Annotated in this window: 40 protein-coding genes and 3 pseudogenes (1 of these 43 running past the window's edge); 11 read left to right on the top strand and 32 right to left on the bottom strand. The window is 41.0% G+C overall.

Going from position 1 to position 57,671, the window contains the following annotated elements; all coding sequences use genetic code 11:
* Window positions 1–636 precede the first annotated feature (636 nt).
* Entirely contained in the window at window positions 637–843 is a 207-nt protein-coding gene (locus tag IQ274_RS28640; protein ID WP_194144231.1) for a hypothetical protein, read from the top strand.
* 87 nt (window positions 844–930) lie between these two features.
* The gene (locus tag IQ274_RS28645; RefSeq protein WP_194144232.1) at window positions 931–1,608 is read left to right on the top strand and encodes a class I SAM-dependent methyltransferase; all 678 of its coding nucleotides are present in this window, start codon (window positions 931–933) and stop codon (window positions 1,606–1,608) included.
* Window positions 1,609–1,709: 101 nt separating this feature from the next.
* On the opposite strand, the gene IQ274_RS28650 is transcribed toward IQ274_RS28645, so the two are convergent.
* Window positions 1,710–2,606: a hypothetical protein gene (locus IQ274_RS28650; protein ID WP_194144233.1), complete on the bottom strand. Its 897-nt coding sequence runs from the start codon at window positions 2,604–2,606 to the stop codon at window positions 1,710–1,712.
* 329 nt (window positions 2,607–2,935) lie between these two features.
* Between IQ274_RS28650 and IQ274_RS28655 the strand changes: the two genes are divergently transcribed.
* Entirely contained in the window at window positions 2,936–3,205 is a 270-nt protein-coding gene (locus IQ274_RS28655; protein ID WP_194144234.1) for a hypothetical protein, read from the top strand.
* 212 nt (window positions 3,206–3,417) lie between these two features.
* On the opposite strand, the gene IQ274_RS28660 is transcribed toward IQ274_RS28655, so the two are convergent.
* From IQ274_RS28660 to IQ274_RS28670, 3 genes and pseudogenes are all read right to left on the bottom strand, one after another.
* Window positions 3,418–3,645 carry an HU family DNA-binding protein gene (locus tag IQ274_RS28660; protein ID WP_416209854.1) on the bottom strand — a complete coding sequence of 76 codons (228 nt, stop codon included), beginning with the start codon at window positions 3,643–3,645 and terminating at the stop codon, window positions 3,418–3,420.
* Between the two features lie 388 nt (window positions 3,646–4,033).
* Window positions 4,034–4,824: pseudogene (locus IQ274_RS28665) on the bottom strand (IS5 family transposase).
* 357 nt (window positions 4,825–5,181) lie between these two features.
* Window positions 5,182–5,712: pseudogene (locus IQ274_RS28670) on the bottom strand (transposase); the annotation flags it as partial.
* Window positions 5,713–5,851: 139 nt separating this feature from the next.
* Here IQ274_RS28670 and IQ274_RS28675 point away from each other — a divergent pair.
* Entirely contained in the window at window positions 5,852–7,159 is a 1,308-nt protein-coding gene (locus IQ274_RS28675) for an NF041680 family putative transposase (RefSeq protein ID WP_194144235.1), read from the top strand.
* An 86-nt stretch (window positions 7,160–7,245) separates the two neighbouring features.
* Here IQ274_RS28675 and IQ274_RS38115 read toward each other — a convergent pair.
* From IQ274_RS38115 to IQ274_RS28705, 6 genes and pseudogenes are all read right to left on the bottom strand, one after another.
* Window positions 7,246–8,182: pseudogene (locus IQ274_RS38115) on the bottom strand (IS1380 family transposase); the annotation flags it as partial.
* Window positions 8,179–8,628 carry a hypothetical protein gene (locus tag IQ274_RS28685; RefSeq protein ID WP_194144236.1) on the bottom strand — a complete coding sequence of 150 codons (450 nt, stop codon included), beginning with the start codon at window positions 8,626–8,628 and terminating at the stop codon, window positions 8,179–8,181. The pseudogene IQ274_RS38115 and the gene IQ274_RS28685, both read right to left, overlap by 4 nt.
* 274 nt (window positions 8,629–8,902) lie before the next feature.
* Window positions 8,903–11,299, bottom strand: coding sequence for a glycosyl hydrolase family 18 protein (locus IQ274_RS28690; protein WP_194144237.1), 2,397 nt, complete (start codon window positions 11,297–11,299; stop codon window positions 8,903–8,905).
* Between the two features lie 449 nt (window positions 11,300–11,748).
* Entirely contained in the window at window positions 11,749–13,377 is a 1,629-nt protein-coding gene (locus IQ274_RS28695) for a hypothetical protein (protein ID WP_194144238.1), read from the bottom strand.
* Window positions 13,378–13,657: 280 nt separating this feature from the next.
* Window positions 13,658–14,725 carry a glutaminase A gene (glsA, locus tag IQ274_RS28700; RefSeq protein ID WP_194144239.1) on the bottom strand — a complete coding sequence of 356 codons (1,068 nt, stop codon included), beginning with the start codon at window positions 14,723–14,725 and terminating at the stop codon, window positions 13,658–13,660.
* A 540-nt stretch (window positions 14,726–15,265) separates the two neighbouring features.
* Entirely contained in the window at window positions 15,266–18,529 is a 3,264-nt protein-coding gene (locus IQ274_RS28705) for a filamentous hemagglutinin N-terminal domain-containing protein (RefSeq protein ID WP_194144240.1), read from the bottom strand.
* A 263-nt stretch (window positions 18,530–18,792) separates the two neighbouring features.
* Here IQ274_RS28705 and IQ274_RS28710 point away from each other — a divergent pair, with 263 nt between their 5' ends.
* Both IQ274_RS28710 and IQ274_RS28715 read left to right on the top strand, forming a co-directional pair.
* Window positions 18,793–19,467 (top strand): response regulator, encoded by a 675-nt coding sequence (locus tag IQ274_RS28710; protein WP_194144241.1) that lies wholly within the window; start codon window positions 18,793–18,795, stop codon window positions 19,465–19,467.
* Window positions 19,467–21,455: a CHASE2 domain-containing protein gene (locus IQ274_RS28715; protein WP_194144242.1), complete on the top strand. Its 1,989-nt coding sequence runs from the start codon at window positions 19,467–19,469 to the stop codon at window positions 21,453–21,455. The genes IQ274_RS28710 and IQ274_RS28715 overlap by 1 nt, the downstream gene beginning before the upstream one ends.
* Before the next feature lie 150 nt (window positions 21,456–21,605).
* Here the strand turns inward: IQ274_RS28715 and IQ274_RS28720 are convergent, their stop codons facing one another.
* From IQ274_RS28720 to IQ274_RS28810, 19 genes are all read right to left on the bottom strand, one after another.
* Entirely contained in the window at window positions 21,606–22,763 is a 1,158-nt protein-coding gene (locus tag IQ274_RS28720) for a calcium-binding protein (RefSeq protein ID WP_194144243.1), read from the bottom strand.
* A 414-nt stretch (window positions 22,764–23,177) separates the two neighbouring features.
* A complete protein-coding gene (locus IQ274_RS28725) occupies window positions 23,178–24,020 on the bottom strand; it encodes an alpha/beta fold hydrolase (RefSeq protein WP_194144244.1) in 843 nt (280 codons plus the stop codon).
* Window positions 24,021–24,330: 310 nt separating this feature from the next.
* Window positions 24,331–25,761: a flavin-containing monooxygenase gene (locus IQ274_RS28730; protein ID WP_194144245.1), complete on the bottom strand. Its 1,431-nt coding sequence runs from the start codon at window positions 25,759–25,761 to the stop codon at window positions 24,331–24,333.
* Between the two features lie 37 nt (window positions 25,762–25,798).
* Complete coding sequence (locus tag IQ274_RS28735) at window positions 25,799–27,172, bottom strand: PD40 domain-containing protein (protein WP_194144246.1); 1,374 nt, start codon at window positions 27,170–27,172, stop codon at window positions 25,799–25,801.
* Window positions 27,173–27,766: 594 nt separating this feature from the next.
* Window positions 27,767–29,029, bottom strand: a complete 1,263-nt coding sequence (locus IQ274_RS28740) for a PD40 domain-containing protein (protein ID WP_194144247.1) — start codon at window positions 29,027–29,029, stop codon at window positions 27,767–27,769.
* A 223-nt stretch (window positions 29,030–29,252) separates the two neighbouring features.
* Window positions 29,253–30,455: an amidoligase family protein gene (locus tag IQ274_RS28745; RefSeq protein ID WP_194144248.1), complete on the bottom strand. Its 1,203-nt coding sequence runs from the start codon at window positions 30,453–30,455 to the stop codon at window positions 29,253–29,255.
* A 232-nt stretch (window positions 30,456–30,687) separates the two neighbouring features.
* Complete coding sequence (locus IQ274_RS28750; RefSeq protein ID WP_194144249.1) at window positions 30,688–31,170, bottom strand: hypothetical protein; 483 nt, start codon at window positions 31,168–31,170, stop codon at window positions 30,688–30,690.
* Window positions 31,171–31,293: 123 nt separating this feature from the next.
* Window positions 31,294–31,704: a hypothetical protein gene (locus tag IQ274_RS28755; protein WP_194144250.1), complete on the bottom strand. Its 411-nt coding sequence runs from the start codon at window positions 31,702–31,704 to the stop codon at window positions 31,294–31,296.
* 116 nt (window positions 31,705–31,820) lie between these two features.
* A complete protein-coding gene (locus IQ274_RS28760; protein WP_194144251.1) occupies window positions 31,821–32,723 on the bottom strand; it encodes a LysM peptidoglycan-binding domain-containing protein in 903 nt (300 codons plus the stop codon).
* A 172-nt stretch (window positions 32,724–32,895) separates the two neighbouring features.
* Complete coding sequence (locus tag IQ274_RS28765; protein WP_194144252.1) at window positions 32,896–34,623, bottom strand: LysM peptidoglycan-binding domain-containing protein; 1,728 nt, start codon at window positions 34,621–34,623, stop codon at window positions 32,896–32,898.
* Between the two features lie 263 nt (window positions 34,624–34,886).
* A complete protein-coding gene (locus IQ274_RS28770; protein ID WP_194144253.1) occupies window positions 34,887–35,246 on the bottom strand; it encodes a hypothetical protein in 360 nt (119 codons plus the stop codon).
* Between the two features lie 298 nt (window positions 35,247–35,544).
* Entirely contained in the window at window positions 35,545–36,015 is a 471-nt protein-coding gene (locus IQ274_RS28775) for a hypothetical protein (protein ID WP_194144254.1), read from the bottom strand.
* Window positions 36,016–36,097: 82 nt separating this feature from the next.
* Entirely contained in the window at window positions 36,098–37,657 is a 1,560-nt protein-coding gene (locus tag IQ274_RS28780) for a GMC family oxidoreductase (RefSeq protein ID WP_194144255.1), read from the bottom strand.
* 88 nt (window positions 37,658–37,745) lie between these two features.
* Complete coding sequence (locus IQ274_RS28785) at window positions 37,746–38,198, bottom strand: hypothetical protein (RefSeq protein WP_194144256.1); 453 nt, start codon at window positions 38,196–38,198, stop codon at window positions 37,746–37,748.
* Window positions 38,199–38,350: 152 nt separating this feature from the next.
* Window positions 38,351–38,557: a cytochrome P450 gene (locus IQ274_RS28790; protein WP_194144257.1), complete on the bottom strand. Its 207-nt coding sequence runs from the start codon at window positions 38,555–38,557 to the stop codon at window positions 38,351–38,353.
* On the bottom strand, window positions 38,544–40,103 hold the full coding sequence (locus IQ274_RS28795; RefSeq protein ID WP_194144258.1) for a GMC family oxidoreductase: 1,560 nt from the start codon (window positions 40,101–40,103) through the stop codon (window positions 38,544–38,546). The genes IQ274_RS28790 and IQ274_RS28795 overlap by 14 nt, the downstream gene beginning before the upstream one ends.
* A gap of 364 nt (window positions 40,104–40,467) precedes the next feature.
* Entirely contained in the window at window positions 40,468–40,797 is a 330-nt protein-coding gene (locus IQ274_RS28800) for a DUF4278 domain-containing protein (protein ID WP_194144259.1), read from the bottom strand.
* A gap of 416 nt (window positions 40,798–41,213) precedes the next feature.
* The gene (locus tag IQ274_RS28805; protein ID WP_194144260.1) at window positions 41,214–41,888 is read right to left on the bottom strand and encodes a response regulator transcription factor; all 675 of its coding nucleotides are present in this window, start codon (window positions 41,886–41,888) and stop codon (window positions 41,214–41,216) included.
* A complete protein-coding gene (locus IQ274_RS28810; protein ID WP_228058421.1) occupies window positions 41,885–43,021 on the bottom strand; it encodes a response regulator in 1,137 nt (378 codons plus the stop codon). Before IQ274_RS28810 ends, IQ274_RS28805 begins: the two co-directional genes overlap by 4 nt.
* Window positions 43,022–43,354: 333 nt before the next feature.
* Between IQ274_RS28810 and IQ274_RS28815 the strand changes: the two genes are divergently transcribed.
* The 5 genes from IQ274_RS28815 to IQ274_RS28835 all read left to right on the top strand — a co-directional run bounded on the left by IQ274_RS28815 (window position 43,355) and on the right by IQ274_RS28835 (window position 54,766).
* Window positions 43,355–47,080: an ATP-binding protein gene (locus tag IQ274_RS28815; protein ID WP_194144261.1), complete on the top strand. Its 3,726-nt coding sequence runs from the start codon at window positions 43,355–43,357 to the stop codon at window positions 47,078–47,080.
* Between the two features lie 2 nt (window positions 47,081–47,082).
* Window positions 47,083–47,877, top strand: a complete 795-nt coding sequence (locus tag IQ274_RS28820; RefSeq protein ID WP_228058422.1) for a response regulator — start codon at window positions 47,083–47,085, stop codon at window positions 47,875–47,877.
* A gap of 147 nt (window positions 47,878–48,024) precedes the next feature.
* Window positions 48,025–53,985 (top strand): hybrid sensor histidine kinase/response regulator, encoded by a 5,961-nt coding sequence (locus IQ274_RS28825; RefSeq protein WP_194144262.1) that lies wholly within the window; start codon window positions 48,025–48,027, stop codon window positions 53,983–53,985.
* 379 nt (window positions 53,986–54,364) lie between these two features.
* Window positions 54,365–54,538: a hypothetical protein gene (locus tag IQ274_RS28830; protein ID WP_194144263.1), complete on the top strand. Its 174-nt coding sequence runs from the start codon at window positions 54,365–54,367 to the stop codon at window positions 54,536–54,538.
* A gap of 75 nt (window positions 54,539–54,613) precedes the next feature.
* Window positions 54,614–54,766, top strand: coding sequence for a hypothetical protein (locus tag IQ274_RS28835; RefSeq protein ID WP_194144264.1), 153 nt, complete (start codon window positions 54,614–54,616; stop codon window positions 54,764–54,766).
* A 209-nt stretch (window positions 54,767–54,975) separates the two neighbouring features.
* Here IQ274_RS28835 and IQ274_RS28840 read toward each other — a convergent pair whose 3' ends face one another.
* From IQ274_RS28840 to IQ274_RS28850, 3 genes are all read right to left on the bottom strand, one after another.
* Entirely contained in the window at window positions 54,976–56,529 is a 1,554-nt protein-coding gene (locus tag IQ274_RS28840) for a GMC family oxidoreductase (protein ID WP_194144265.1), read from the bottom strand.
* Between the two features lie 76 nt (window positions 56,530–56,605).
* Entirely contained in the window at window positions 56,606–57,418 is an 813-nt protein-coding gene (locus tag IQ274_RS28845; protein ID WP_194144266.1) for a glutathione S-transferase family protein, read from the bottom strand.
* 66 nt (window positions 57,419–57,484) lie between these two features.
* On the bottom strand, window positions 57,485–57,671 hold the 3' end of the coding sequence (locus tag IQ274_RS28850; RefSeq protein WP_194144267.1) for a hypothetical protein. The gene runs 290 nt beyond the window's last position; 187 of the gene's 477 nt are visible here — the last part of the coding sequence; its start codon lies beyond the right edge, outside the window; it ends in the stop codon at window positions 57,485–57,487.

Raw genomic sequence — 57,671 nt, forward strand, 5'->3', positions numbered from 1 at the left:
CGACCCTTGTGAAATAGCCTTGCCAACCGACTGCTTGGGCTTTTAAACTCTTGCATTGACTTTGAGCGCACTACATAGTTCTTGCATGAGAAGCTACCACCCTTAAGCTCTCAAAGTCAACACCCTAGTTTCAACCGCTTTGGTTGTTCAGTATTTGTGGGAGTATTAAGTGCATTTGCTATCCCGGGACGAGTAGCAATCATGCTAAAAGGTATAGGCAGGAAAAAACTAAGTAACGTTAGGGTTTTAAATAGGATGGGTAATTTCATGGTGATCTTGTTGAAACTGTAAGGAGTCAAGTTAATAAACCTTGTTTTCTAATGTCACTAGCAAATCTTTTCTTTGTTCCCTACTATTAATTCAATGAGTCTACTTTCTATTCCAGAAAAATTGACAGTTTTCTATTGTTAGTTAACAGATTATTTTTCCTTTAGCGATTAACTTGAGTTCAATGAGTTGAAAAGATGCTTTGAAAAGCTGAGACTCCAATAAAAAGAAAATTCAAGAGTGGTTTTGTAACACGAAAGCTCCCAAACGAATCTCCGCGCCCGATTTCCCACCAACACGCCACCCAATCACTCCAATATCTTACGTCAGCACAACTTTCGGCAATAAGAGAGAGAATCGATTGGGGAGATGATGGACTATGCCCTGCTTGAGCAATGTCTACGACGGGCTGTCTGGTGTCGCTTTATTTATCCCCAGGTTTACAGGTTTACTCTCATCAGCACACCATCGCCAGCAACCATGTTCTGTTGGCTGCCATCACTAAAAATAATTGGTAGCCCTCTGTTGCCATCAGTTACAACTGTGGTCGCTCTTGGGCAGAACTGCGATTCCTGAAAATAGTGAAAATCTTCCTACATCTGGCTACATTATCGCTTATCTTTTTAAAGGAGAAGATTGTTCGTACTATTTGAGCAGCGTTGTATGGACAAGAATGAAAAACGAATCCTTGATTCATGGCAGATGAATGCTTCGTTATGGGCACAAGCAATTCGTCAGCAGCAAATCTATTCTCGTGCGATCGCCACTGATGCCGCTATGCTCAAAGCAGTAAGCCAACTTAATCCACGAACATTCTTAGACATTGGATGCGGTGAGGGATGGTTGTCTCGACAGCTTTTTTCTTTAGGAATTGATGGATGGGGTGTTGATTTTTGTGCCGCTCTCATTGACGCAGCAAGGGATAGTGGTGATTCTCGCTTTGTTGTCTGTTCCTACTCGGATCTTGCATCACAAAGATTTAGCACAATTAGCTATTTCTCTTGCTTTATCTGCAACTTTTCAATTATAGGCGAATGCGCTCTTGATGAGATCGCCAAGGCAGGCCATAGCCTGTTAGAGTCCAAAGGCAAAATAATCATTCAAACCCTTCATCCGATAATTGCTTGCGGTGACTCTAAGTACTCCAATGGATGGCGCGAAACTTCATGGCAAACAGTTTCAAATAAGCCATTTCACCCTACTCCTTGGTATTTCAGAACGCTCGAATCATGGATCAACGAGTTTCATGCTTTAAATTACCGATTGTTAAATTTATATGAGCCATGCGATCCCAAAACGAACAAACCGATTTCAATTATTTTTGTCTTTGAGCGCGAATAAAGTATTAAATTTACTTCTAACAAGACTGCTCCAGCTTTCGTCTAGAGCAGTTTTATATTGCGTAAAGAAGCAAATCTTCAACTATATCCTTAGCAAAGAGGTCAACGATATTCTATATAAGCGGCATATTGATTTGATACACCTGCAAGTTTTGTAATACTTAACAGTCCTTGTTTGGGCTGCCCAAAATGATCCTTAAAAGTCCAAGTACTCCAAATACCCATGTCGTTGTGCTTGGTGTCGCCTCGCTGCCATCCAAACTTTTCAATTTGAGCTGCATAATCAGCATTCACTAATTGAGGTTCAAGTTCTGTATATAATACACCATAAGAATAAGCAGACTGCTCCGAGCCAGCAGTGAAGTTTGCTTTAATTCCAACCCTGGATGGAGTATTTAAGGGTGGTAGTTGTATTTTCGGACTGGATTGGCTCAATGAACACTGGAAGTCGGATGAACTTTTAGATGGGGAAACTTCTAAATTCAGATGCACTTGAGGACTTATTTCAGTGGTAGAGACAAACAAATAGGAGGCTTGAATATTTAGCTTGGCTTTGTGCGATAAAGAGCAAAATGTACTGTCCTGATTTGTACTACTGTTATCGACAGTAGAGCTTGAATTTATAAACCCTATCTGTTGGGTTGATAATTCGAGATGTTTTTGTTTTTGCCATCCGGTCTGGAGTAGTTTTTGCTCATAGAAGGCTTGTACTTGTTCTGGCGACTGTACCACATCAAGAATAATTTGAAAGTTGTTTGAGGATTTAACGATGCTACCAACAACTTCTGCCTTCTCAGGTAGCGGCAGATGTACAGGCAATTGAGGAGGGAGTTGTCCTGGTATTAGCTGCTCGGCTGCAAACACACCAAGCCAACGTTGTAACAGCTTTTGCAATGCAGTTGATTCGAGTTTACAAGTCGGTACTGCTGCAAGCGTTGTTAATGCTAAAACGATCGCACTAACCAAAGTCAAAAAAGGCGAAAATCTTACCCAGTACATGACCAGCCTCTCTATACAAATAATAACCTCTAAAAATTTATCAAAGTAATGGCAGCCGCAAAAATATCCAAAAGAGCAATTTTGATGAGCGCAAAACTTTTCGGTCTACTGACTTTAATTCCTTTTTGGTAAGGATTCAGGTGGTAGAGTATTGACAAAGGGAACACTTAAGGGAAAGTATCACAGATGTGAACCAGAACTTGGCCTACTGTATTAGTCCGAGAAAGCTTGAACCTGTTATCAAAAGAAGAACTGGTGAAAGGATTCAGGGGCTTGCGTTGAGGTTGGCGTAAATGGTAAGAAAATCTACTAAAATCATAAAGAATAGAGTGGTACATTATCAGGATGAAATAGCGCATGGTGGGCAACCAACGGCATTTGCTGTCTCTGTTTTGGACGTTAAGCAGCCAGCCGTTTGGGAGGATAATCCTGAGATTACTGAGCATTGGTGTTTAGCTCACTATTTACTGGATGGCCACCATAAAATATATGCCGCAGCACAGACCAACAAACCACTCAATTTAGTGTCATTCCTGGCAGTTGATGAAAGTTTGGCATCTGAAGAGGAAATCAAGTCGGCTCTGACTTATCTTACTTGATAAGAGTACATGTGCTGGTAATCCTACTGTCCTACTGTTCTTATTAATGCTTGCAGAGCGAATGCTGTTGCTACCCTTTGCTTTGCACCAAGGCATGATGTTTCGATTACTGAGGGTTGCCGATAACCCTCTCAACTGTCCCCTTCAGAGCCTTTGAGCCTGTCTTTAGAATTTGTTTGAGCTAGAAGCAGGACGTTAATTGCAACAAAGCCCTATTGCGCTACTTTCTCCCGAAACTGCTTCCCAGCAGAAAACGCAGGAACTCTAGTAGCTGGAATAGTCATTGGTTCATTCGTTTTGGGATTTCGCCCTTCGCGTTCTGAGCGTTCGCGTCGCTCTAATGACCCAAACCCAATCAGCGTTACCTTTTCACCATTAGCTACAGTCTCGGTAACGACTGACCAATCAATTCGCAATTCGCTTTTTCGCCCATTCGCAATTGTAATCCATATAAATAATTCCCAATTAGAGCCTGTATAGAAACAACTTTTACAAGTTACTACTATCTTAAACCTTGCTAAATCAAGTATTTTTAGAAAAAGAAGGAGGGTTATTTCTTGACAAGTTCTTAGTAATCCATAATTTCTAATTGTTTTTAATTGCGAATTGCGAATTGTTATGGCTGCTACAGCATCCACTAATTCGCCTTTGTTCATAAATCACCCTGAAGTATTGCACAAAATCTAGCATTACTATCCCTAATCAGGAAAGGGGGAAAATGAATAACAATCAAGCATTAGATGAAAATTAATAATGCACGGCTACTGCTGTGGCGACTTTGAATTAAGGGGTAAAGCCAGTTGAATTTTAGAGACTGTTTCTAAAGGATTATGAAGATGCTGATTCTGACTGCGCTAGTCGTCGCAGCATCAAGCGAATCATTACCGTATAGATCATTGCTTCACTAACTTCGGGAAGTAGTTCATAATCTTTACTTAGGCGACGATAGTGATTCCACCACCCGAAAGTTCGTTCTACAATCCAACGCTTCGGTAACACCACAAATCCTGGTTCGGTGCGACGCACTACTTCTACTTTAGCCTCACACAATTGCTGAATCACTCGTGCAAGGTTCTCCCCACTGTAGCCTTGATCTACCCTTCAGCAGTACAATATTCTCTGTGGCATCTGCCGCTTCCATCACTACAGCTGTAGCTCCCAAACGTTCAGGAAAATTGGCTTCCGTTACGACGACTGCCAATAGTAGTCCTAATGTATCCACAAAAATATGACGTTTGCGTCCTTTTACTTGCTTGCCTCCGTCATAGCCATAAACCTCCCCCTTTTTTCCGTCGTTTTTACCGACTGACTATCGATCATGCCTGCTGTGGGGTTATCTGCTTTATCGACGCTGTTGCAAACTTCTTGTCTAAGATGGGTATTAAGCTCTCAAGGCGTTGCCAATGACGAAAATACTTGTAGACTGTTTGCCAGGGTGGAAAGTCGTGCGGTAAAGAACGCCACCTACATCCTTCAGATAACACATAGAAAATCCCATTCAGCAATTCCCGCATATCCACCTCACGGGGCCGACCAATTGGACTCGTTGCCGGTAGGAGCGGTGCAATCTTCTCCCACTCTGAATCAGTCAGGTCACTGGGATAAGGTTTCTGAGACATGATTGGCGCTTAGATTTAAACTCCTTGTCTATTTTGGAATTGATTTACTCCTCCAAAGTGTTAGCTTTACTTTTCTTTAGAAACAGCCTCTTAGTCGCAAATTTCTCACAAACAATAAAAAATAAATTCACATCGCTTGATGTAAGATATTTTTTGATACATCATCAATTGAAATTTATGATGGTAAACAAACTAAGTACAAAATAGCAAGTTTCAAGCTAAAACAGCTACTAAAGTTTTTACTTATACTAGGATTGAAACACTCTGTTCATAAAATTAAGCATCCAAAACAAGGCTTGAATCAAACCAAGCCAGAAATATTATTAGAGAGAAGGTAAAATGCTGCTTGACTCCCAATTAAGCAGTATTTGGGAGCATTTTTAAGCATCTGTAAGCAGCAGCAAAGATATGTTTTACAGGACTTGAGCTAGTAATCGCAATTAAAATTCGCCGTGAGCTTATAGTAATTAAGGCTCCTAACTTCAATAATTTTGTCCGAATAGTCCCAACTTGAGAATTTTTTAATTCGGTTTTGGCTAAACATTGTGATCTCAATGCATTCATCAAAACGTAAGCAAGAGAAGAGAACCATAAACGTAGTTGATTTCCTGCAAATCTATGAGTACTAGTTCTATCACTAAAAAGTTCTATTTGTTGTTCTTTAAAACGATTTTCTATTTCCCCTCGCTTACAATATTTCTGTCTATATAGTTGACCAGGGGGTACTTTATTGGTAGGAAGACTTGTAACAACAAAACGAATATTATTTCCCTTTATTCCATATTCGACCTTACAAACAACACGACGACTACGACTCCAAGATTCACGAGTCTAATAGTCTAACAACTTATGCCAAATTGAGTTATCAATCAGGTCACAAGCAAGTTCAGAAATTTGATCCATGAGGTTTAAATACTGGAGTTTAGACTAAATAGTCGAAATCAAAGAAAAAAGAGGAGGTCTGATTGAACACAGACCCCCTTTTGACAGAAGGTGAGAGAAGAACCACCTACTCTCACCTGCCAATATGAAATTTGACAAACTTCAAGAATTTCGTCAAGCGGCTTACAAGCATCTGGGCAAAGCCCACGATGCAACTTTTGAACTAACTGATGCTATATTAACGACCCGTAATGCTTATAGCTTGGCAGATTTATCCCTATCTCCATTTTTTCGACGCAAGTGGTCTAGCATTTATGAGGCGCTACAGGATAGCAGACCAAAGCGACAAAAGTTGATGCAGTTATACATCAAACAAATACCAGTGCAGGAACGTCCCTTATTAGCAGGCGACCATACTGCTTGGCCTCGTCCCGATGCAGTAACCCTCCAAGAAAGAACAATTGAACATACCAGCGTGAGAGTGCCTGGAAATAAACCAATTACGATTGGTGAGGGGTATAGTACCATTGCTTGGATACCAGATGATTCTGGTAGTTGGGCATTACCCTTAAGGCATGAGCGAATTACTAGTTGGGAAAACCCTATAGACAAGGCAACCTGGCAGTTAAAACAAGTGTGCGAGTATTTGCCTACCAGACCGATTTCAGTTTGGGATAGTGAGTATGGTTGTGCGCCTTTTGTATCAAAAACTGCTGACATTGCAGCAGATATTCTTGTACGTTTGCGTTCAAATCTTTGTTTATGGGGGGCACCTCCAGCATACTCCGGTAAGGGGCGTCCCAGGAAGCATGGTATCAAATTTAAACTCAATGAACCCGATTCATGGGGTGAAGCAACTCAAATCTTAGAGATAAACGCTTCAAAACTGGGATTGTTAAGGGTGAAGTTATGGGAAAATTTACACTTCCGTAAAACTGCAACACGTCCGATGTCATTGATACGAGTTGAACGTCTTGATGCTCAAGGTAATTTAAGAGTCTCGAAACCCTTATGGTTAGCTTGGGTAGGAGAAGAAATGCCTCCATTATCTGAAGTTTGGCAGCTTTATCTGCGTCGCTTTACCGTTGACCACTGGTATCGTTTTTTAAAACAACGCCTGCACTGGACTCTTCCTAAACTAAGTACTCCCAAACAGTGTGAGCGATGGAGCGACTTAATGCCGATGATTACTTGGGAATTGTGGTTGGCTCGTGATATCGTTGCTGACAACCCCCTGCCTTGGCAGAAGTCGATAGACAAACTAACTCCTGGTCGGGTTGCCCAGGCTATGGGGATCATTTTAGAGAGTATTGGTACTCCTGCCCGTTCGCCCAAACCCCGTGGAAAGTCTCCAGGCTGGAAACCTGGGCAACTACGGCAACGTAGAATTCGCTATCCCATAGTCAAAAAAAGTACGCCGAGACCACGCAAACAGAAAGATAAATCGGCTTAGTACCAAAGATTTTTCTGATTGAAGCTTATGTTTTGTCAACTCAGTGCTGCTGGGTCGTTTCCTAATGCTTAGTCTAAACTCCAGTTAAATAGAGTTTCTAAGAATGAAGTTACTGTTGATAACTTCTGCTCAAAGTCAAGCGAGGCTCTATTTTGAGTCGCCGTAGCCATTTGAATTAAACGGCTGTTTCGCGCCAATCCAAAAACGTAGTCAACTCCAGTCTGCGACTCACACCATGTCATAATATCGTCTCTGGAATAGGCACTATCTCCTCGGGCTAAAATCTCAACATTCTGCCAATGTTGACGTATTTTTTTAATGACTCTTTGCAACTCTTCTAACGCCCCAAATGCTGGATCTACATTAGAAGGACGAAGTTTGGCTGCTAATAAGTGTTTCCCACAAAAAATATAAAGTGGAGCATAGCAATATCCCCCATAATAGGTATTGAAGAAAACTTGCTCCTGATTGCCATGTACTAAATCATCAGTTACATCTAAGTCAAAAATAATTTTTCGTGGTTCTTTTGAGTAGGATTTTAAAAATATATTTACAAATAGGCTTTCGATTTCTGCTGAAGAATGCCCAATTTTATGATAACGACTGTGAGATCCTTGTCCTACATCTTCAGGGCAATGTTCCAGCCTATTTAATGTACAAATAAGCTGCTAATATTGCAGGCTTATCTTGTACTCCAATCCTTTTTCCTAATGATAGAGCAAACATCGGATCATGATGTAATTTTTCATGGTCATTTAAGTCTTCGTATCCCATGACCAACCCGTAGATTCGTTGTTTAATTAAGTTTTCTATTGAATGGTCAATTCGATAAGGCTTTCGGTAATCTTGGAAACATAGTGCAAACTGTGATGTGATTTGCAGTTTTCTATCTATTTCAGCAATTAAGCTTAAACCTGCATCAGATGTTACTTGTCTACCCTGGAAATTAACTACGACTAGAACTAACTTTGGCTGTTCAAATCTGAACTGTTTTGGTATACGATCTGTCGAAGCTGGGGTCATGCTCTATAACTGCAATCATTACCTATATAATTGAGGTAGTCACTACCATCACTGAAGACATGGTATTTCTGTTGACCAGAAAATCCAGCATTATCGTAGAAGTATACTTGCATATTGTGACCTGTCCGCACTCTTGTTTTTGCGGAACTCAGACTATCGTTATGAATCCCCAAACGGCTAACATCAAACCGATAAGTGCGTCCAAACTCAAAAAATTCTCGCTGCACCTTCCGTCCCTTGAAGTCAGCTCCTTCATAGAGGTCTATCACGCCAATAGCCCCAGAACGGTTAGCATCCGAGTTATCCTCTTGGGAGCCATCCTCTTCAAAAGTCTCAATGATTTCGAGAGTGCTAGAACCATCAACGCCTACTTTAGTATCTGCGGAAATAGTTACTGGGGTTTCAGGTTGTTGTTCGTTAGATGCTGATTGAAATGAATTAGTCATGGTTAAAATCTCCTGTGATTGTGAGTAAAAGTTAGTAAATTGCTCGGTTACATTTGGTGGTAAAGTGCGTGAAATGATTCCTCAAACACAGTTCGAAGCTAATTGATAAATCATTAATTACCTTGTGGTATATCTATTTAAGCTCGACGAATTGAGCGGTTCCAAGCAGATTAAGCGAGTTGTATCTTTGCAATTGTGCTTGACCAGGAGCAGCACGAACTAAACGCTTACTGAGACAAGCTTTAGTGAAGTCTGTAGCGATTTTCTAGGAACCCTAACCCTGGTTGCCCATCTTCTCACTCAACACCCTCACAACATCCCCTGCGTTAGTGTTTCCGAATGTCGGGAGTTCAAAAAAGTCAACAGCAACAAAATTTGGAAACTGATTTGGACGCTTGGGGTCTGGCTTATTTGGATCTTCGTTAAAGCATCGATTATTTATTCGATCCATAATTTTGTCGTAGGTATTGTCAATAGCTGCGGTAATAGCTGTAGGAGCATTCCTAAAATGGTTGAAAACGAACAGTTTGGGATAATCTTTAGCATCTTGATAGTTACCTTTATTCCATCTGCAAGGACAATCCCACTTCTCAGCGAGATCGCCAAGGCTCCAACAATTTTCTTTGATATAATCCTGATCGTAAGCTACAAATTTGCTGTTATTTTCACTTCTGTTGCCGAAAATAACTAAGCGCTTGTTCCAGGCGATCATGTCAGATAACAAAGGCCATTGTTTCTTTTCTTTTACCTTCCATCCTGATTCATTATCAGCATGATCGTTAGGGTTATATATTAATTCTTTAACCTCTATATCTGCCCTTAAAATTTGTGATTCTATCAGCTTGGGATCTTTTTCATAACTGTAATCTTCTAGGAAAATAGTTACTACTTCTTCCCGATGCTCTTTTAGAAATTTCCCTACATCATTTAAGGCTTGATATAATTGTCGTGAAGGTTGAGCATAACTAATACCTGCTATCCAGCCCCTCTTATTGACTTCATGCAATAAATATACTCCTGGCTCTGGAATCACCTTGAAGACATCGCCATCACCAGGTTCTACATAATAGGTATCTAACATTAAAGCTCTGACACCTCGCTCAAGTTGGTGGGTAAGACTTACAGATTGGTTGCATGCAGTCCAGCGAGCATCTTCATAATTAGTGAAAGCATTATGCGTACACAAGTAAGAACGCTCGTTATATCTTTTTCCGCCAATTGTCTGAGGTGGTTTTTCTACTAATATCGGCGGTTTTGGTTCGGGATTACCTGAATTTCTGTAGAGGGCTTTAATAATACTTTTCCCCTCTTCCCAAACATCGTTGGAAAGTTCCCAAATAATCACTCCTTGCGCTCCAATTTTCTTTAAAAGGTTTAATTTTTCAATGGCAGTACCAGGCGTTTCAAAGTAAATGTTATGAGCATAGGGGTAATTTCCAGAAGCAGAAATGAATGGAGGCCTGGGTGTACTTCCTGGCACTTTAATATTGGCCTTTGCATCTGTATGAGCATCAGGAAATTGACTTAGGATATCTCTATACCTGACTGACTTATAGCCTGGAGGAACCTGACCACTCAAGTCATCTGGTTCTTTTGGATAGGCAAAGTCATAACCATAAATTGGTACTCCTCCGGCAATTTTATTTCTAGGAATATTCTGTCCTGCACCTTGCCAATTCACAAAAAATTTATTTGTCCAGTACCAAACAGAGTCTTCCACTGAAAAAATTGGATTGTTTGAAATTGGATCTGATCCCTCCCCAGGTTGTCGTGGGCCTGGCCACTCTCCCTGCTGCTCTGCCATATAATCTTCCTGATTGCGAACCTTATAGGCGGCTGTTTGCGGCCCAACGGGAGAGTCATTCCAGGAACCAGTTAGGTCATAGCTCATAATGCCGACCCAATCTACATAATTGATCAGGGCTGAGTCGTAGTTATTGCCATACCAGGACGTAGCAAACACCGCAGCTGAAATGATTTTATTGGGCATGGCTTCTTTTAACCGTCTAGCAAATTCTGCTAAACCTCGTCCAGCCGGATGAGGCCCATCACTTTTTTGTCTGCCTCCCTGGTCGCCGCTATCACTACCATCTTTAGCCCACCAACATTCTAAATCTAGGTCTATCCCATCTAGATTGTTGGCTCTCACAAAAGTGATGACATTTTGTACAACTTGATCAAGCAACGGATCGGAGGGATTATTGCCTATCCTTTCCATGAAGTAGAGAAATCCATAATCTACTGCTCCGCCTATAGCAACTGAGATGCGAGTCCCGTTGCGATGTCCTGCGGATACAACCTCTGCAATGATCGCATTTACATCAGCCAATGCAGCTTGGTCAAACTCACCAATATTACTCTCACTAAACTGAAGAAAGGAAATAATGCCATGAGTGATATACCGATACATCTCATCATTGCCATAGTTAAAGCCTTCTGCTTTTCTCCAAGTAGGAATATAAGCAATGATTTTGGCTTGTCCATTTCCTGTGGAAGTGAGATCGTACATCTCATCATAAATTGCCCATCCAGGGTCTTGTCCAGGGGCAGCACCCGCCCAGTAACTGGCTTTGAAAATATTTCCCTCGTATTTGACCATCTCTCCTGCTTGGTAGCCAGTATCTTTAACCACCCATTCAGCAACGTTAGGATAATCTTGAGAAAGTCCCATTTTTAACTCCTTGTATTTTTTGAATTTGAGATTTTTGTTGATTCGGTAACTCTAAGTACTAAATTGCATAAATTCATAGCGGATTGAACGAAACAATTTAGCTACTTGCTGGGTTGAAAAATGCTATGATTTTAAGCAAACTTTTACTTAGCTTGCTGTTCATTGAATTGCTTGTACTCTTTTACAATAGAGAAATTTGAAGAGACACACATCGTCAAGACAGGAAATTAGTTTTCCAATTTTGGAAAGTCAATTTCCCAAGTTCAAAAACATTATTTAGTCACCCTTACAAGTAGGCAGTTGTGACCAAGAACCACCAGGAGCAACAGTCGGTGCAGAAGCAGTGAGAATCACCTCTCCATTAGCGCCGTACATCCATCCTTGAGCTTTAATCAGTGGTAGAGATTTAGGAGGATTGCAATAAAGCCCCTACAACTGCAAAAATGATTTTAATTAGGGAGCTTAAATGTACGAATGGAATTGTCAACATCTCCAGTGATATAGACCGTATCCTTTGCGATCGCAACTCCTGTGAAAATAAAAGGTTTTGGTCCACTGGGGAAGCCCTCAAAGCCGATTGGTAAATTCTTCTTCAAAATCACACTTCTACCAGTGTCAACATGAATAGCTTTAAGACTTTGTGTCCCAGTGTCAGCAACTACTGCAATTCTGTGAGGATGGTAAGCAACGCCCTCTGGAGAGGATAAATTTGAAGCAATCACTTGACGCTCTCCAGTTTTAAGGTTGATTCGCGAAAGTTTATTGCCCAGATACTCTGTAACTAAGACAGTAGAGTCATCTATTAGAGCCAGACCAGTTGGACAAGATAAACCACCTGCAACTATACGCCGATTGCTGCCAGATTTGTCGAGGATTTGAGTAATCTGATTTAAAGCACAATCAGCTACCAAAATACTGCCATCTGAAAGCTCAACGGCATCGTAGGGTGCAGCGAAGCCTGTGTAGGTGTTGAGTACATCTCCCGTGTTCCGGTCTAGTCGATGCACAGCATTAGCAAACCAACTACTGATAATCGCGTGAGCATCATTAACAGAAACAGCCGTGGGAAATGGAATACCAGCCGCATAGCCACCGAATGTCTTTTGTATGCGTCCGGTTCTTCTATCGAGAATTCGATAGGACGTGGCATCAGCAACATAGAGATTATCATTGTGGACAGCAATTCCCCCTGGCGCTGTCAGCCCCCCACTTTGAATAACTTTTCGGACAACGCGGGTTTGTGTATTGACTTCAGTGATTCCAGTATCTACATTGTTAGTCACATAGAGCAAATCGTTGAGGCCAAAAGCAATATTATCCAGTCCTGGTTGTAACTTAACAATTAACTCACTCTGACCTGTTGTCGTGTTTATCTTCAGGATTTCACCCCGTGCGATATCTACCGCAAACAGCTCACCTTTAGAATTAAATTTAACAGCAACTGGAGTTTTTAAGCCTGATGCAACCTTTTGTATTACACCAGTATCAACATTAATTTTTGCGATTTCCCCTGTAAACTGGAGGGGGCTGTACAACAATTTATCAGGGCCAAAGTCAAAAGCATTTAACCCTGGTTGATTGAGAATCAAACGTGGGGGAGTTAGTCCGTTTAAGTCAATTTCATAAAGTCCTTTTAACGCAGGATTTAAAGCTTGAGCAACAAAGACGCGACCGCTCTGCTCATTTTGTATAATCGGATTAACACCTGGTATACCTGAAACAATGGTCTTAAAATTCCCCGTCCTAGGGTTAAAGCTTCTAACTTCACCTTCGATTGTAGCCGTGTAGAAAATTTGGCCGTCTGGCTTAAAGAAGAAATCGTCAGCCTGACCCTCAGGACGATTGATGAAGGTTTCGTACTCTCCCGTTATCACATTAACTCGATACACGGTTTGCTCAATGATGCTTGTCACATACAGTTGTCCTGCTGCGTCAAAATTAAGGCCGTTAAAACCCTTGAAGGATGATGGCGGTACTAAGACTTCTGGAACTGCTTGTGCGAAACCGACATTGAGTAGGCAGCAACTGCTTGCTAGCAGAAGTCCCCATTGCCAAAACTTATTTTTCAAACCTTTCATAAGCGATTGCTTTGTAAAGTATAACCAGCATAGTGCTTAGGCATTGACATAACTTTGATTATGTGGAATAAGCCCTGACTGATATAATTAGAATACTTTTGCTCTTGCTATGAATGCGACGTTTTTTAAGGAAAACTACTTTCCAATTTTGGAAAATAAATTTTTAAAAATTAATTAACTAATTTATAAACCAAAATAAATTGGGGGTTTTGACCAAGAGCTATAAGGATTAACAGTAGATGCAAAGCTAGTAATAAGCATATCAACAAGACTGCTACATTTAAAATGCAAAATTACGAATAGGTTCTACAGCATTATACAAATGTAGTCCTAAGTCTCTAGTAAGCTGTTCACAAACTTTGATTGCACGTACACTATTGCCTTTGGCATCAAGCAGGGGTGAGAAAATACCAATTCCACACTTTCCAGGTATGGCCATAACTAGACCTCCACTGACCCCACTTTTGGCAGGAAGTCCAACCCGATAAGCCCATTCTCCTGCAAAATCGTACATTCCACAGCTATGCATCACGCTAAGTACATCTTGCACGTAATACTTGTTTAGTGCCTGTTCTCCTGTGATTGGATTGACTCCTTTATTTGCTAGAGTTGCTCCCATCATTGCCAAATCATGACAGCTAACTGAAATGGAACATTGCTGAAAATATAAATCTAAAGTTTCTTCAATATTGTCACTAATCATGCCAGAATTATGCATTAAGTAAGCAAGTGCTTTATTTTTACTCCCAGTTGCTTTTTCTGACAAAAATACAGACCAATCTACATTATGTTCCCGTCCGGTGTAGCGACTGAACATTTTCAGTATTTGTTCAAGTCTTTCACTAGCACCCTCAACCGTAAGTAAATTAGTAGTAGCGATCGCGCCTGCATTTACCATCGGATTATAAGGACGATTGTTTTTTTGATCTAGATCAATTGAGTTAAAAGCTTGTCCTGTTGGTTCTACGCCCACTTTATTTAACACAACTTCCCGTCCATAATTCTCCAATGCCATACCGTAAACAAACGGTTTGGAGATGGATTGGATAGTAAATGTCTGTTGGTAGTCTCCTATCTGATAAATTTGACCATCTGTAGTAACTATAGAAATACCAAACCACTCTGGGTTTGCTTTTTTGAGTTCTGGTATGTAGTCTGCAAGTAGACCCTCTTTTAAAGACTGATATTTTTGATGCAGATAAAACAAATAATTCTGAAATTGAGAGTTTGTAGACTTATTTATATTAGAGTCATCTAATAATTTCTCTAATTGAGTATGTCTATTGTTGACTTGGTTATGAGAAGGTTTACAGATTAGTAAAGAGCCAGATTTTTGTTGACCTTTCATTTTGGAATTACCTATAAATTTAGATTGTATTTTAACCGCCGCCCAAGATATCAAAGTATCTAGTAAAAATTGATATACTTAAAACTATTTCCTAATTTTTGAATATTTTAAATAAACAAATTTGGAAGTAATTTTATTGAAAAATAGAAATTTCAGGTTAAAAATTGTATTTCTATTCTTGTAACAAGATTGCAAATAGATAAATTAAATGCAAAATCGGTTTACTAGGTATGCTTTTCTCGGACTCTTTATAGAATAGATGAAATCAATTCCGCACACATCGTCAAGACAGGAAATTGTTTTTCCAATTGTGGAAAGCAATTTTGGCTCTCCTAGACTTCGTTTGATAAATTAATACTAAAAAAAACCTCAAATACCTGATATAACTAAGTTTCGCTAAAATAGAATCAAAGATTTAATAAAAATATGCTTTTTGATTCTTGAATCCCCTACTATGTAAGGACTTAACCTGAGATCAAGTATTAATTTTCTATAACTAGTCTAGGAGAGCCGCAATTTTTGTAAATTAGTAGCACTAATTTATGAACCCGAACAAGTAGGTATCTGTGGCCAAGAACCACCAGGAGCAACAGTCAGTGCAGACGCAGTGAGAATTATCTCACCCTTAGCTCCATACATCCATCCTTGAGCTTCAATCAGTGGCGTGGGTGTAAGTAGTTCATGCTTGTTGTTAGTCGCTGTGTTCTCTTGTGGCGTTGAGATACTTGCGCTGGTGACAGTCGGTATCTGATAAGTCTGATAGGATGCAACTGCGGGGTCATCTGGCATCACTGGTAAGCCCCCGTTCCCCGTAATGATGAATTTTCCTTTTGGCCGTTTACTTCGGGCAATGCAACTATTGGCAATCAGTTGTGAAGTATCGATGACATTTGTGGGCAGAGCAGTTAAGCCTTGAGAGGGTTTAACATCAGGTGTGTTGAGTTGCACTAGGCCATCCACGCCCAATTGAGAACTGGCAGTGATGTCACTAAGTTGAGTATTCTTTGAACGAGGCTCAATGCCGAACAGGCCCTGGCTGGTAATGCGGATATTGCCGCCCCGATCGCTGAAAGCATTGGCTCTGATGTCGCTATTTTCCTTAGGGACAGCAACAATAAAGTCTGCGTCAATGGTAATATTGCCGCCATCCCCTCCAAATTGTGCAGTACTAGGTGTAGTGGAGATGAAATTCCGAGGACGCAGCAATAAATCTAAATCTGATAAATTAAGATCGTCGCCCTGAAAAGTACCAGCTGTAGTGGAGATGAAGCTGCCTTTTCGTAACATCAATAAATCCAAATTTGATAGGATGATATTTCCGCCGCGACCAGATGCTGTTTCAGCATTTATTTGTGCAGCAGTGTCTAAGGTAATAGAGCGAGCTTGCACTTCGATATCGCCTGCTACTCCTAGTCCCTGGCTATCAGAAGCCAACTGAGCGCCATCCATTAAGGATAAAGAATCCGCTTTTATCGCGATCTTACCTCCATTTCCCTCTGCTCCCTCGTTAACAGTAGCCTCGATACTACTGGCTTTTCCATAACGATCGCGTCCGGCAAGGGAGAGCGTATCAGTAACCGTCAGGTTCAATTTACCTGCATTTCCGTCACCGTAAGTACTACTTTCGATTGAAGACCCATTGTTGAGAGCAATGGAGCGAGCTGTCAGGTTCACATTCCCTCCATGCCCTATGCCAGTGGTTCTGTTATCTATAATTGAATCGTCCAAAGTAATGGAACTTGCTGTTATTGTAATGTCTCCTACACTTCCTTTAGATAAACCACCTAGAAAGTTGGAAATAATACTACCGAATGACGCATTTCCGGTAGCGAGAGAGAGTCCATCGGTGACAGTCAGGGTTATGTTTCCACTATTTCCTTCTCCTCCGATACCAGTAACACTACTACCTAGCAAAGCCCCATCATTCATAGTCATAGAGCCTGCTGTAATCGTAATGTTGCCTGCATCACCGACTGCTGATCCATCCGCCTTGCTTAGAATCGAACTGCCATAAGACCCATCCGGATCGGCCCCAGCTAGGGAAAGCCGATCTCTAACTGTCAGAGTCACATCTCCGGCATTTCCTTGACCATAAGTACTGCTATTTATGTAAGCTGCATCATCCATGCTAATGGAGTTTGCGGTCATTGTAATGTCTCCCGCATTGCCTACTACAGGCTGATTTGCGGGGCTTGTATAACTAAAGATATTACTCCCTCTCCCAGCTATACTGATGGAATCTGCTTTCATTGCAATGTTGCCTGCATTGCCTACTGCCAAAGCTTGCACTGTGGTCGCAATGTTGCTACTAATAATGGCGATCGCTTTTGTGGCATTGAAGGTAATATCTCCTGCTTGAGTACCTACTGAACCTAAACCTGAGTTAATCCCTCCCGAAAGAATACTTCCTTGTAAAAGGTTTATATTTTGAGCATTGATGGCGATGCTCCCACCACCGCCTGCACTTACATTCACGCTACTATTATCCGTGAGAGATACGTCTGCTTTTAACAGCCCTTGGGGAACGCTCAATCGCAATTCCTGCCCTTGCTGCGTCAGTCCCACTACTCCCAAGCCAGCCACTCCAGCCAGTTCTACTCGTCCTCCTGGTGCTTGCAGTTTTCCCCCCTCAAGCCTGACATTACCGCCTAATAGCGCTAAGGTTCTCCCTGGTTGAACTTGTAGACTTTGACTTAGAGGAATTGAGCTATAGGGTTGAGGATTGAAGGCGATCGTATAAGTACCATTGTCTGTGCCAGAATTGGCATCCCACCCTCTAAGAGGTAATCCTCTGCCTGGTGCTATCAGCTCAGTCCAAGCTGGAAAAATGTTACCTTGCGAACTGCGTGGTTTATTATCGTAGCTGGAGATACCTAGATAATAGATGCCAGAGATTCCTGGAGTGAAACTGAAAGGTTGCAAGGGGATAGTGGATTGCCGCCCAACACTGTCATCATTAGTAAACAGACCCAAGCCATTGCTATCGAACAAGAACAGCTGGGTATCTACATCAGTCCCACCAACTGTACTCGCCGTGAATGCTTGTCCTCCCGGTAAGAAGAGTTGGTAGAGATCCACATCATTTTCATTATCTAAATTGCCGGAGATTGCATTATAGGTTGCTCCAGAATTTGGGCTGTTAACACTCTGAGCAGTATCAAGCAGCTGACCCGCATCGCCGACTTCAGTAAATTGGTTCTCTAAAGCGGGAGGTTGATTCCCTGCTTGCACAACAATATCACCTGCTGTACCGTTAAATTGTAAACCAATCGGCACGCTGACGGTCAGCAGGGGAGTAGTAAAGGTATCAGGCTTAGTATTAAAAACTGTACCATCGGCAAACAATATACTACTAGCTGTAGAAGCTACAAACGAGCCTCCAATATCCAGACGGGCATTTTTCCCAAAAATAATGCCATTCGGATTTATGAAAAATAGATTCGCTGTTCCATTTGCCCGCATCAAACCATCGATGTTGGAGATTGATGTTCCTGTAATGCGGGTAAAAATGTTCTGAATCGATGTGGCATTGTTAAAAAATGCTTCTCCACCTGTCAGTACGGAAAACTCGCTAAAGCTGTGGAAGAGGTTGGTTCCTCGAACTGTTCCACCTTCAATCGTACAAGCTGTGCATCTTGGGGCGACGCTGGAATTGACTTCAAGTGTATTATCAGGAACAATTTGGGCACGGACAGGGTTAATCATGGCAAAAGTTGTGATCGCCCAGCATCCTGTTACAGTTATTGCTCCAGAGCCAAATAGTAGCGATTCCCAGTTTTGATAATACCTTAATTTAGTTTTCACAAAACTTATAGACTCCTCCCAACCACTGACCATCCTACCTCATCAAGCTTGACAAGTTATCATTTTCCTTCACAAGGTGCTGATTTTCCTATTTTGGAAAACTAAATTCCTCAAAGTGCAACACGCAGCCAGTTAATTATTTGTATCCTAGTCTTTAACGATAAGTTTTACTTAAATAGCAAGTTAATTTCTAGCTACAAAAAGTTAGACATCCCGTAGTTTTGGTAGGTTAAACAAATAATATATTAAAAAGTAAACCAGTTATGAACCAAGAGCCAAAGCAAACTTTGCAAAAATTTTTAGTCGTTGACGACCATGAAGCAATTCTTCAAGGTACAATCCCAGCGCTCAAAGAGAAATACCCAGAAGCAGAAATCTTCGCAGCTGGTGATGCTCAAACTGCATATCAGCAATTTGAACGTTACCACCCAGACTTGCTAATTGTTGATTTATGTCTGCCAGAAAAGCCTCAAGCTCAAGCTCAAGCTCAGGTTGAGGTTGGGATACAACTGATCAAAACTTTGATGTCAAGCACTCTCGCCCCTAATTTAGTGGTGCTGAGTACCAATATTAAACCGTTAGTGCGTCTCAAACCGATAATTAATGCTTATGAAGGTGGCTTTGCCGCTATGGATAAATCTTTACCAATCCGCGAAATGTTAAAGTTCGTTGACTTGTCATTACGCGGCTCTATTTATTTATCTTCAGAATTGCGATCGCGTCCAGAATTTGACCGAAAATGGATTGAGGTATTGACACTGAAATATGAAGAAGGTTTAACAGATAAAGCGATCGCGCAAAAAATGAACTTGAGCGATCGCACTATACGCAACTACTGGATTAGACTGCAAGATTCTTTAGGCGTGTATGACGAACCCGGTAAAGAATTGAGAATTCAAATTGAAATTGCAGCTAGAAAAATCGGATTAATCAACTGATGAAATTCGCACTTTCAACTAAAAACAATTTATGGAAAAAAGTTCATCAAGAACTGAAACTTTGGCGAGAAGTAGTGCTGCCAGGATTTTCAGTTGTCGGATTAATTATACTTGTTCGCTCAATCGGATTATTACAATCACAAGAGTGGCTTGCTTTCGATCAATTGCTACGTTTGCGACCTAATGAAGCCGTCGATTCGCGGGTGGTAATTGTAGGTATTGATGAAGACGATATTAACTATGTAGGCAGGTTTCCCATACCAGATAAAGAAATCGCCAAAATGTTGAGCATTTTAAATAGCTACAAACCGAGAGTCATCGGTCTCGACCTGTTTAAAGATAAAGGTAATTCGGCTGATGCCGAGCTTGCATCTGTCTGGAGAGAAAATCCAAATCTCATCGGAGTTGAAGTAGCATTAAATCAAAAACAATCTTTTAATGTTAAACCACCGCCTGGGTTAGCTCCTGAACGAATCGGCTTTGCAGATATAATAGTAGACCCAGATGGAAAGCTGCGACGTAGCTTAATCGCCAGTAAAACTCACACCGGAGAACTGAAATACTCCTTATCTCTGCGTTTAGCACAATTCTATTTGCGCGAACAAGGAATAAAATTTACTCATGGTAGTCGTTCTAAAGACCCCATCAGGTTCGGTTCGAGTCGGCTAGTCCGGTTTCTCCCCAATTCTGGCGGATATGTAAGAACTGATGCCAATGGCTTTCAAGTGCTACTGAACTTTCGCTCTCATCCTCAACCTTTTCGTACTGTATCTCTTAGAGATATCCTCAATCATAAAATCGATCCTAATTGGATTCGCGATCGCGTGGTTATTATTGGCATGACTGCCCCCAGCGTTAAAGATAGCTTTATCACCTCCGCAGTCAAAAATACACTCTATAGCACGGCTTTAGATATCGATCAGTCTTCCGATCAATACCAATGGATTTATGGTGTAGAAGTTCATGCAAATGCTACGAGCCAGATTATTAGTCATGTTTTAGAAAAAAGGCCACTGTTAAAAGTATGGTCAGAAATTTGGGAATATTTATGGATTTTAACTTGGGGTTTACTCGGCATAATTGTTGGTTTAATCCTTCAATCTCCGGCAAAGACATTGTTAAGTCTTGGTTTAACCAGTATCGCCCTTGTTGGAATTTGTTATTTTGGTCTTGTTTTAGGTTGGTGGATTCCTTTAGTACCAACTCTATTAGCTCTTACGAGTGCAGGATTAACGACATTTTTTTTTGACCGAGATTTAAGAGCGCTACTCGAACAGCGCAGTTTAACTCTGAAGCGCTCTTTTGAAGCAATTCATAATGGGCCTTTGCAAAGCCTAGCTGTAATATTAAGGAGTCTAGGGGAAGAAGAAATAGAGCCTGAAGAATTGCGATCGCAACTTGAACAACTAAATCGAGAGTTACGGACTATTCCGGAATATCTCAGTCAAGAGATGCTCAGTCGCAATGATAGTGTTTATTTAGATGGAAATGAAGTTCTCGATTTGCAAACTCCAATTGCTGAGATGCTTTATTATGTCTACGACATTACCTTAAGAAGAAACTTTCAAGGATTTATGACAATCCAAAGTTTTATTCCTCCTAATTTTGAACCATTAGAAGAATGCAACTTAAATGCAAATCAAAAGCGAGGCTTGTACCTTTTTTTGCAAGAAGCTTTATGTAATGTCGGCAAACATTCCCAAGGAGCTACTCGTCTTGATGTAATTTGTACGCGATCGTCAAAAGATTATTGTCTGCAAATAATTGATAATGGATTTGCAAATATATCTAAAAACTATCAACGTGGCGGACAAGGAACAGAACAAGCTCAAGAGTTAGCTCGACAATTAAGAGGCAAGTTTCGACGATTTCCTCACTCTCCACAAGGCACTATCTGTGAGTTGACTTGGCCTATAGGAAGTATTTGGTGGCAACGACTTTTGTATTTAGGCAAGTGGAAAATTTTAGTAAATAAAGTATCAAATTAACAAATTATTAATATTTTAAAAATAAAGACGGAGGATTATAAACTCCGTCTGTGTATATGCTATAGCAATCCTAAAAGATTCGTGAAAAAATCTATTACCTATTGCCTGTTTCTATGCCTGATTTCACAAGTCAAATAGGATTGCTATCGTTCATACCAGTTGAATATCTAGATTAGTTTGGAAACCATTAGGCTTATTTTCAATAATGGCAAATCTAGATTCTTGGAAAAACAAAGAACCACTTAAGGAATCGTAACTGAAGTCCTTGATTCCTATAGCACTAAACCCTACTTGAGAAACCTGAATTTTGTCACCTTCAACAGCCTTGAAGTCTTTAATAATGTCAACACCATCTAGTACGCTAGTGAAAACAAATTTATCCGCACCGAATCCACCTGTAAGAGTATCGTTGCCCCTTTCACCAGCAAGTATGTCATTGCCACCCCTACCAGAAATTATGTCATCACCATCATTACCAAATAACAAGTTATTTTGTTTATCGCCACTAAGAATATCATCTGAAGTTTTACCCTTGACATTATCAAAATTCAAGACTTGTGCAGTAATCGTACCCCCACCAGGAATATTACTAACAGTTATACTTCCATTTTGAAGGTCAAGGTTAATCAATACACTTGATGTTGATTGAGAATAATCTAATGTATTATTTACTGCATTAGCATCAGCAACAGCTCCGTCTACATTGATAAGTGTATCTGTACCGAAACCACCACCTTTTTTGACAGTTGCAGTAATTAAGCCATTAGCAATGACAGTAATGCCTTGACCTAATTTGCTGTAATCAGCTATATCACTTCCACTTCCACCATTTAAGGTATCATTACCTGAGCTTCCTCTAATTATGTCATTGCCACCACTGCCAACTAATTCATTATCCTGAGCATCGCCTGTAATAACATCATTTTGATTTGTACCAATTACATTGACAAAATTTTTCACCTTGACTATTACTGGTGGTAAACCTACAGGTCTGATTTCTAGTCTTTCTTTGGATAAATCCGCTACTATTGATACATCTGTCCGATCGGATGTAGCATCAATGCTGTTAGCCTGTCCGTTAGCACCAATGACGGTTTCAATGAAGTCTCCAAACGTGTCAGTTCCAATCGCACCTTTTTGGATAACCCTTGGTCTAATTATTACAGCTTGTCCTAAACTACTGTAGTCAATAATATCCTTACCATCTCCACCAGTAATAATATCATTACCTGCACTGCCGATAAATCTGTCATTTCCAGGAGTTCCGATCAAAGTGTCGTTTCCATCAGTGCCTATAATTTTGACCATAATTTTGCTGTCCTAGTTTTGAAGTAATTGGTATTTAGGAAATCTTGGCGTTAGGTTTCGTGTTTCGCCCGATTGAAAAACTGTTGTCAACTTTTCCCGAAGGAAATATATAGACTTCTTAAGGTAGTAACTTAAAGTCTATGCAACACATTCAATAAAATGTGTTCTTTGATAATCACAATACTTTTGTTAAGCGAGGGTTGCTATGTCATTTTAGGAAAGCTGCTTTCCAATTTCGGAAAAAATTATAGGACAAGCCCTGTCAAGGACGTAAAATAGCAGCGAAAATTAGTGATTTTAACCTTTAAAAATTCCAAAATCTGGGCGGAGGATTCAAAATGGTAGCACTGAAACAACCCATCTTCGTTCATCACCTTGAAAGGGCTAATTCTATTTGGTTAAATCCGTATATGGTTACTTGAGGAATTGCAAGACTCGTTGGTTAAACTTTTCCGGATTTTCAACGAACATAAAATGTCCTCCGCCTTCAGCTTCTTCAAAGATTTCCAACTCTGAGTTAGGAATACTTTTATTGATCCAGACTTGTGATTTCCAAGGAATAATACTTTTTCTGCCACCAATAATCAGAGTTGGCTGACGAATTTTGACAATTTGATCTCGCCAATCTGTGTGAAACTGGTTGTATAGCAAAGTTGCAGCAAGCCTTCGCGGAAGCTGAAGATTGCATTGTACCATCCACTCAAATTGTTCTTTTGGCATTGTAGAAGTCACCATCGATGCCAGGGTGTTTCGGGTAACTTCTTCGGCTGAGGAACTTTCTAGACCACGCACCGCTTCATTTAGTTGCTCGGCTGTAACAATTGCGCCAGCGTCCTCCATTTCTTGAGAGTCCCAATGTGGGCGAGAGGTATATAACGGAGATTGATCGACAAATACTAATCGGTCAATTCCATCTGTCCCAAATAGATCGATATAACTCCAAATAACGGCACACCCCATAGAATGACCCAGCAGGTGAGGTTTTTCTAATTGCAGAAAATCGATCAATTCTTGGATATCTTTAGATAATCGAGATAATCGATAACCGTAAGTTACTTTCTCAGACTTACCATGTCCTCTCAAATCAATAGCTATGACATGATACCGTTCCCCAAAGGCAGAAATTTGATATTTAAATTGTTCAGCTGATTGCGACCAGCCATGAATTAGGACAATAGATTTTCCCCTACCCGTGCTGATGTAGCTCAATGTTGCATCATCTGAAGTTTTGAATAGCTTTCTTGGGAACTCGTTCATATAACTAAAGCCTTTTCACAAAATTTCGCCTTCATGTGATCGCATTGCAAGTCCATACATTAATTTGGATAATACAGCAATGCAAATACTAAAATTCAAAATTTCATTAATTCAGAACTTACGCAAAATCATGAAAAAACGAACCGCAAAGACGCAAAGAACGCAAAGGAATAAGAGTTTTAGAGAGTTTTTGCGTAAGTCTTATAAGTATCCAAAATAATTATTTTCCCCTACGTGAGAGCGATATAATTTGATTGCAGGTTTGCATAATTAATATTGCTTTTGGCTAAATTGATGAAGCGATCGCTTCTTAAATATTACGATAATCAGTAGGTCGATAATCTTGCAGCCACTCAGCAATAATATTGTGTTTGCGGTATGGATTAATCGAGAGATCGCGCAGCAATTCATCATGGTAGTGCCACAGATGTGCTTGCAGCAGCGAACCGCGTCCAGAGATAGGCGGAATAAAACTGCGTTTCCAGCGTTTCATTTGTGAAATTTCTTGCAACATCACCTCACGTTCAGGCAGTTTAATCTTGCCCTTTAACAAGTGAGTTAGCCAAATAACCTCTAAATATGTTGTGAGCGAATTGGCAAATGTTGAAGCCCAACCTATAAACGCCAAAGAAGGTAAATCGGGGTGAATAATATGACGGTAAAGATAAACACCATCGTCTTCTACTGTAGATTGAAACGCTGTTGGTAAAAAGCTGTTATTGGATTTCCAGCCTGTGGCAAAGATAACAACATCGCTATCAAGGTGAAGCCCGTTTCCTAAAACTAAACCATCAGGCGTAAACTGTTCAATGGTTGTGCGTTGTACTTGGATTTTACCTTGGCGCATCATTTTATATGTTTCATCTCGTGGGATAAAACCTTGAGCAAACACACCTTGCTCAATTGGATGAGATGGGATAGTATTGCATTCCTTCATTCGATATTGCAGTCGCAATATAATTTCTACAAATCGCCAAAATACCCAAACCAGCCACGGAAAGTACTTATGCAGATTTTCTTCCCATTTATCAGGACGTTGATATAGAGGTAAAAATCCACCAACTAAACGATTTAATAAAATAATTCTAAAATCAATTAATCCTAATATTCGTAAAGGGACAGGCCAATAGGCATTTTTGAAAACTAAAGTTACATTGTCTGCCCATTGTGTGGCATCTGTAGCAATGTCTAAGGCACTCTTGCCAAATCCAACAACAGTAACTTTGCGATTCTTAATCAAGTCAGGGGATTTATATTCTGAGGAATGTAAAACCTTACCAGAAAAAACTTCTCGTTCAGGAATCTTAGGAACATAGGGATTAGAATAAAGCCCAGTTGAGACAACAATAAAATCAAACTTTTTTTGAGTTGTTTGTCCAGTTTCTCGGTTTGTGTAGTGAAGAATCCAGCGATTTTCAGGTGTTGGTTCAAGCTGGTTGACGATGCAGTTGAAATGAATTTTGTCAAAAAGTTGGAAATGGTGCGCGTAATCTTCTAGATAGGAGCGAATTTGCTCTCCCGATGGCAATTGCGGATAGCTTTCTGGCATGGGATAATCAGGAAATTCATAAAGCTTAGAAGGTTCTTGTAACCCAAAATTGTGATATCCAACTGTCCACACGCCACCCAATTTTTGGCTTTTCTCAAAAATTTCGCAAGTAAACCCAGCATTTTGTAGAGATTTAGCAGTTGTCAACCCAGCGACTCCGGAGCCGATAATACCAATAGTTTTTACGTTCATTTTTATACTCCTTGCCAGTGATTATTAGCGATCGCAATTATGGTTGCCACACGAAATTAGTCACACTCAAATCACGGTCATCACTCAATTGTTTCAGTCCTGAACCATCTCGATTCATGACATATAGATTGAATGCTGGGCCATTTTTCTTAGGTGAAGGCGACTGTTCAGAACCAGTAAAAGCAATTTGCTGACTATCGGCAGACCACATTGGATTGAAAATGGCTGAAAATCGAGGAGTTAGATTACTCAAGCCTGAACCGTCAACATTGATCAGGTCAAGCTTTACACCCTGTTTGGTTTTCACCAATGCAATCTGCTGACTATCTGGCGACCAAGAGAAACCAGAATAAATATCTTGTTGTTGAGTGAGATTTTTTGATTTACCTCCCTTGATGTGAAGTAAATAGATGTTGCCTTCAGTAAAAGGCGCATTTGGAGATTCCTGTTGATAATAAGCTAGGCGAGTACTGTCTGGCGACCACAGTACCCAAGGATTTCCCGAGCTTCCACGGTTTTTGGCTTGATTGAGAAGCCTTCCATCTGCATCTAGCAAGTAAACTTGTTGCTCGTCAGGCTTCTCTAAATACTGATCTATGCGAGCGATGTGGGTGCTATCTGGTGACCAAGCAAAGGTAGAACGGGTCACATTAGAATCTGGAAGCGCTGGCAATTGGGTTAACTTAGTCCCATCCGTGTTCATTCGATAGGCAATTTGATCTTCCAAAAAGACAATCTGTTTTCCGTCAGGTGATATGGCAATATTGGATTTAATGCCTGATTGAATCTGACGTTGAATGAGTCCAGTTTGGCGATTTTTTTCAATGATATCTACTCCTGATTGACTCCAACGTCGAATAAGTCGAGTTTGCCCAGAGTGTATTGTATTACTCACATAAAGCTCGGTTGGGCTTCTGTACTCGGTTTTAGGATCGTAAGAAGGACACGTTCTCTCAAACACTAGATTTTGACTATTTGAAGACCAAACCCCATTAAACCGAGTTGAGCTTGGCGAACACTTGTCATCTGAAAATAGCTTGGTTAGTTTAGATCCATCAGCGTTTACGGCATAAACAATATATGCTCCATTGGCGCTCAACTGAACAAACGCAAGCCTCTGTCCATTCGGCGACCAAATTGGCTCAGTGATACTACTTTCAGCAGCGATAATATTTAGGGTAGAAGTGAGTTCGCGGCGATCGCTACCGTCTCTTTTGACTGTAAATATATTCGCTTTAACTTTGTTATCCTGATATCCCCACGCAGTAAATGCAATTGAGGATTCTTTTTTCACCGTTTGAGTTGATTGTTTTTTCCCAGCATCTACTGCATCAGATGGTGATAACGTTAGTTGACAAGAGAATAGCGGCAGTACAAGCAGAGAAATTAAGGCAATTAGTGAGTGTTTCATAAGATATATTTGCACAAATTTATAGTAAGATTTACTTTCAAATCTAGGTCATATTTAAGAGGAATCGTTCGTTATCTGTCTAACATAAAAGTATTAATAATGTTTCACATCCCTCTTTGATGTGCATTAAGTTATTCCTGATATAACTACAATAATTTTGTTAAAGTTTGGATGCTAGGTCATTTGAGGAAAAATCTTTTCCAATTTTGGAAAATATAGTAATGGCGTGACCAGGCTAAAATATTTCAATAGTGTAGGTTAGTTTGAACAACGCGAAACTAACATCTATCGATGTGTTGGGTTACCCTACGGGAAGCCGCCCTTCGAGCGTCTACGTTCCTCAACTAAACCTACAATTTTTTTGCAACAATTTAGACTAGACACGCTAGTAGTCGTAATTAGCGATTCCAAATTCAAGACATTTTCAGTCGGAGATTTAAACCCCGACTAAAAATATTCTGCATGTAGACATAAAGGTATTAAACCCTTGAATGTAGGATAATTCGTGAAAAGTTAGCTCCCCGACTTTTTAAAGAAGTCGGGGAGCTAAAGCTCACTGATTTTCACGCAATCAAATAGGACTGATATAGTAAATTACGGTTGCCAAGTCTGACCGGAAATATACGAATCATCAGATTTGGACAATTTAGCCAATTTTGAACCGTCCCGATTGCTCACATACAAAACACTTTGACCATCTGGTTTTTTCTTCGTTTTTTCTGTCTTAATAAAAGAAATATTTTTCCCATCTAACGACCAATTGAAACTGTCAATTTCAGATGGTGGTAATTGCGAAGCTAACTGAGTAAGTTTGAGTCGATCGATACTAATTGTATAAAGTTTTTTCTGAGAATAATCTCCGCTTGTAAAAGCAATCAGCTTACTATCTGGAGACCACTGTAATCCACTATATTCACCTGGCTTGGAAGTCAATTTTTTGGCAGTTTTTTTGTTGATATCAAGTACAAAAATATCTAATTCCTTCCCAGAATAATCTCTACCTTGGTTATGATAGTAAGCAAGTTTAGTTCCATCAGATGACCATGATATGATGCCAGAATCAGCTGTCTTTTGAGGTTCATCGGATAGATTTATCAGTGTTTTGTTCTTGACATTGAGTAGATAAATCGGTTGATTATCGCCTTTTCCTGATGAAATTGCAATCTGGGTTCCATCAGGCGACCAAATTACTTGGCTAGAATAATCATCTTCTGGAGCGTTAGTTAACTCTGTCAAATTAGAGCCATCTGTATTCATTTGCCAGATACTTTTATCTTTGAAGAATACTACCTGTTGTCCATTAGGTGACAGATATAAAGAAGATGAGATTTCTGTTTTTGGCGGAATACCCCCTGCCTCCCATCTTTGAATCAGTTTAGTTCCTTGTGTACCAGTTGTATCACTTAAATAAAGAGATACGCTACCTGTAGCCTCAAGAGTACTACCATCACAAGACTCTTGAATGGCAAGTTTTTGCCCATTTAATAACCACTTAATTTCAATGTCATCAGCTTTGCAGCCAGCTCCAGAGAATATTTTAGTTAGTTTGGAACCATCTGCATTCATTGTGTAAACATCATACGCATCATTGAAGAAAGCTAGCCTTTTACCATTGTTTAACCAAACTATTGTGGGATAAATATTCAAATTTTTAGTAAGCTGGCGGCGGGCTGAACCGTTAGTTTGAATAGTGTAAATATTACTTTCATACTTCGGACCTTGCTTAGTAGCCACAAAAGTCAGCCTGTTGCCTTGAGAAACTTTAGGTGCAGCAATTACGGCATTGCTGAAATTGAAAATTGTGGTTGAGAGTAAACCGAGTAAGATAAATGTTAGAAATTTGATTAAACGCATCATAGTTAGTTATGAAATAAACGAACAGTTTTTAATTTGAAAATTGAGAATGAACGAATAAGGTAACTTGATTCATCTAGTTGCAAAGCTTGATTCGCTAGCCGGGAATTTAACTAATAAAAAAGTATTTCTATCTCTCCTCTGGGAGTACTTAGGTGAATTATAGTAATAAATTTACCATAGCCGTTGGTTTGGACTACTTCGACTGCGCTCAGTACAAGTTCGCTCAACCAACTGAGTGGTCGAGAGTTGAGTGACTCGTGTCGAGCGGAGCCGAGGTAAGTCGAAACTCGTCAACATAGGTATTTTTTTTATCAGAAATCACCTTAGTAACACGAGACAACCAAATTGAGCAATAATTTTCATCTAGTGGTAGTGCTTTGAGAAACTCCTGCACAGATTCTGATTTCCATTCCAAAGATGCAGTAGGTGATATCTGAGATGCTTCTATTGCATAACGTAAGATTGCTTCCATCAAAGCCGCCACTTCGATAATAGGTTGTGCGTATATCCAGGAAGGGAAAATGCGTGCTTCAAAAGTAAATTTGCTAGGAATAGTGTGAATTAGATTTTTGATGTTAAAGTCACAGTATTTTGTGAGTTCAAGTTTTGCAAGGCGTGTTTTAGCATCAGACCAAGACAGTTGGCAAAAATCCGATTGATTGACTAATACCAACAACTCTTCATCCCACATTCCCAAACGCCTGCAATTGGGATTAGTCCCCACCAATCGTTTTAAATTTTCACCATGTGTCCATAAAAGATTCACCAGATTAGCAAAAACTCTAGCAGAGCATAAAGGTGTAGCATCAAAGTGCAAGTGGGTTGCACCCTCAACCGGAATTGTAAAACCAATAGAACGCGCTGCCGACAAAAGTATCTCTAAGCGATCGCTATGATTAGTTTCAATAGGTGGAGTAATTAACTCACAAGGACGTTCTCTCTCACCCGGTAGTGGTGCAGCGATCGCAATTGGATTGCCTGTGCGATCGGCAATACGTACCATTCCGCTTGGCCCCTCCTCCAGATGGGTAGAAAATAAACTAGCAATCGGCTTGAGAACATCGGCGATCGAATCAGCAGCATCAGCTTGGCTTTCTACTAGTTGCAGCAGTCTGCTATCATCACTGACAATGCGATACCATCCTGGCTTAGGTTTTGCAGTTTTGTCTAGGTTCTCAAGAAGGGTTAGGTCATCTACACATCGAGCAATCAAACATTCGTGTTTATCAAGCACCTCAAATCCCAAAGTAAGATTTTGAAATAAGGGAGTTCCAGGAACCTGACTTAGTTCAGACTGGGGATGAAAAACACGACGCACTTTTGCATCATATTGTTGGGCGATTAACTCTGCTAAGTCCTGCCTGCTGCGTCCTCTAGGTGACATCAGCTCTATCTCGAAGCCGATTTTCCAATTTAAAAAAGACATAACTGTGTTTTGTAATTATATTCACCCTGCACCGACTTGAGCTAGCGGCGGGCGCTGAATTTTGAATTTGCTTGATATATATAGAGATGATTGCAATTTTAGAGTTTTATCTCTTCATTGCATACATATTTGCTGGCAATTATTGGTAAGATAATAAAGATTTTTGTGAGAGTTGCAGATACTCTACTCTTAATTTATTTCTGCAACTTTTTTGACTGATACAGCGATCGCTTTAGCGTTTTTGGCAATCTTGAACAGTAGGGGCAGAAGCTTGACGCTGGGAATACTTAACTTCCCATCCCGGTAAATTCCACCAGACAACACGCTTTTCTGGCTGTACCCAAAAGTCTAGTTGTTTGATTTTGCCATTTTCAAAAACCAGTTTCGGGAACGTAGGATAGTCGCGATCGTTACTCTCGCTATAATTACGTCCAAGATAGTTAAAACAAGTCTTTAATCCTTGAGTAACTCCCAACTCTTCAATTCCAATGCCTTTCAAGGTCGAGTTGTCGTAGCTGAAGCTGCCATTGAACGATTTGCCTGCTAGCGATCCTTTGGTCACATTGATTGTGAAATCATAGCTAACAGTAGAGTTTTGGGCTTGACTTGTTGCGATTACAGCAGTGGTAAGAGCAGCAGTTGTAATGGCGCTGACACAAAACGCCCATCCTGGAGGGACGATCGCAATTGAAAATTTGGGCAATAGTTTGAGCATGGTAGTATTGATGGCTGAGGTTTAGTTATTTCAGATAATTTGTGCGATCGCCTGTTGGAGCGATCGCAAAGTTGAGGATGTCTAAGCAAGTATCAATTATACAGACGGAAGCACTTCTAAAAATTACGATTTAGCATATCGTAGTGCTTTTTTAAGCAGTTCATCATTACCCAAAATTAAGTTGCGCTCAATACGTAGTTTTGTATCCATAGGTGATGGATCTCCCCAAAATTTTGCTAACGCTTCTATATCTTCATATTCTCTAAATTCTGACTCTATAAATAGTTTGTAAGAACTTGGATTTGGTGCTGGTTGTGCTGACTCTAGAGCTTTTACCCTAGCATCTACAAGAAACTGCTCAAGAATAGCAACATCTTTTTTACCCCAGAGAATTTTTCTACCAATTACAGCCTTTGCATCTTCTTCCGGCTGTCCCCAGTAATCTGCTAATATCCGGGCATCCCAATAATCGTATTGGCTGTTATAAAAAGCCTGAAGCTCTTTATCTTTTGATTCTTGTGTTGATGCGGTCATGAGATTATTTTCCTTATTCAAGTAAGTTGATAAATTAAACGGTCAGATAGGTTACACATCAGGTATGGTTTTATCTTGATGCAAAAAACGTTTTTGTATGCACTTATTTTTGCAATTCACTGCGGGATATAGACGTAATTTTTCAAGTCTACACGCATATCCCACTTGTGATCGCGCAACAACTTTTGCCAAGCACCGATTCGCTCTTCCATGTCGCCGCTATCGCGCGTGGGGAACTGGAGACGTAATTCCATGAACCTATCCACGAAATCTTCCTCATTGTTTGTGTCGTCGCTCGCCTCTGTGAACAGGTGTTCAACGCCCCAATTCTCAGAATTGTCGTCTTCTATACCAGCGTTCATAGCTGTATCTATGAGTACGCCAATCGTCAGCGCTTTCATGTAATTCTTTGACTTGAGCAGTTTCAGCGTCGGCTGCCAGTACGTGGAGATGTAGGCATCCCACTGAGCCTTCCACCATTTCTGGTCGTTGGCGATCGCGTGGACTTTTTCGATGATTTCGTCCACAGGGAGATTGCTATAGTCCTGACCGTAATTCTTCCAGATAATGTCTGCGTCATTGTAGTCCTTGCCTGTCGTGGCACCATAGATGCCGATGGTGACACCGCGACCGTCTTCAATGTCCTCTGCATAACCGTAGATAATTTCTTCATCGACTGTCTGCCACCACTTGCTATTGGCTTGTTCGGGCCCATTAATCATGCCAAGAATGTTTGTGAGTTGCTGTGCATCCAAACCAGTCAGGGTGTTCAGCTGGTTTAGCGTGCCAGGCGGAAAGAACTTAACGCCAGGTACTTCTTGCGTGGGGGGTTCGTCAATTTTAGGCAAGCAGATTTCCTGACCCGTTTGTAAATTCTCAGCTTCTTTTTCGGTGAAGGGAATACCATTAGGATTCAAGATTTCACGCCAGCGATCGCCATCTCCTAATTCTCGTGTTGCAATTTCAAAGAGCGTGTCATTAGCTTTTATAGTGTAGGAACTACCGATTTTACAAGACATAAATTACCTCAACTTAGTTCTATTTTTGTGGATATTTTTGGTACAACTAAACTAGTTGCAAACTTTATCGGCGTTACAGTATGGCGTAAATAAACCACCTATTGGAAATGTCTAAACCCATGCCAAAAGGTAATTACAAATTACGAATTACGGATTACGGATTGAGTCTTCGCTAGTGCTGGAGCCTTTCTTTGAGTTGCGCTTCGTAGAGAGACGCTGGAGAAAGCTTGCCCTTTTCGCCTTCGCCTTCCACGTTTCCAATAACACCTGAGAATTTAAACTTTTTCTGCACCTTACCTGTTGAAGACACCGCGTAGTTCTGCGCCGTTGGTGGTTTTTGCACAATTATTGTGCCGTTGTAGTTCCAAATAGTGGAGTGTGCTGCCGACCAACCGTGACCACTGCCGAAATTACCGCGATTAATCAGAGCGATGCTTCCAGTATTAAGACTGTTCTCGTCGATACTATCGAAGAGCATGGCTTGAGTCCAAAGTCGATGTCCTTCACTGTCGGAATTATCTGCGGAGTTAGAGCCTAAGCCTTTCGACTTGCATTTGTGGAAGACAATTCCAGAAGCGCTACTCGTACCGTTAGAAATAAAGTTATGGCGGCCGTTCGTCGCCTCACAGTTCTGGAATAAGATAAGTTGACTGTGCTTTTCGGTGTTGAAATTGTACATACGTCCGCCCGTGCGAATGGCAATTGGGTCGAACGCCTTGACATCTGTCACCGTTACCCTCAATGCTCCTTCTGTGTACACACCAGAGAATCCAAAGTGCAGGGCGGTGAGATTACGCACCCAGGCATCTTCTGCACCGATAACGCTAACAGCACTCCACAGAAATTTCTCGTCTTCGCCGCCTTTATCAATTTCGATGCGTAGGTTCTCAAGCCCCACATTTGTCAAGACTTCACTGCTTTTAATCTTGCAGACGGTAGATTGTGACAACTTGCGATCGAGATGATTGTAAATCGGTGCGTCAAGGATAATCTTGTTTCCTTCCACGCGATCGACCCGTCGATAATACACAATGTTTATTTTACCCGGTTTCCAGGGGTTTTTGTCAGGATCGTCAACCTCGCCCACACCACCACCGTCAAGCGCATCAATCCACTTCTGCGTAGAGGGATGCTTAATGATAATGGCATCGCCAGCTTTAAATAGTGAAGCATTTTCGACATTGAAGCCCAGCGAACCAACTTGAACAAAATCATCTGTAATCTTGGTTTCGTCTCCTGATTTCCAAGGCGCTGGATTATTCGTACCCAAAATTACTACTGACTTATCAGACGGTCTGTCTTGTTTCCCTTCGACGATAGGCTTGTCAACTACCTTGGCAACTAAAATTGTATCTTTAGTGCGATCGCTCCCATCACCAGAACCACGCAATACAACCCCACTCGCTTTAATTTGAATTGTACTGCGAAGTTCGTAAACTCCCGGCTTTAGTACCAAAGCACCACGAAATCCATTACCATCAGGTTGGCGCGTCGACACCGCATCCAGTGCTTTTTGAATGTGTGCAGTATTATCACCCGCAATCGGTGAGATGCTCAAAACTTCAGGAACGTTGGGCAATTCAATTTCACCATAACGATAACCTGCATAGCTATAGTCTGGAATCCGGTTTTGCTCTTTATCCGAGGTGTAAGTTAGTTTACCATTACTGCCAAAGAAGACGCGCTTTGATTGCCACTCACCCGTCGGTGGTAAAGAGCCATTAGGAATGCAGATTTCCTGACCCGTTTGCAAATTCTCTGCTTCCTTTTCCGTGAAGGGAATACCATTAGGATTCAAGATTTCACGCCAGCGATCGCCATCACCTAACTCCCGTTCGGCAATGAGAAAAAGCGTATCACCTGCTTTGATTTTGTATGAGCTACCGATTTTACAAGTCATAAATTTAGATATATTGAGTATGGTTTTGTTGATGAAACTTCAGTTTGTACACAAAATATTTTCAGGCAGGAATCAACTCAGCAGTTAAGATAGTGACTTAAATCTCAGCTACATCTAGGTATTAGATGTTTGGTTTAATTGCATACTTTTAGAATAAATAGATTTGAGTAGATTTACATCGTCAAGGCTGGAACTTATTTTTCCAATTTTGGAAAGTGAATTTATGAGTGTGATTGTTTATAAATCACTACTTCGTGTGTCATTTAAAACTTACTTGATTTTGAGCAATTCTGCTTCCAAACAAGCTGCCCATCTTCAATAACACTAAGGTAAGCAGTTTTACGGCTCCAGGTATCTTCTATTTCATACGTTGTCTTGCTGTTGTTGAAACTATAAATCCAAGAGCTTCCACTATTACGTGAACTGCCATTCCTAAGAACTAAGTTGCGATTAATACTACTAGCACTGTAAGAATATTCATTTAAGGAATACTCATTTAAAGTTACAGAGTAATTCCCACTGTAGTAAGTGTGCTTCCACCCAACATGGGCTTGGGCTGTTTTAGGAAAGATTGCCGCTATGATGGCGATTCCCATAGCCGTAGAAACAACAAATTTCTTCATATATGTTTCTCTTTTAAAAAGTATGTGTTCATCAAATTCTCATTTGATGGTTCTGATTCCTCTCTACACTATGAGAATATATGAATTGAATTAAGTACACATCGTAAAGGTAGGAAAATTGTTTTCCGATATTGGAAAGCAATTTTTGAAACTTAGTTGCACTAAGCGTATGAACTAAAACCCCGGATTTCTCAAAAGTGAGAAATCCGGGTATAGCGTTTCCAAAGCTCGTCTGAAAATAGTGTTCGTTATGTTTGTTAGCTATCGAATCAAGATGCACTATTTATCAATCTGTAGGTTAATTGTGACTGTCAGGGAAAACGAAATATTTTCTCAAATTTTCTCGTTGCATAAACGCTAAGTATTGAGTGGTCATTTCTGGGGTTAGTAACTCTATCAACAATCTGTTTTCCACCCAGAACAAAATGAAATCAAAGCCGAAGCTAGCGTGTTGCAGCAGCCAATCTTCACGTTGGGCAATTTGCTCAATTTGTTCGACGCTGGCAGGTACAGAGATCATCACATGGGTACCTGTAAACTTAGAAGCAGTTGGATTTTGTATATATGCTCGTTTTTCCTGACTTTCACCTGGTGTTATTTCAGTTACCAAAGGATAAACTTCAATTTCTGTACCATATTCATCAAAAGGAAAAACGATATGACCGTCTGGGCTAAAAGGATGGGGTGTCGCTTGTCCTTGCAAGATTTCAGCGAGAACTTGGGCAACGTGCTGAGGGTTTTCAGCAGAAATAGAAAGGTGATGAATCATTAAATTACTCTATTTGAAGAACTAAAATATACAAGAGATTGAAAGCGTTACACTCAAAATATTTGAAAGATGAGTTTAAATATTATGAAAGTTTTACTAACTCCACAGCAAGAAGTGGAGTTAGCTTGGTGGCTTTAATCAAATCGGCTGCCTTTTCGCCAATCATGATTGTGGGTGCATTAGTGTTTCCCGTAATAATACTTGGCATAATTGAAGCATCTACAACACGTAAACCTTCAACACCATGTACTCGTAGTTCGGGGTCTACAACTGCGCCTTTATCAACGCCCATTTTACAAGTTCCGACAGGATGATGTGCAGTCTCGCAACTTTTAAGGATGTAAGCTCGAATTGCTTCGTCACTTACTACGTCATTACCAGGAGCGACTTCTTCGCTTAATAATTTATCAAATGCTCCTGAATAAGCAAGTTGACGGGAGACTTTAATTCCTTCCACAAGAACTTGCATATCTTTTTCATTCTGGAGATAGTTCATGCGGATTAACGGTGGATTTTTGGGGTCAGAAGAACGCAAGCTGACACTACCACGGCTGTAACAATGTGTTGTACCCACTGCAAAGGTGAATCCCCAACTAGAGCGAGGAGACTCAAGTTGCATCCACAAAACTGGGCCGCAGGAAAGCTGTAAATCTGGTGTAATATCTGTATTAGCTTCGGTATGCACGAATAAACCAGCTTCTGCGATATTACTGGTGGCGGCAGGTTGCAACTCCTGAGTGGCTTGATAACCCACTTGCACATATACATGATCTTGGAGATTCTGCCCGACACCCGGTAAATCAACGATCGCAGGAATTCCTAATGTCTGTAAGTGTTCTGCTGAACCAATTCCAGAAAGCATCAGCAGTTTAGGCGAATCGAACACGCCAGCAGAAAGAATTACTTCCTGGTTGACAAAAGATTGGTGTATTTTTCCATCGTGCAGATATTCCACTCCAACCGTGCGCGTCCCTTCAAACAGTAAACGGGTGACTGACGCTCCTGTAGTAATCGTCAAATTCGGACGATTTATAATTGGCAGTAGGAATGCTGCTGCCGTGCTGTGCCGCTTACCATCTTTGACAGTCAACTGGTAAAGCCCCGCACCTTCTTGATTTGCACCGTTGAAATCAGGATTAAGCTTATAGCCCATTGCTGTGGCTGCTTCAAGAAAGTATTGTGATATTGGGTTGGGTGTAATTGGATCACTTACACTCAGCAGACCATCGACAGCATGAAATTGCGATGCTCCACGCTGCTGGTTTTCAAATTTTTTGAAGTAAGGTAATACATCTTGGTAGCTCCAACCAGGATTACCTAATTCCTGCCAGCGATCGTAATCGTGACGGTTGCCTCGCATATAAATCATGACATTGATCGAACTGCTACCACCAAGGACTTTACCGCGTGGACAATAGATTTTACGCCCATTTAAGTATGGCTCTGGTTCGGTAAAATATGCCCAGTCTACCTCTGAGTTAAATAGTTTAGGAAACTCTACAGGGATAGGAATCTCTGGTTTGGTATCTGGGTTGCCCGCTTCGAGTAATAACACGGTCGTTTTACTGTCTTCAGTCAGACGATTGGCAACAACACAACCTGCTGAACCTGCACCAATTACAATATAGTCATATTGACGCATTACATTTTCCTTGATAATTTAGACAACGTGTTGAGAATTTTCAGTAGAAATAGAAAGGTAAGAAATCATTAAATAACTTCTTTTACGTTTAACAGTCAATCTTTGAAAAATCAGAGAGGATTTGCTGGTATTCTTCACTGACTTGCTCTGTATCATAAGTTGATATAATGGTCTCAACTTTTAGCGCCTTAAGTTTAGCAACACATTCGCTTGCCTCACTTAGTAAATCAGGAGCAGCAAGTTGTTTTTGCATACTACCCACAATGGTTACACCAAGCGTTAACACAGAAGCAACTGTTGTATTTATTCTCCAGTTGCCAATCAAAGGATAGTTGGAAACAGCAGATTGTCCAGTAATGAATGTTGCTAATGCACCAAGACAAATGTTAATTAAACTGTAGCGACGCTCAATAGTTTTAAGCTTATTTTTTTGTGTTTCTGCCTTTTTAAGACTGTCATTTATCTGCTGTCGTAATACATCATAATAGTGATGTGATTGGTTATCTAAAGAAGTTGATACTGTGTTCGAGTTGTCAGACATGATGTTTCTCCGATATTAAAGATGGTGGTTGCAATTTATTGACAAAGGTTCACGTTGCTAAGACAGATTCCTCTTTGCTATAACAAGCAATATTGGGGAAATTTAAGATTAATAAAAATATTTCCGGCGATCGCTTCTGGCTTCAGCCTTTGCTAGAAAATTACGGGTAACGAATCGAACCCTTTGAAAACTAGGCTGGTATGTCTAGGAATAGCTTGCTTATCGGGATCGAATCTGAGATTCGGCAATCTTCTAAGTAATGTGGTGAAGCAAGTCGTTAACTCCATGCGAGCTAAAACAACTCCTAAACAAAAGTGAATACCTGGAGCAAACCCAAGGTGTTCGTTAGGCGATCGCACTTGTTAAAGCCGCTTGCTTTGAAACTCGACGAGTGGCTTTAATCAAATCGGCTGCCTTTTCGCCAATCATAATTGTGGGCGCGTTGGTGTTTCCTGTAGTGATAACTGGCATAATTGATGCATCTACGACACGCAACCCTTCAACTCCATGTACCCGTAATTCAGGATCTACCACTGATTCAGAGTCAACGCCCATTTTGCAAGTGCCGACAACGTGATAATCGGTATCACACGCTTTGCGGATATAATCTCGGATTGCTTCGTCGCTAGTTGCGTCAGCACCTGGAGCAACTTCCTTGCCCCGAAACTCATCAAATGCGCTTGAATGAGCCAACTGACGCGCAATTTTAATTCCTTCTACCAAGACTTGCATATCTTCCTCACTTTCGAGAAAGTTCATGCGGATAACGGGTGGGTCTAGTGGGGAAGAAGAACGCAGACTAACACTACCTCTACTTAGGGGATGGGTAATAGATGGTGCAAAAGTGAATCCTGGCCCAGAACGGGCATACTCAGGCTGTACGAAGATGACTGGCCCAAAGTGAGTTTGTAAAGAAGGCACAGTATCTAGGCGACTTTTGGTATATACAAATAAAGCAGCTTCGGCAATGTTACTGGTTGGGGCAACTTCCAAATCCTGAGTAGCTTGGTAAGCTACGTGAACTTGAAGGTGGTCTTGGAGATTTTGACCTACACCTGGTAAATCAACGACTACTGGAATATCGAATGCTCGCAGATGTTTGGCTGGGCCAATCCCAGAAAGCATCAGCAATTTTGGTGAATCGAACGCGCCAGCAGAAAGAATAACTTCTTGATTTACGCGGACTTGGTACAGCGTTCCGTTGTGCAGATACTCTACCCCAACTGTGCGTGTCCCTTCAAATAGTAAACGAGTGGCGATCGCATGAGTGGTGGTTGTCAAATTGGGGCGATCGAGAATGGGCAACAAAAATGCAATTGCGGTACTTTGCCGCTTACTGTCTTTAATATGTACTTGGGCAAGTCCTGCGCCTTCCTGATGTGCGCCGTTGAAATCAGGATTATGTCCGTAGCCCTTTTCAATAGCGGCATCAATTAACCGTTGTGACACTACATTTGGGGCCACCGGATCGCTCACAAATAGTGGGCCATCGACCCCGTGGAATTCAGATACTCCTCGCTGCTGGTTCTCAGATTTTTTGAAGTACGGCAATACATCTTGATAACTCCAATCTGGATTGCCTAACTCTTGCCAGTGGTCAAAATCGCGGCGGTTGCCTCGCATATAGACCATACCATTGATAGAACTGGTGCCACCCAGAACTTTACCGCGCGGAGAATAGAGTTTGCGCCCATTCAGGTGCGGTTCTTCCTCAGAAGAATACGCCCAGTCTACTTCAGTACCCCATAGTTTGGGCCAGTCCGCAGGAACCTGAATCTCAGGTTTGGTATCAGGGCCACCAGCTTCGAGTAACAAAACGGTTGTTTCACTATCTTCTGTGAGGCGGTTGGCGACGACACAGCCTGCCGAGCCAGCACCAATCACAATATAATCATATTTACTCATAATTTTCTCCTTATATAATTGCAATCCTAAGAAATTTTCAGGGTACAATCCACCTTGATATAGATAGTCTGCCTCGCTTAAATAAATTGAGGCAGAGTGAACGTCTCGTAGATCAGACTGCGATCCTCTCACCGCTTCGTATCTATGCCTGGCTAATACTTTTGATTGCAAGCAGCTATTGCAAATCAGATTCACTCTGCTTCTCACTTAAGCTGCTAAAACTTTATGAAAACTAGATCCTATTTCTTAAATACCAGACTGAATATATGTTGCTTAAGCCTTACTAATACCAATTCTCTATGAAGGTGCACAGAATAAAACACTTGAAACTCCATTCCGGACAAGAAAATTATTCTATGCAGCCTCACATAAATTTGGTATAAGGTGATGTTGTCAACTGTGGCAGTGTGCCGACTTCTAATGAATTTACTGATTGAGTCATTAGGGTAACTTCTCTCTGCGTATTTTTACTTACTAAGTAGTTAATTCCTCGATAGCTCAACTTATAAGTTGCTGGTGCTAAAGGAACTTCCGCAGTCTTAGTATTGGGATCAACACGATAAGTAATCCCACGGTAAATCACATTATAAGCTGGTCCAAATTGAGAAACTGGCTGGAATGGCTGTTCTATTTTTCTGTTTTCAACTTTCTTCGTGTCGTATTCATAACTAGTGCCGCGATAGTAAAGTTTCATTTTTTTGCCTCTTGATATATTACAAAATAAGTTTGCTTGTGGCGTGGTCAAAGTAGCTTTTTAGCTAAATGTCGCAATCTAATTAAAAACTCATTGGAGCGAATTTATACATTTTTAAATTAAGATAATTATGTGAATCAGCTATAATTTTTTTCATATCCTTGTGTGACTGCGATATTTATTTGCCTCACAATTAAAAGAATAAGTTGAGCCAGCTAGCAAGGTCTATGTCATGAGCGGAAACTGCATTTCCAATTTTGGAAACTACACTTTTAATTGGAGAAATAGGAGCGAGGGAAAACTTTTTAATTCTACAAGCAGGGCTGACGCATACTACTGTCTATTTGTACAGTAGATAACTTCTAACAGATTTGTGAAATGCTGGATTTAGTTATGCGATCGCAATGAAGAACCGGTTACTGATTCTCTAGAAAAGAGAGATACGTATTGGCAACGATCGCTGCTTGAGTGCGATCGCGCAAATTCAGACGAGTCAAAATGTGTGAAATATGGTTTCTGACTGTTCCTTCAGAGAGGAAGAGCGCTTGGGCAATTTCTCGGTTACTAGAACCTGTTGCAATCATTTTGAGAACCTGCATTTCGCGGGGTGTGAGTTCTGCAAATCCCGGTGGGAGCTGTTGGGGTTGATTTGGCTCATTGGAAGGTGTGGTGGCAGCAATTTTTTCTAAAATGCCAGGACCAAACTGAGTGTAGCCTTTATAGATGCAACGGATGGCTTCTGCCAGTTCCTCCGAAGGGGTATCTTTTAACAAATATCCTTTTGCTCCAAAGCGGATGGCTTCTGCGACGTATTTGGCATCATCAAAGGTGGTAAGTACTAAAATTTTGCTAGCCGGAAACAGTTGGCACAGCTGTTGAGTAGCAGTAACACCATCCATGACTGGCATCCGAATGTCCATGAGAATAACATCTGGTGGCTGAGATTTGGTGTGTAGTATTTTAACCAAGTCAATGGCTTGTTGACCGTTACTAGCTTCTGCAACTACTTGAAAGTCGGGTTTGATTTCTAGCAGCGTTTTCAAACCCCGGCGGACAATTTCTTGATCTTCGACTAGTAAAACCTGAATCATACTGTCATTCTAGGGAATTTGGCTGTAATTTTACAACCATTACCAAGCTCGCTGGTAATTTCCAGTTGTCCAGCTAGTGCCAAGACTCGTTCGCGCATCCCTTGTAGTCCAAAGCCAGTTTGGTTTCCATTAATACAAAAGCCCCTACCGTTATCTTGTAGTGTAAGTGAAAGTTCAGTAGGTGTTGTTTGAATCTGTAAGTGAACTATTGTAGCTTCTGCATGTTTACAGATATTGGTCAAACCTTCCTGTACAATGCGATATACAGCTGTATTGACTGAGTTAGAGAAAGGCAAGGACATCTCGATATGACATTCGGGTGCAATTCCTGTAGTGTAGTGAAATTCGTGGGTAAGGGTTGCGATCGCCACCTCCAACAACTCACCTTGTAAAGGATCTGCCCGCATATCTGTAACAGATTGGCGAACGGCGTTCAAAGCCTGAGATCCTAATTGTTTAGCTTCAACAAGAAACTCATAAGCCTTTTGTGGAGCATCTTTCCAAAGGGTAAGCGCCGTTTCCATTTGAATGTTCAGCGCCACTAAAGAGTGTCCCAAAGAATCATGGATATCACGAGCGATGCGATTGCGCTCTTCTAAAGCGCTCATTTTTTCAATGCGCCCGTTAAGTTCCTGTTCTTGTATTAGCAATCTACGTAGCTCTGCTTGTGTTTGTTGTAAGTGGTCATTTTGTGCTTGCAATATCCTTTGCATCTGGCGAAGAGAGAGTTGAGTCTGAATACGAGCGAAGACTTCCTCTTCTTGAAACGGTTTAGTAATATAATCGACACCCCCAACTTCAAAGGCTTTGACTTTATCCAAAACTTCATTGAGCGCACTGATGAAGATGACAGGAATATCCCCAGTAAGTGGATTGGCTTTGAGATGTTGACAGACATTGTAGCCATCCATCCCAGGCATATTAATATCTAAGAGAATTAAATCTGGTGGTTGAGCTTTCGCTCCCATAAGAGCAGCTGAACCACTCATCACTGCCCGTACATCATAGCCGCGATCGCTCAACAAGCCGGACAATAACCGGAGGTTGTCCGGCTGGTCATCAACGATGAGGATGTCTCCTTTGGATTGACTAGAATTTATTTGAAGTCCAGAGGAATATACAGTGTTGGTCATAAAGTCATTCTAAATCATGACGTAAAAAAATCTAATTTGATTATTCCTTGTACTTTAAAACTCATGAAAGTTTGTTGTAGAAGTTTTTGTGGTAAGGTAGTTTGGATTTGATTTCTCCCTGAATCGATAGCTCTAAATTAGCCTAAATAAATATTTGCCGACATCGAATAAATGTCATGTTGAGACCATTACATTTGTCACTTGCGAGTTGATTAACTTTTTGTTGAATCCGACCGGGTGCAAATTGACTTTTACTAGAGAAAGTTGAAGAATAATCGTTAAGCCTTGTTGATTTTGGATCTTGTGTGTGGAATTGAACCGAGGATACCAGTGATGATTACTCTCCCAAACATTGAGGTTCACTCCCAAATTTATTTAAGCGCGAATTCAGTTGTGTACCGAGGGGTAAGCAAGCCAGGTAACACACCAATCATCCTGAAAGTCCTCAAACAGGACTATCCCACCCCTGAGGAACTTACTCGCTACAAGCAGGAATATGAAATCACTTCTTCCTTAAATGTAGAAGGGACGATCAAGGTTTATAGCATCCAAGAATATCAAAGAACACTGGTGATGCTTTTGGAGGATTTTGGCGGGGAGTCATTAGCAAAATTGCGTTCACAATTGCCAGGGTTTAGCCCGATGCCCTTGGCTGATTTCTTGCGTTTGGCGATTCAAATTACACAGGGATTAAGTAATATCCACAGCAGCAATGTCATCCATAAGGACATTAACCCCAGTAATATCGTTTTCAACATAGCTACTGGGATGGTGAAAATTATAGATTTTGGGATTGCGACGCGATTTGCCCGCACCAATCCGAGTTTTAAAAACCCGAATGTTCTAGAAGGCACCCTCGCTTATATCTCGCCGGAGCAAACGGGGAGAATGAACCGGATGCTGGATTACCGCACGGATTTTTACTCACTGGGAGTTACCTTTTACGAACTGCTAGTTGGGCAATTGCCTTTTGTAGCAACAGATGTACTGGAATTAGTACATTGTCATATTGCTCTTGAGGCAGTTCCACCCAACCAAGTGAATGCAGAAATTCCTGAAATTGTCTCCAGCATTATTATGAAATTAATGGCGAAAAATGCTGAGTCACGATATCAAAGCGCTTGGGGAATTAAAGCCGATTTAGAAGCATGTCTGCACCAGCTAGAAAACACAGGTGGAATGGAAGGGTTTCAATTAGGTAGTCACGATGTTTATGATAAGTTTCAGATTCCGCAAAAACTTTATGGACGCGAAACTCAAGTAGAGAAGTTATTAGCGGCATTTGAGCGCATCAGTACAGGGTCAAATTCAGTATTAGATGCATCCGCAAAGAGCAAGCCTCAAAGTGAGATGATGCTGGTCACAGGCTATTCTGGCATCGGTAAATCAGCCCTAGTGCAAGAAATTTATAAACCGATTACTCAAAAGCGCGGTTATTTTATTACAGGGAAATTTGACCAGTTTGGGCGTAATATTCCTTACTCTGCAATTGTGAGTGCTTTTGGCTCATTAGTGCGGCAACTGCTGAGTGAACCAGAAGCTTGTTTACAACAGTGGAGAGAAAATATTCAAGCCGCTTTGGGTGCGAATGGGCAAGTAATTGTTGATGTGATTCCTGAAGTCGAACTTATAATTGGCAAACAGCCACCAGTCCCAGAAGTTGGGGCAACTGAAGCTCAAAATCGCTTTAATTTGGTTTTTCAAAAGTTCATTCGGGTGTTTTGTGCAAAAGAACATCCCTTAGTCATTTTTCTGGACGATTTGCAGTGGGTAGACTCGGCAACGTTGAAGTTAATTGAGTTGATGAAGAGCGATCGCTCTTCACAATATTTGTTTTTGATTGGAGCGTATCGGGACTCGGAAGTTAACTCAACTCATCAATTAACAATCACTCTTGAGGTGTTAAGAAAAGCGGGGACAAAAATTAATCAGATTACTTTAGCGCCGCTTGAGTTGTCAGCTGTAGCTCAATTAATTGCTGATACATTACATAGTGACACTGCTTGGGTTCAACCTTTAGCAGAGTTAGTCATAAATAAAACTGATGGGAATCCCTTCTTTGTGAATGAGTTTCTCAAAACTCTGTACGCTGAAAATCTACTGAGCTTTGATTTTGCGAGTCGCACCTGGCGGTGGGATATAGCTCAAATTTATGCCAGAGATATAACCGATAATGTGGTGGAATTGATGATTGACAAGCTCAAACAGTTGCCACCCTCAACCCAGAACGTATTAAGTTTGGCAGCTTGTGTTGGTGCTAATTTCAGTTTAAATATACTTGCTATTATCTGTGAAAAAGCACCAGATAAACTTTACCCCGAATTGGTTGTAGCCGTTTACGCAGGAGTCATCCTACCCACATCTGAGTTAGATGCTCAATTATTAATTCAAAATTATAAATTTTTGCATGACAGAGTTCAGCAAGCGGCTTATGCCTTAATTGATGAGAACCAAAAACAAATCCTTCACTTACAAATTGGTCGCAATTTGTTGCAGAAGACTACACACTCGACATTATCAGATCAAGTCTTTGAGATAGTGGATCATCTAAATATTGGCATTGAACTTCTCAGCGAGCAATCAGAACGTTCGCAAACTGCTAAACTGAATTTGTTGGCAGCAAAGAAAGCAAGAGCAGCATCAGCATACAGTGCGGCATTGAGATATTTAATCAGGGGGATAGAGTTGCTGACCGATGATAGTTGGCAACAGCAATACGATCTCAGCTTAGTTTTGCATGAGGAAGCGGCAGAAGCAGCATACCTTTGCAGAGACTTTGATGGAATGGAGAGATGGGGAAAGATTGTTTTAAAAGAAGCCAAAACCTCTCTGGATCTACTAAAAACTTATGAGGTTAAAATTGCAACTTGTGTGGTGCAAACAAAACTAGTCGAAGCTGTCAAAATAGGGCTACAAGCGTTAGAGCTACTGGGAGTGAGTTTACCAGAGTTGCCAACAGCGTTGGATGTTCAGCAGAAACTAAAGGAAGCAAAGACTGCTTTGATTGGGAGGAGCATAGAAGATATCACAAAGCTGCCTAGCATGACAGAAGCAGACAAGTTGGCAACCATGCGTATCTTATCGAATATGATTTGTCCTGCTTATCAAGCTGTGCCTATATTATTGCCGCTGATTGTGTGCGAACAGTTGAATTTATCTATCAAACATGGAAATTCGCCTTTTTCTGCCTTTGCTTATGCTAATTATGGAATGATTTTAAAAGGTGTAGCTAACGATATTGAGGGATCTGATCAATTTAGTCAATTGGCTTTAAGTCTAGTTGAAAAGTTTAATATTAGGGACATAAAATGTAAAATATTTCTGATAATCGCATTGTGCATAATTCACGGAAAAAATCATCTTATAGACACCATTATAGTTTTACAAGAAGCGTACTCTAGTGGCATAGAAAATGGAGATTTTGAATATGCCAGCTATGCTGCAATGATTAAATGCCTTAACTTATATTTTAGTGGTCTAGAGTTGACAGAACTCAAACGGGAGATGGACTTGTGGTGCCATGCCATCGCTCAACTGGAGCAAGAAAATAACTTAGATCAAAATCAAATGCACCGCCAGGTAGTCCTTAACTTGCTTGGAGAAGTTGAAAATCCCTGTCGTTTAGTTGGTGTTGTCTACAACGAAGAAGAATCAATACCGTTTTATTTGGCTGTTAATGGCAAAACTGCACTTCATTTCCTTTATCTTCACAAACTAATTCTTTGCTATCTGTTTGAGGAGTTTACTGAAGCCGTAGAAAATGCAAACTTTACTGAACAGAATTTAGAAGGCGCGACAGGAATGATAACTGTTTCTGTATTCTATTTATACGATTCTCTGTCGCAAATAGCAATATATCCATCTACTCCCAATTGGGAACGAGGACATCTGCTCATCAAGGTAACAAGCAACCAGGAGAAGATGCAAAAATGGGCGCAACATGCCCCGATGAACTTTCAACATAAATATGACTTAGTTCAAGCAGAGAAATCTAGAGTTTTAGGTAATATTCTGGAAGCTGAAGAATTTTATCAAAGAGCAATTAAGGGACTGGTTTAGGATTGGCGATCGCTCGCTCGTTTGTACAATTGATGGGAGGCGACATTACTGTGAGTTCTTCTGTAGGGTACGGCAGTGCCTTCAAGTTTGATATTTGCGTATCTTCAGTTGAAACTCCCCAAACCCAAGCACCACAATCAACTCGTCGTGTGTTGGCTCTACAACCAAATCAGCCTAAGTATCGCCTTTTAATTGTGGATGACCTGCCTGAAGGTCGCCAACTACTGATGAAGTTGCTTTCTCCTTTTGGTTTTGAACTGCAACAAACAACTGATGGTCAACAGGCAATTGAAGTTTGGCAAAAATATTCGCCGCACTTAATATTTATGGATATGCGGCTACCAGTACTCAATGGGCTTGAAGCTACAAAACGGATTAAATCCACTAGCGCAGGTCAAGGTACAAAGATTGTGGCTGTAACTGCCTCGTCTTTAGAGTCAGAGCGGGTTGCAATCCTGGCTGCTGGTTGTGATGACTATATCCGTAAGCCATTCCAAGAGGCTGATATTTTCAATACTATATCTCAGCATCTTGGTGTGCTATATATCTATGATGAACCTGCTGCACCACCCGCAACTGAAAACAAGCCATATACTATAACTCCTACTGCTCTAAGTGTCTTAGGGGTTGATTTAATTGAACAGTTGCATTCTTCTGCTAAACGGGTAGATGGCAAGCAAATTCTGAAACTGATTGAGCAAATTTCCCATAATCATGCTGATATCGCCTCCAGCCTGACTTATTTGGTCGATAACTTTTGTTTTGAAGAAATTGTTACTTTAACTCAACTAGACTAGGCTAGGGCAAGATTATTACATTCAGTTGTAACTTTTTTTTGAACCCTACAGGTGCAAATTGACTTTTACTAGAGAAGACTGAAAAATAATCGTTAAGTCTTGTTGATTTTGGATCTTGTGTGTGGAATTGAACCGAGGTGCAGCGTGATGATTAATCTACCTTTAGTTGAGGTTCACTCCCAAATTTACTTAAGCGCGAATTCAGTTGTGTACCGAGGGGTAAGCAAGCCCCATAACACACCAATCATCCTCAAAGTCCTCAAACAGGATTATCCCACACCTGGGGAACTTACACGCTACAAACAGGAATATGAAATCACTCGTTCTTTAAATGCAGAAGGAACGATCAAGGTTTATAGCATTCAAGAGTATCAACGAACACTTGTAATGCTGTTGGAGGATTTTGGCGGGGAGTCATTAGCAAAATTGCGTTCTGAATTGTCCGGGTTTAGCCCGATGCCCTTAATAGAATTTTTACGCTTGGCGATTCAGATCACAGAGATATTGGGTAATATTCACAGTAGAAATGTCATTCATAAGGATATTAACCCCAGTAATATTGTTCTCAACAAAGCTACTGGGACGGTGAAAATTATCGATTTTGGGATTGCGACGCGATTTGCCCGCACCAATCCGAGTTTTAAAAACCCTAGTGTCCTAGAAGGCACCGTCGCTTATATCTCGCCGGAGCAAACGGGGAGAATGAACCGGATGCTGGATTACCGCACGGATTTTTACTCACTGGGAGTTACCTTTTACGAACTGCTAGTTGGGCAATTGCCTTTTGTAGCAACAGATGTACTGGAATTGGTGCATTGTCATATTGCTCTTGAGGCTGTTCCACCCCACCAGGTGAATGCAGAAATTCCTGAAGTTGTTTCCAGCATCATTATGAAATTAATGGCAAAAAATGCTGAGGAGCGATATCAAAGTGCTTGGGGAATTAAGGCAGATTTAGAGCAATGTCTCCACCAGCTAGAAAACACAGGTGGAATCGAAGCGTTCCAATTAGGTAGTCACGAGATTTATGATAAGTTTCAAATCCCGCAAAAACTCTATGGACGCGAAACCCAAGTTGAGACGTTATTAGCAGCGTTTGAGCGAATCAGTACAGGATCAAGTTCAGTAGTAGATGCATCTGCAAACTGCAAGCCTCAAAGTGAGATGATGCTTGTTACTGGCTATTCTGGCATCGGTAAATCAGCCTTAGTGCAAGAAATTTATAAACCGATAACCTCTAAGCGCGGTTATTTTATTACAGGCAAATTTGACCAGTTTGGGCGTAATATTCCTTACTCTGCAATTGTTAATGCTTTTGGCTCATTAGTGCGGCAACTGTTGAGTGAACCAGAAGCTTGTTTACAACAGTGGAGAGAAAACATTCAAGCAACTTTGGGTGCGAATGGGCAAGTAATTATTGATGTGATTCCTGAAGTCGAACTTATAATTGGCAAACAGCCACCAGTCCCAGAAGTTGGGGCAACTGAAGCTCAAAATCGCTTTAATTTGGTTTTTCAAAAGTTCATTCGGGTGTTTTGTGCAAAAGAACATCCTTTAGTTATTTTTCTGGACGATTTGCAGTGGGTAGACTCGGCAACGTTGAAGTTAATTGAGTTGATGAAGAGCGATCGCTCTTCACAATATTTGTTTTTGCTCGGGGCGTATCGGGAGGAGGAAGTTAACTCAACTCATCCATTAAGGATGACCCTCCAGCAGTTAAAAAAAGTAGGAACAACAATTAATGAGATTACTTTAGAGCCTTTGGGGTTAAACGCAATCGCTCAATTAATTGCCGATACATTACATAGTGACACTGCTTGGGTTCAACTTTTAGCAGAGTTGGTCATAAATAAAACTCATGGGAATCCCTTCTTTGTGAATGAGTTTCTCAAAACTCTATACGCTGGAAGTCTGCTGAGTTTTGATTTTACAAGTCGCACCTGGCAATGGGATATCGCTCAAATTCATGCCAGGGATATAACTGACAATGTGGTGGAGTTGATGATTGGCAAGCTCAAGCAACTGCCACAATCAACGCAGAATCTATTAAGTTTGGCAGCTTGTGTTGGTGCTAATTTCAATTTAAGCATCCTCGCTATTATCTGTGAAAAATCACCAGATGAACTTTACCCCGCGTTAGTTGAAGCAGTTCACGCAGGAGTCATCCTACCCATATCCGAATTAGATGCTCAACTATTAATTCAGGATTATAAATTCTTGCATGACCGCATTCAACAAGCGGCGTATGCTCTGATTGAGGAAAATCAAAAACAAATCCTTCACTTACAAATCGGTCGCAATCTGTGGCAGCAAGCAAGCGAAACTTTATCAGAAAATGTCTTTGAAATCGTTGACCATCTCAATTTCAGTATTGCACTGGTGATTGAGCCAGCAGAACGAGAAGCGATCGCACAGTTGAATTTAATCGCAGCAAAGAGAGCAAAAGCGGCGACAGCTTATAATGCCACATTAAGATACTTGACTATGGGGATAAAATTCCTAACCGTAGATAGTTGGCAACATCAGTACGCTCTCAGCTTAATTCTGCATGAGGAAGCGGCAGAAGCAGCATACTTGTGCAGTGACTTCGATGAAATGGAGAAATGGGCAACAGTTGTCTTGCAACAAGCCAAGACTGTTCTGGACAAAGTGAAAGTTTATGAGGTCAAAATTCTAACCTGCATCGCGCAGAGTAACAGACTCGAAGCCGTCAAGATAGGGCTACAAGTTCTCGAACAGTTGGGGGTGAGTTTCCCTCAGTTGCCTACTCATCTGGATGTTCAGCAGAAGTTGGAAGAAACAAGAGCTGCTTTGAGGGGGAAGAGTATAGGGGACTTGATTAGCTTGCCTGTGATGACAGATAAATACAAACTTGCAGTCATGCGGATCTCATGTAGTATAGGCGCTGCTACCTATCAAGCTGCACCGATATTGCTACCACTGATTCTGTGCGAACAGATAAACTTATTGCTTGAGTATGGTAACTCTCTCTTTTCTGCTTTTACTTATGCTGGTTACGGACTTATTTTAAGTGGGGTAGCCAATGATATTGATATTGAAACCGCTTATCAATTTGGTAAATTGGCTTTAAATCTGATTGATAGGTTCAATTATACAGAACAAAAGTGTAAGATAAATTTTATAGTTGCAAAGTTCATAACACATATAAAACATCATGTAAAAGAGGCTTTATCACTTCATGAAGAATCTTACTTTAGCGGCATAGAAAATGGAGATTTTGAATATGCTAGCTATGCCGTAAGGACTAAAGGTGAATATTCATACTTTAGTGGTCTAGAACTGACGAAGTTGGAACAGGAGCTTGCTTTCTGTTATCAAGCTTTAGCTCAATTGGGGCAGGAAAATGTCTTAACTCAGAATCAAGTTGATCATCAAGTAGTTCTTAACTTACTTGGAACGGTTGAAAATCCCTGCCGTCTACAAGGTGAAGTATACGACGAAGAGAAAGCACTCCCCCTTTATTTAGCTGCCAATGACAGAACTACAATTCATTACGTTTATAGCCATAAGCTTATCCTCTGTTATCTATTTGAAGACTTTAATGCAGCCGTAGAAAATGCCAGATATGCTGAACAGTATTTAGAAGGTGTGACAGGAGCGCTAAATGTCCCTATATTCTATTTCTATGATTCTCTGGCTCGTCTGGCGATATCTCCATCTATTTCCAGCGCAAAACAAGAAAAGTTACTCCTCAAGGTGAGCAGTAATCAAGAAAAAATGCATAAGTGGGCACACCATGCGCCGATGAATTTTCAGCATAAATACGATTTGGTTCAAGCGGAAAAATTCAGAGTATTGGGTAATATCGTTGAGGCTGAAGAATTTTATCAAAGAGCAATTGTTGGAGCAACTGATAACGAATATATCCAAGAAGAAGCATTAGCTTATGAGTTAGCAGCCAAATTTTATGAATCGCGTGGCTTCTCAAAGTTTGCTTCTACTTATATGAAAGAGGCGCACTATTGCTATAAGCGCTGGGGAGCAAAGAGCAAGGTAAGGGATTTGGAAACTAAGTATCCACATCTGCTGGCTACTTCATCAGCAGGGAGGAGCAGTATTATACACATAGACACCGCAATCCCTCACACGACAACTGACACTAGTTCAAACAAAGATTTGGATTTAGCTACAGTTATCAAAGCATCGCAAGCAATTTCCGGTGAAATTGTTCTCGAAAAGTTACTCGCAACTTTGATGAAAATCTTAATTGAGAATGCTGGAGCGCAAACGGGTTACTTGCTTTTAGAAGCTGAAGGACAATTGCTAATTGAAGCTGTTGGCAAGGTTAATGATGAACAAGTGAGTGTTTTGCAGTCAATCTCCATTGATGATTGCCTACCAACATCTATCATTAACTATGTCGCACGCACTCATGAGAATGTAGTCTTAAATGATGCAACATACGAGGGCAACTTTACTAGTGAGCCTTATATTTCGGTGCATCAAACTAAATCGATTTTGTGTACTCCACTGCTTAATGGTGGTAGACTAATTGGCATTCTTTACCTAGAAAATAATCTCACAGTTGGGGCATTTACAAAAGAGCATTTGTCAGTGCTAAATTTGTTATCCTCTCAAGCTGCAATCTCAATTGAAAATGCCACTCTCTACACGCAGTTAGAGCAAAAGGTACAACAGCGCACTGCTGAACTCGCTCAAGCCACAGAGCAAGCACAAGTTGCAAATCTTGCTAAAAGCGCTTTTTTAGCAAATATGAGCCATGAACTTCGGACTCCCCTAAATACGATTCTGGGCTTTTCCCAATTGCTCAATCGCTCAAATAAATTGTCTCAAGAATCCCAAGAATATTTAGAAATAATCAACCGCAGTGGTGAACATTTGCTGACTCTGATTAACCAAGTTCTAGAACTATCTAAAATCGAAGCGGGACGGACAATACTTAATGAAACATCTTTCAATCTTCATCGCTTACTGAGTGAATTGGAGAATATGTTCCAACTCAAAGCCAATGATAAAGATTTATACTTGCGTTTTGAGTTGCAACCGGAAGTTCCCCAACTTATCTACACAGATGAGGTCAAACTACGTCAAGTGTTGATTAATCTGCTCTCAAACGCCCTCAAGTTTACTAAATCCGGGGGTGTGTCGGTGAGAGTATCAGTTTTGTCAGATGAATTATCAGTAGTCGAAGACAAGGGACAAGAGAAAATCCACTTTGAAGTTGAAGATACTGGTGTTGGTATTGACCCTCATGAGTTAGAGCAGCTATTTGAAGCCTTTGTACAAACTCAAACTGGTATTCAATCGCAACAAGGGACTGGTTTAGGATTGGCGATCGCTCGCTCGTTTGTACAATTGACGGGAGGCGACATTACTGTGAGTTCTTCTGTAGGATACGGCAGTGTCTTCAAGTTTGATATTTGCGTTAGCTGTATTGAAACTGAGCAAATCAAAAGCCCACGGCTTCCTCGTCGCATTTTGGCTCTACAACCAAATCAGCCCAACTATCACCTTTTGATTGTAGATGACCTGGCTGAAGGTCGCCAACTACTGATGAAATTACTTTCTCCTTTTGGTTTTGAACTGCAACAAGCAACTGATGGTCAACAAGCAATTGAAGTTTGGCAAAAATCCTCGCCGCACTTAATCTTTATGGATATGCGGCTACCAGTACTGAATGGGCTGGAAGCTACAAAACGGATTAAATCCACTAGCGCAGGTCAAGGTACAAAAATTGTGGCTGTAACTGCCTCGTCTTTAGAGTCAGAGCGGGCCCAGATTCTGGCTGCTGGTTGTGATGACTATATCCGTAAGCCATTCCAAGAGGCTGATATTTTCAATACTATATCTCAGCATCTTGGTGTGCTATATATCTATGATGAAGCAGTTAACACACCATCTGCAACTCAAAACAAGCCAGATATTTTAACTTCTAGTGCTTTAAATGCTTTGGGGGTTGATTTAGTTGAACAGTTGTATTCTTCTGCTAAACGGGTGGATGGCAAGCAAATCCTGAAACTGATTGAGCAAATTTCCCATAATCATGCTGATATCGCCTCAAGCCTTACTGATCTTGTCGATAACTTTTGTTTTGAAGAAATTGTCGCTTTAACTCAACCAGACTAGAACAATACTCCCCAGCCCGGATTTCTTGTCGGCTAAATTTTGTGCTTACTTGCACCCGCCACTTATGTGCAATTTGTATAGGCACGAACCTGTAATCAAATCTGACTTTTCACGGTATGTCACCCCGTTTGCTCAAGCGTGTTCCCGCAGTTTTGGGCCAGAGCATTTTATAACTAGTTAGTGCTTTATCAAAGCATACTCGTCGTTTGAAACACACTGCGATTTATTTGATGAACTGATGACAGATGTCATGGTAACACCATGACATCTATTCGATGTGAATAATATCTGTTTCCTATAAATTAAGGCTATCGAGTCAAGGGACACCTGAAATTCAAATTTTATCAGCAACGCCTTAATTTATTTTAGGAGGAGAAACATGGCTCAAATATTATGCCTTTTACAGAAATGTTTTCGGAAAAACATCGTTATTTACATTGCCCTTTGCTTACTATTATTTATCCCCGAAATAGCTTTAGCCCAAAAGGACAATAATTTTGACGATCCTCCACCGCAGACTTCAGGTAGTTCAGGCGGTTCTAGACTGAAGTAGCTGAAGTCTGAGGCGACTTCAAATAAACATTGTTATTTTATCTCTCTTTTTGGGAAGTACTCTGGTTAAGGACAGGTGAATTTTAATTATCGGCATCGGGTAAATATTTTCGAGCCGCAGACGATCAGACAGAATAATTTACACCACTCTCAAGTACTATCGCCCTTGCTTACTTTTGCACGTATTGCTCAAATTTCAATTGAGCGATCGCTTATACTTGTGCCATAAAGTATTTGTTCATCAAACTCTCATCTGATGGTAATTATTAAAATACGTAAACTTGATGAGCATAGGCGTAGCCTAATGTCTAATAACAAGCCCTTCAGATTCGGGGGTGACGCTCCTAACGTCGCTAACGCTTCGCTAATGCAATCGACATAAACCCCCTTCGCGGAACGTCTCGTAGAGAAGACTGCGATCTCTTCAACGCTCTACATCTATGCACTTGTTAAGGCCGCTTGCTTTGAAACTCGACGAGTGGCTTTAATCAAATCGGCTGCCTTTTCGCCAATCATAATTGTGGGCGCGTTGGTGTTTCCTGTAGTGATAACTGGCATAATTGATGCATCTACGACACGCAACCCTTCAACTCTATGTACCCGTAATTCAGGATCTACCACTGAATCAGAGTCTGTTCCCATTTTGCAAGTGCCGACTGGATGCCATATAGTATCACACGTTTCTCTGACGTAAGCTTCAAGTGCTTCATCACTAGTTACATCAGCACCGGGAGCAACTTCGTCACCTCGAAAGTCATCAAAGGCAGTTGAGTGTAACAGTTGACGAGTAATTTTGATTCCTGTAACCAGCTTCTGCAAATCGGATTTACTTTGGAGATAATTCATCCGTATTACAACTGGGTCATGGGGTGAAGCAGAACGCAGAGTGAGATGGCCACGGCTTTGAGGATTCGTTAGACAGGCTGTAGCTGAGAATCCTGGCCCTTCACGGGCATAAGCAGGATGTGTCCACAAAACAGGGCCAGAGTGAAACTGTAAATCTGATGAAGTATCTAAACGACCTTCAGTATGCAAGAACAATCCAGCTTCGGCAATATTACTAGTTGGGGCAGGTTGCACATCCTGAGTTGCTTGGTGTGCAACGGCGACAGTAAGGTGATCTTGGAGGTTTTGACCAACGCCTGACAAATCAACAACTACAGGAATGCCTAGCGATCGCAGATGTTCTGCATTGCCAATCCCAGAGAGCATCAGTAGTTTGGGCGAATCAAACGCGCCAGCAGAAAGAATTACTTCTTGATTGACAAAGGTTTGGTGTACCGTTCCTTCGTGCAGATATTCCACTCCAATTGTGCGCGTTCCCTCAAACAGTAACCGAGTAACTAATGCACCAGTGGTAACTGTTAAGTTGGGACGATCCAAAATGGGTACTAAAAATGCTGCTGCTGTACTGTGCCGCTTACCATCTTTAATAGTCAACTGGTAAAGTCCGGCTCCTTCCTGTTGTGCGCCATTAAAATCAGGATTAAGCTCATAACCAAGTGTGACTGCTGCTTCTATAAATCGATATGATGTTACTTCAGGTGCTAAGGAATCTGTGACACTCAGCAATCCATCTGCTCCATGAAATTCGGATGCGCCATGCTGCTGGTTTTCAGATTTCTTGAAATATGGCAACACATCTTGGTAACTCCAACCCGGATTGCCTAACTCTTGCCAGCGATCGAAATCATGCCGACTGCCGCGAATATAAATCATGGCATTGATTGAACTGGAACCACCTAGGGCTTTCCCACGCGGACAATAGATTTTACGGTTATTTAGGTAAGGTTCTTCTTCCGTAAAATATGCCCAGTCTACTTCAGTACCCCAGAGTTTTGTCCAGTCTAGAGGAGCTTGATGCTCTGGTTTCTTAGCCGGATTGCCTGCTTCGAGTAATAACACGGTTGCTTTACCGTCTTCTGTGAGGCGGTTGGCGACAACGCAACCCGCCGAGCCTGCACCAATCACAATATAATCGTATTTAGTCATCAGCTTATCCTTATTCTGTAATTCGGCTGTCTGTACTTGATTAACTTTAGTTAGCAATAAACGGAAATTTATAACTTTAACAAGCGATGCCTGCGGTGGTCACTGAGCTTGCCGTACCCCTCCGGGGAAGCAAGCTACGCGCAGCGTCTTGTAGAGAAGTGCGGGCTACGCCTACGCTAAAAAACTTATGAGACATTCGCTCATAATGCTGGCAAATATTTGATCGCCCAAGCAGATAATCAACGATTGAGCTTTCAAAGCGTGGCTGAAGGAAATTACCAATGTAGCCATAGGCAGTGGCATCTAAGGTTGTGGGTTCGTCTCCCATAAAAAATGGTTTGTCTGCCAGAAAGTCTGAAAGGGCTTGAAAATCAGCACAAATAATTTGACTGATTTCTTCATGACTGTGACGACCGATTCCATGACTGTGCATCTGAGAGATTATCGTTTTACGAAACTCGTCAGCAAACGGTTCTGATACTTCTAGTGGTGTCTCAGGGAAGAGCGCACGCGCTACTAATACTCGATAGTGTTGCCAGTTTTCTTCTATTCCGAAGCGAACTTCGGCTGCTCCCCAGAGAGTGTTCTCTTTGAGCATACGGCGGAACGCTAGAGAGAGCGATCGCTCAACGGAACTCAAACTAGCATCGAGATCAATCCCTTCTGTTTGCTTAAACATCTCAATGATTAAGAAGGCATCACCTATCAGTTTTCCCTGATAGTCGATGAAGGGAATTTTACCCTTGGGGGCAATCTCAAAACTTTGTGCTGTTACAATGACCTTTTCGTAGGAAACCTTTGCCATACGGAACCAAGTTTCCAGTTCTAGACAGGGTGGGCTGATGCTAGGTAGATCCTCAAAGGATGTTGCAGTGTATAAGCTAATCATTTTTTCAAATTCCTTTATGCGGCTAAAACAGGTTTACAATGAATGCTGAATATTGCATTACTTGCTCTAAACTGGAGCCATAAGAATTGGCTGACCAAGCACTTGTTCAACTATCTGAGGCTTGATAGACTGCAAATACCAAGTTGCAAGTTCAGGGGTCAAAAACTCGAACATTAGCCAGTTCTCAACCCAAAACTCAATCACTTTGAACGGACCACGGTCGCAAAGCGCAACTTGCCAATCCTCACGCCTA

The organism is Nostoc sp. LEGE 12447, from assembly GCF_015206985.1.
In the GTDB taxonomy this organism is placed as follows: domain Bacteria; phylum Cyanobacteriota; class Cyanobacteriia; order Cyanobacteriales; family Nostocaceae; genus Nostoc.

Excerpts from the sequence above, each read along its gene's own strand:
- IQ274_RS28750 (WP_194144249.1), bottom strand. The coding sequence starts at position 31,170 with ATGCTCAAACTATTGCCCAAATTTTCAATTGCGATCGTCCCTCCAGGA.
- IQ274_RS28725 (WP_194144244.1), bottom strand. The coding sequence starts at position 24,020 with ATGAACGAGTTCCCAAGAAAGCTATTCAAAACTTCAGATGATGCAACA.
- IQ274_RS28815 (WP_194144261.1), top strand. The coding sequence starts at position 43,355 with ATGATTACTCTCCCAAACATTGAGGTTCACTCCCAAATTTATTTAAGC.
- IQ274_RS28740 (WP_194144247.1), bottom strand. The coding sequence starts at position 29,029 with ATGATGCGTTTAATCAAATTTCTAACATTTATCTTACTCGGTTTACTC.
- IQ274_RS28780 (WP_194144255.1), bottom strand. The coding sequence starts at position 37,657 with ATGCGTCAATATGACTATATTGTAATTGGTGCAGGTTCAGCAGGTTGT.
- IQ274_RS28695 (WP_194144238.1), bottom strand. The coding sequence starts at position 13,377 with ATGAAAGGTTTGAAAAATAAGTTTTGGCAATGGGGACTTCTGCTAGCA.
- IQ274_RS28755 (WP_194144250.1), bottom strand. The coding sequence starts at position 31,704 with ATGACCGCATCAACACAAGAATCAAAAGATAAAGAGCTTCAGGCTTTT.
- IQ274_RS28800 (WP_194144259.1), bottom strand. The coding sequence starts at position 40,797 with ATGAAACTTTACTATCGCGGCACTAGTTATGAATACGACACGAAGAAA.
- glsA (WP_194144239.1), bottom strand. The coding sequence starts at position 14,725 with ATGAAAGGTCAACAAAAATCTGGCTCTTTACTAATCTGTAAACCTTCT.
- IQ274_RS28775 (WP_194144254.1), bottom strand. The coding sequence starts at position 36,015 with ATGATTCATCACCTTTCTATTTCTGCTGAAAACCCTCAGCACGTTGCC.
- IQ274_RS28735 (WP_194144246.1), bottom strand. The coding sequence starts at position 27,172 with ATGAAACACTCACTAATTGCCTTAATTTCTCTGCTTGTACTGCCGCTA.
- IQ274_RS28810 (WP_228058421.1), bottom strand. The coding sequence starts at position 43,021 with ATGACCAACACTGTATATTCCTCTGGACTTCAAATAAATTCTAGTCAA.
- IQ274_RS28710 (WP_194144241.1), top strand. The coding sequence starts at position 18,793 with ATGAACCAAGAGCCAAAGCAAACTTTGCAAAAATTTTTAGTCGTTGAC.
- IQ274_RS28720 (WP_194144243.1), bottom strand. The coding sequence starts at position 22,763 with ATGGTCAAAATTATAGGCACTGATGGAAACGACACTTTGATCGGAACT.
- IQ274_RS28825 (WP_194144262.1), top strand. The coding sequence starts at position 48,025 with ATGATTAATCTACCTTTAGTTGAGGTTCACTCCCAAATTTACTTAAGC.
- IQ274_RS28830 (WP_194144263.1), top strand. The coding sequence starts at position 54,365 with ATGGCTCAAATATTATGCCTTTTACAGAAATGTTTTCGGAAAAACATC.
- IQ274_RS28785 (WP_194144256.1), bottom strand. The coding sequence starts at position 38,198 with ATGTCTGACAACTCGAACACAGTATCAACTTCTTTAGATAACCAATCA.
- IQ274_RS28770 (WP_194144253.1), bottom strand. The coding sequence starts at position 35,246 with ATGAAGAAATTTGTTGTTTCTACGGCTATGGGAATCGCCATCATAGCG.
- IQ274_RS28675 (WP_194144235.1), top strand. The coding sequence starts at position 5,852 with ATGAAATTTGACAAACTTCAAGAATTTCGTCAAGCGGCTTACAAGCAT.
- IQ274_RS28840 (WP_194144265.1), bottom strand. The coding sequence starts at position 56,529 with ATGACTAAATACGATTATATTGTGATTGGTGCAGGCTCGGCGGGTTGC.
- IQ274_RS28685 (WP_194144236.1), bottom strand. The coding sequence starts at position 8,628 with ATGACTAATTCATTTCAATCAGCATCTAACGAACAACAACCTGAAACC.
- IQ274_RS28795 (WP_194144258.1), bottom strand. The coding sequence starts at position 40,103 with ATGAGTAAATATGATTATATTGTGATTGGTGCTGGCTCGGCAGGCTGT.
- IQ274_RS28845 (WP_194144266.1), bottom strand. The coding sequence starts at position 57,418 with ATGATTAGCTTATACACTGCAACATCCTTTGAGGATCTACCTAGCATC.
- IQ274_RS28690 (WP_194144237.1), bottom strand. The coding sequence starts at position 11,299 with ATGGGACTTTCTCAAGATTATCCTAACGTTGCTGAATGGGTGGTTAAA.
- IQ274_RS28645 (WP_194144232.1), top strand. The coding sequence starts at position 931 with ATGGACAAGAATGAAAAACGAATCCTTGATTCATGGCAGATGAATGCT.
- IQ274_RS28805 (WP_194144260.1), bottom strand. The coding sequence starts at position 41,888 with ATGATTCAGGTTTTACTAGTCGAAGATCAAGAAATTGTCCGCCGGGGT.
- IQ274_RS28730 (WP_194144245.1), bottom strand. The coding sequence starts at position 25,761 with ATGAACGTAAAAACTATTGGTATTATCGGCTCCGGAGTCGCTGGGTTG.
- IQ274_RS28715 (WP_194144242.1), top strand. The coding sequence starts at position 19,467 with ATGAAATTCGCACTTTCAACTAAAAACAATTTATGGAAAAAAGTTCAT.
- IQ274_RS28640 (WP_194144231.1), top strand. The coding sequence starts at position 637 with ATGATGGACTATGCCCTGCTTGAGCAATGTCTACGACGGGCTGTCTGG.
- IQ274_RS28745 (WP_194144248.1), bottom strand. The coding sequence starts at position 30,455 with ATGTCTTTTTTAAATTGGAAAATCGGCTTCGAGATAGAGCTGATGTCA.
- IQ274_RS28760 (WP_194144251.1), bottom strand. The coding sequence starts at position 32,723 with ATGTCTTGTAAAATCGGTAGTTCCTACACTATAAAAGCTAATGACACG.
- IQ274_RS28765 (WP_194144252.1), bottom strand. The coding sequence starts at position 34,623 with ATGACTTGTAAAATCGGTAGCTCATACAAAATCAAAGCAGGTGATACG.
- IQ274_RS28650 (WP_194144233.1), bottom strand. The coding sequence starts at position 2,606 with ATGTACTGGGTAAGATTTTCGCCTTTTTTGACTTTGGTTAGTGCGATC.